General features: G+C 70.8%; 48 protein-coding genes and 2 tRNA genes. 15 read left to right on the plus strand and 35 right to left on the minus strand.

From position 1 onward, the window contains the following. Positions 1-371: 371 nt before the first annotated feature. The 11 genes from E1266_RS07920 to E1266_RS07970 all read right to left on the minus strand — a co-directional run bounded on the left by E1266_RS07920 (position 372) and on the right by E1266_RS07970 (position 13347). Positions 372-1232 carry a TIGR03936 family radical SAM-associated protein gene (locus E1266_RS07920; protein WP_132045318.1) on the minus strand — a complete coding sequence of 287 codons (861 nt, stop codon included), beginning with the start codon at positions 1230-1232 and terminating at the stop codon, positions 372-374. Positions 1233-1425: 193 nt separating this feature from the next. Continuing rightward, the gene (locus E1266_RS07925; protein ID WP_132045320.1) at positions 1426-3348 is read right to left on the minus strand and encodes a TIGR03960 family B12-binding radical SAM protein; all 1923 of its coding nucleotides are present in this window, start codon (positions 3346-3348) and stop codon (positions 1426-1428) included. A gap of 52 nt (positions 3349-3400) precedes the next feature. Then, the gene (rodA, locus tag E1266_RS07930; RefSeq protein WP_132045322.1) at positions 3401-4570 is read right to left on the minus strand and encodes a rod shape-determining protein RodA; all 1170 of its coding nucleotides are present in this window, start codon (positions 4568-4570) and stop codon (positions 3401-3403) included. 25 nt (positions 4571-4595) lie between these two features. Continuing rightward, positions 4596-6668 carry a penicillin-binding protein 2 gene (mrdA, locus tag E1266_RS07935; protein WP_132045324.1) on the minus strand — a complete coding sequence of 691 codons (2073 nt, stop codon included), beginning with the start codon at positions 6666-6668 and terminating at the stop codon, positions 4596-4598. Beyond that, positions 6665-7264 carry a rod shape-determining protein MreD gene (gene mreD, locus E1266_RS07940; RefSeq protein WP_132045326.1) on the minus strand — a complete coding sequence of 200 codons (600 nt, stop codon included), beginning with the start codon at positions 7262-7264 and terminating at the stop codon, positions 6665-6667. Before mreD ends, mrdA begins: the two co-directional genes overlap by 4 nt. A gap of 1 nt (position 7265) precedes the next feature. Continuing rightward, a complete protein-coding gene (gene mreC / locus E1266_RS07945; RefSeq protein WP_132045328.1) occupies positions 7266-8270 on the minus strand; it encodes a rod shape-determining protein MreC in 1005 nt (334 codons plus the stop codon). Between the two features lie 53 nt (positions 8271-8323). Beyond that, positions 8324-9346 (minus strand): rod shape-determining protein, encoded by a 1023-nt coding sequence (locus E1266_RS07950; protein WP_308427986.1) that lies wholly within the window; start codon positions 9344-9346, stop codon positions 8324-8326. A 192-nt stretch (positions 9347-9538) separates the two neighbouring features. Further along, positions 9539-9949, minus strand: a complete 411-nt coding sequence (gene ndk / locus E1266_RS07955; RefSeq protein ID WP_132045330.1) for a nucleoside-diphosphate kinase — start codon at positions 9947-9949, stop codon at positions 9539-9541. Positions 9950-9994: 45 nt separating this feature from the next. Beyond that, entirely contained in the window at positions 9995-11509 is a 1515-nt protein-coding gene (locus tag E1266_RS07960; RefSeq protein ID WP_132045332.1) for a hypothetical protein, read from the minus strand. A 103-nt stretch (positions 11510-11612) separates the two neighbouring features. Next, on the minus strand, positions 11613-11969 hold the full coding sequence (locus tag E1266_RS07965; protein WP_132045334.1) for a DUF4233 domain-containing protein: 357 nt from the start codon (positions 11967-11969) through the stop codon (positions 11613-11615). 7 nt (positions 11970-11976) lie between these two features. Continuing rightward, complete coding sequence (locus E1266_RS07970; protein ID WP_132045402.1) at positions 11977-13347, minus strand: folylpolyglutamate synthase/dihydrofolate synthase family protein; 1371 nt, start codon at positions 13345-13347, stop codon at positions 11977-11979. 108 nt (positions 13348-13455) lie between these two features. Between E1266_RS07970 and E1266_RS07975 the strand changes: the two genes are divergently transcribed. Next, positions 13456-14658: a hypothetical protein gene (locus E1266_RS07975; RefSeq protein ID WP_132045336.1), complete on the plus strand. Its 1203-nt coding sequence runs from the start codon at positions 13456-13458 to the stop codon at positions 14656-14658. Here the strand turns inward: E1266_RS07975 and E1266_RS07980 are convergent. Both E1266_RS07980 and E1266_RS07985 read right to left on the minus strand, forming a co-directional pair. Continuing rightward, complete coding sequence (locus E1266_RS07980; RefSeq protein WP_132045338.1) at positions 14627-15466, minus strand: hypothetical protein; 840 nt, start codon at positions 15464-15466, stop codon at positions 14627-14629. The two genes, E1266_RS07975 and E1266_RS07980, sit on opposite strands and share 32 nt — an antisense overlap. Positions 15467-15769: 303 nt before the next feature. Beyond that, a complete protein-coding gene (locus E1266_RS07985; protein ID WP_132045340.1) occupies positions 15770-18388 on the minus strand; it encodes a valine--tRNA ligase in 2619 nt (872 codons plus the stop codon). 234 nt (positions 18389-18622) lie between these two features. Here E1266_RS07985 and E1266_RS07990 point away from each other — a divergent pair, with 234 nt between their 5' ends. Then, entirely contained in the window at positions 18623-19411 is a 789-nt protein-coding gene (locus E1266_RS07990; protein WP_132045342.1) for a sensor histidine kinase, read from the plus strand. Beyond that, entirely contained in the window at positions 19408-20061 is a 654-nt protein-coding gene (locus E1266_RS07995; RefSeq protein ID WP_132045344.1) for a response regulator transcription factor, read from the plus strand. Before E1266_RS07990 ends, E1266_RS07995 begins: the two co-directional genes overlap by 4 nt. Before the next feature lie 184 nt (positions 20062-20245). On the opposite strand, the gene clpX is transcribed toward E1266_RS07995, so the two are convergent. The 4 genes from clpX to tig all read right to left on the minus strand — a co-directional run bounded on the left by clpX (position 20246) and on the right by tig (position 24807). After that, on the minus strand, positions 20246-21520 hold the full coding sequence (clpX, locus tag E1266_RS08000) for an ATP-dependent Clp protease ATP-binding subunit ClpX (protein ID WP_131951512.1): 1275 nt from the start codon (positions 21518-21520) through the stop codon (positions 20246-20248). A gap of 173 nt (positions 21521-21693) precedes the next feature. Continuing rightward, positions 21694-22365 carry an ATP-dependent Clp protease proteolytic subunit gene (locus E1266_RS08005; RefSeq protein ID WP_243718285.1) on the minus strand — a complete coding sequence of 224 codons (672 nt, stop codon included), beginning with the start codon at positions 22363-22365 and terminating at the stop codon, positions 21694-21696. Between the two features lie 40 nt (positions 22366-22405). Continuing rightward, a complete protein-coding gene (locus tag E1266_RS08010; protein WP_132045406.1) occupies positions 22406-23038 on the minus strand; it encodes an ATP-dependent Clp protease proteolytic subunit in 633 nt (210 codons plus the stop codon). Between the two features lie 281 nt (positions 23039-23319). After that, on the minus strand, positions 23320-24807 hold the full coding sequence (gene tig / locus E1266_RS08015; protein ID WP_132045346.1) for a trigger factor: 1488 nt from the start codon (positions 24805-24807) through the stop codon (positions 23320-23322). Positions 24808-25127: 320 nt separating this feature from the next. Between tig and E1266_RS08020 the strand changes: the two genes are divergently transcribed. Further along, positions 25128-26336, plus strand: coding sequence for a DMT family transporter (locus E1266_RS08020; protein ID WP_132045348.1), 1209 nt, complete (start codon positions 25128-25130; stop codon positions 26334-26336). 66 nt (positions 26337-26402) lie between these two features. On the opposite strand, the gene E1266_RS08025 is transcribed toward E1266_RS08020, so the two are convergent. Then, on the minus strand, positions 26403-28931 hold the full coding sequence (locus E1266_RS08025) for a Tex family protein (protein ID WP_243718286.1): 2529 nt from the start codon (positions 28929-28931) through the stop codon (positions 26403-26405). 310 nt (positions 28932-29241) lie between these two features. On the opposite strand from E1266_RS08025, the gene E1266_RS08030 reads away from it, so the two are divergent. Together E1266_RS08030 and E1266_RS08035 are read left to right on the plus strand one after the other, a co-directional pair. After that, a complete protein-coding gene (locus tag E1266_RS08030) occupies positions 29242-30549 on the plus strand; it encodes a sensor domain-containing protein (RefSeq protein WP_243718283.1) in 1308 nt (435 codons plus the stop codon). After that, positions 30501-31145, plus strand: coding sequence for a response regulator transcription factor (locus E1266_RS08035; RefSeq protein ID WP_132045354.1), 645 nt, complete (start codon positions 30501-30503; stop codon positions 31143-31145). The genes E1266_RS08030 and E1266_RS08035 overlap by 49 nt, the downstream gene beginning before the upstream one ends. 28 nt (positions 31146-31173) lie before the next feature. On the opposite strand, the gene E1266_RS08040 is transcribed toward E1266_RS08035, so the two are convergent. Then, on the minus strand, positions 31174-31593 hold the full coding sequence (locus tag E1266_RS08040; protein ID WP_132045356.1) for a cupin domain-containing protein: 420 nt from the start codon (positions 31591-31593) through the stop codon (positions 31174-31176). A gap of 61 nt (positions 31594-31654) precedes the next feature. Here E1266_RS08040 and E1266_RS08045 point away from each other — a divergent pair, with 61 nt between their 5' ends. The 4 genes from E1266_RS08045 (at position 31655) to E1266_RS08060 (ending at position 35846) form a co-directional block, all read left to right on the plus strand. Beyond that, complete coding sequence (locus tag E1266_RS08045) at positions 31655-32122, plus strand: MarR family winged helix-turn-helix transcriptional regulator (RefSeq protein WP_132045358.1); 468 nt, start codon at positions 31655-31657, stop codon at positions 32120-32122. Positions 32123-32316: 194 nt separating this feature from the next. Then, positions 32317-34155: a glycoside hydrolase family 18 chitinase gene (locus E1266_RS08050; protein WP_132045360.1), complete on the plus strand. Its 1839-nt coding sequence runs from the start codon at positions 32317-32319 to the stop codon at positions 34153-34155. A 153-nt stretch (positions 34156-34308) separates the two neighbouring features. Then, positions 34309-35133, plus strand: coding sequence for an alpha/beta fold hydrolase (locus E1266_RS08055; RefSeq protein ID WP_132045362.1), 825 nt, complete (start codon positions 34309-34311; stop codon positions 35131-35133). After that, the gene (locus E1266_RS08060; RefSeq protein ID WP_132045364.1) at positions 35130-35846 is read left to right on the plus strand and encodes an HAD family hydrolase; all 717 of its coding nucleotides are present in this window, start codon (positions 35130-35132) and stop codon (positions 35844-35846) included. Before E1266_RS08055 ends, E1266_RS08060 begins: the two co-directional genes overlap by 4 nt. Before the next feature lie 33 nt (positions 35847-35879). On the opposite strand, the gene E1266_RS08065 is transcribed toward E1266_RS08060, so the two are convergent. Beyond that, entirely contained in the window at positions 35880-36458 is a 579-nt protein-coding gene (locus E1266_RS08065; RefSeq protein ID WP_132045366.1) for a YceI family protein, read from the minus strand. A 122-nt stretch (positions 36459-36580) separates the two neighbouring features. Here E1266_RS08065 and E1266_RS08070 point away from each other — a divergent pair, with 122 nt between their 5' ends. Continuing rightward, on the plus strand, positions 36581-36958 hold the full coding sequence (locus tag E1266_RS08070; protein ID WP_207945494.1) for a helix-turn-helix domain-containing protein: 378 nt from the start codon (positions 36581-36583) through the stop codon (positions 36956-36958). A 200-nt stretch (positions 36959-37158) separates the two neighbouring features. Continuing rightward, positions 37159-39759, plus strand: a complete 2601-nt coding sequence (gene alaS, locus E1266_RS08075) for an alanine--tRNA ligase (protein ID WP_132045369.1) — start codon at positions 37159-37161, stop codon at positions 39757-39759. 50 nt (positions 39760-39809) lie between these two features. On the opposite strand, the gene E1266_RS08080 is transcribed toward alaS, so the two are convergent. Further along, positions 39810-39883: transfer RNA gene (locus E1266_RS08080), tRNA-Pro, on the minus strand. Positions 39884-40022: 139 nt separating this feature from the next. Between E1266_RS08080 and E1266_RS08085 the strand changes: the two genes are divergently transcribed. Next, a tRNA-Gly gene (locus E1266_RS08085) sits at positions 40023-40093 on the plus strand. Between the two features lie 242 nt (positions 40094-40335). Here the strand turns inward: E1266_RS08085 and E1266_RS08090 are convergent. Beyond that, positions 40336-40533 carry a helix-turn-helix domain-containing protein gene (locus E1266_RS08090; RefSeq protein WP_131951515.1) on the minus strand — a complete coding sequence of 66 codons (198 nt, stop codon included), beginning with the start codon at positions 40531-40533 and terminating at the stop codon, positions 40336-40338. A gap of 173 nt (positions 40534-40706) precedes the next feature. Between E1266_RS08090 and E1266_RS08095 the strand changes: the two genes are divergently transcribed. Next, the gene (locus E1266_RS08095; protein WP_132045371.1) at positions 40707-41087 is read left to right on the plus strand and encodes a hypothetical protein; all 381 of its coding nucleotides are present in this window, start codon (positions 40707-40709) and stop codon (positions 41085-41087) included. 1540 nt (positions 41088-42627) lie between these two features. Here the strand turns inward: E1266_RS08095 and E1266_RS08105 are convergent. Next, positions 42628-42819: a DUF397 domain-containing protein gene (locus E1266_RS08105; protein ID WP_132045373.1), complete on the minus strand. Its 192-nt coding sequence runs from the start codon at positions 42817-42819 to the stop codon at positions 42628-42630. Next, positions 42816-43628 (minus strand): helix-turn-helix transcriptional regulator, encoded by an 813-nt coding sequence (locus E1266_RS08110; RefSeq protein WP_132045375.1) that lies wholly within the window; start codon positions 43626-43628, stop codon positions 42816-42818. Before E1266_RS08110 ends, E1266_RS08105 begins: the two co-directional genes overlap by 4 nt. A 106-nt stretch (positions 43629-43734) precedes the next feature. Here E1266_RS08110 and E1266_RS08115 point away from each other — a divergent pair, with 106 nt between their 5' ends. Beyond that, positions 43735-44124 carry an ATP-binding protein gene (locus E1266_RS08115; RefSeq protein ID WP_165965976.1) on the plus strand — a complete coding sequence of 130 codons (390 nt, stop codon included), beginning with the start codon at positions 43735-43737 and terminating at the stop codon, positions 44122-44124. Between the two features lie 563 nt (positions 44125-44687). Here the strand turns inward: E1266_RS08115 and E1266_RS08120 are convergent. The 11 genes from E1266_RS08120 to E1266_RS08170 all read right to left on the minus strand — a co-directional run. Next, positions 44688-45047 (minus strand): DUF6086 family protein, encoded by a 360-nt coding sequence (locus tag E1266_RS08120; RefSeq protein ID WP_132045379.1) that lies wholly within the window; start codon positions 45045-45047, stop codon positions 44688-44690. Continuing rightward, positions 45047-46324, minus strand: coding sequence for a hypothetical protein (locus E1266_RS08125; protein ID WP_132045381.1), 1278 nt, complete (start codon positions 46322-46324; stop codon positions 45047-45049). The genes E1266_RS08120 and E1266_RS08125 overlap by 1 nt, the downstream gene beginning before the upstream one ends. 284 nt (positions 46325-46608) lie before the next feature. Beyond that, complete coding sequence (locus E1266_RS08130) at positions 46609-47085, minus strand: PIN domain-containing protein (RefSeq protein WP_165965977.1); 477 nt, start codon at positions 47083-47085, stop codon at positions 46609-46611. After that, positions 47082-47408, minus strand: a complete 327-nt coding sequence (locus E1266_RS08135) for a hypothetical protein (RefSeq protein ID WP_132045385.1) — start codon at positions 47406-47408, stop codon at positions 47082-47084. Before E1266_RS08135 ends, E1266_RS08130 begins: the two co-directional genes overlap by 4 nt. A 446-nt stretch (positions 47409-47854) precedes the next feature. Next, positions 47855-48277 carry an arsenate reductase ArsC gene (locus tag E1266_RS08140; protein WP_132045387.1) on the minus strand — a complete coding sequence of 141 codons (423 nt, stop codon included), beginning with the start codon at positions 48275-48277 and terminating at the stop codon, positions 47855-47857. Further along, positions 48277-48906, minus strand: coding sequence for an arsenate reductase ArsC (locus tag E1266_RS08145; RefSeq protein ID WP_243718284.1), 630 nt, complete (start codon positions 48904-48906; stop codon positions 48277-48279). The genes E1266_RS08140 and E1266_RS08145 overlap by 1 nt, the downstream gene beginning before the upstream one ends. Next, the gene (gene arsB / locus E1266_RS08150) at positions 48903-49997 is read right to left on the minus strand and encodes an ACR3 family arsenite efflux transporter (RefSeq protein WP_207945496.1); all 1095 of its coding nucleotides are present in this window, start codon (positions 49995-49997) and stop codon (positions 48903-48905) included. Before arsB ends, E1266_RS08145 begins: the two co-directional genes overlap by 4 nt. Then, positions 49994-50308 (minus strand): metalloregulator ArsR/SmtB family transcription factor, encoded by a 315-nt coding sequence (locus E1266_RS08155; RefSeq protein WP_132045393.1) that lies wholly within the window; start codon positions 50306-50308, stop codon positions 49994-49996. Before E1266_RS08155 ends, arsB begins: the two co-directional genes overlap by 4 nt. A gap of 138 nt (positions 50309-50446) precedes the next feature. Next, a complete protein-coding gene (locus tag E1266_RS08160; RefSeq protein WP_132045395.1) occupies positions 50447-50971 on the minus strand; it encodes a DUF2703 domain-containing protein in 525 nt (174 codons plus the stop codon). Continuing rightward, on the minus strand, positions 50968-51342 hold the full coding sequence (locus E1266_RS08165; protein ID WP_165965978.1) for a metalloregulator ArsR/SmtB family transcription factor: 375 nt from the start codon (positions 51340-51342) through the stop codon (positions 50968-50970). The genes E1266_RS08160 and E1266_RS08165 overlap by 4 nt, the downstream gene beginning before the upstream one ends. 310 nt (positions 51343-51652) lie before the next feature. Continuing rightward, positions 51653-52282, minus strand: a 630-nt coding sequence (locus E1266_RS08170; protein WP_132045400.1) for an MFS transporter, incomplete at its 5' end; no start/stop codon positions are given.

Consider the following 52282-nt stretch of genomic DNA (forward strand, 5'->3'; position numbering starts at 1 on the left):
CGCTCTCCACGTCCGGCGGGGGGCCGGCGGGGCGCTTCGCGCGGCGGGGACGCGTCGTCACGCCGTTCGCGTTCTCCTGGGTCTCCGTTTCGGTGTTCTCGTGGTCGGCTGTGCCGTTGTCGGTGCCTTCGGCCGTGGCCGAATCGGCTTCGTTCTCACGCATCCGGGCAATCTCCCGTCAGGCTCCCGGGCGCGTCCGCGTCGCTCCGCCCGGGGGCGGATCGGTGCGGTGCGCCGCACGAGAGCTCTCCGTCAGTCGTCGGCGTCGTCACTGCCGGACGGTGGTCCGGCCATGACGACGAAGTCGTCGGGGGTGCGCCCGCCGTACCCTGCGGGACCGGTTCCGTGCAGCCACGGCTTCGGTCTCACGGTCAGGCGCTGACGGCATCCGCGCTCGCGGGGTCCCCGGGCTGCGGCCGCTGCGGGCCACGGGCCGTCTCGGCGTCGTCGCCGGACGGCAGGCCGATCTCCCGGTCGGGATCCAGAGGATCCGCGAGGCCACCGGTGTCCGCGTCGAGGGGCCCCTGCGCCAGCCTGGTCACCAGCGGGGGTGACGGCGGCGCGAGGTCGGCGACCTGGCGCAGTCCGGTGAGGATGTCGTCGGGTCGTACGGCCGGTGTGGAATGCCGAACAACCATTCGAAGTATCGCACAAGGGGCATCGGCCGCTCGGGCGGCGCGCCGGTCCAGCTCACAGGAGTGCACGGCGGCGCGCACGTCGAAACGGCGTCGTCCCTTCTTGGTGAGGCGCTCGACCTCGATGGACCCGGCGTCCATGAACGCGGCCACGGCGGCGGCGGCATCGTCGGATGACACGCCCTCCAGCCGGATCCGCCATTCGGACGCCTCAAGCCGATCGGTGAACGCGCCGGGTTTCGGCTGCGCACTTCCGTCGCTTCCCGCCCGTACCGGCACGACATCGACGATGTCGAGCCCGGGGGGCAGTGCCGCGTCGAGATCGGCCCGCACCCGCGCAGGGTCGCGGGTCTCGGTGAGCCCGATTTCGAGGTACTCGGCCTCGCTGGCCACCCCTGTCGCCGCCGCACCCGCGTACGAGATCTTCGGGTGGGGGGTGAATCCGCCGCTGAACGCGACAGGGATCCCGGCGCGCCTGACGGCGCGTTCCACGGCCCGGGAAATGTCGCGGTGGCTCGTGAACCGCAGCCTGCCCCGCTTGGTGTAGCGGACGCGCAGTCGCTGGGTCACGGGGGCCGGCGCCGGACCCTCCGGCATGGGTGCCAGGGTTCTGGTCCTTCCTACTCGTGGCGAGTCGAAATATAGGTCTCCCTATAGAGTACGGGTCGCCGGGCGGCCTTTGGCCCGGGGGCGGCCCCGCGAACCCGGGAGCCGCGCTGTTCAGGGCGTTCGCGCGGCCGTTTTCGGGCATCCGCCTCCCGGGCGGGGCGGAACACCGGCCCGCGGACGGTCAGACGACCGACAGCGGCAGCAGCTTCCTGCCCGTGGGGCCGATCTGGATCTCGGTGCCCATCGTGGGGCAGACGCCGCAGTCGTAGCAGGGCGTCCAGCGGCAGTCCTCGACCTCGGTCTCGTCGACGGCGTCCTGCCAGTCCTGCCAGAGCCACTCGCGGTCGAGCCCGGCGTCGAGGTGGTCCCACGGGAGGACCTCGACCTCGTCGCGCTCCCGGACCGTGTACCAGTCGAGGTCCACGGGCTCGTCGGCCAGTGCCTTCTGTGCGCAGTTCGTCCAGCGCTCGTAGGAGAAGTGCTCGCTCCAGCCGTCGAAGCGGCCGCCGTCCTCCCACACCGCGCGGATGACCTTGCCGACCCGGCGGTCGCCGCGCGACAGCAGGCCCTCCACGATGGACGGCTGCCCGTCGTGGTAGCGCAGGCCGATGGCGCGGCCGTACTCCTTGTCGCCGCGCAGGGCGTCCTTGAGGGCGCGCAGGCGGCGGTCGACGGTCTCGTGGTCGCACTGCGCGGCCCACTGGAACGGGGTGTGCGGCTTGGGGACGAACCCGCCGATGGAGACCGTGCAGCGGATGTCCTTGCGGCCGGTGGCCTCCCGCCCGGCCCGGATGACGCGCTTGGCCATGTCGGCGATCGCGAGGACGTCCTCGTCCTCCTCGGTCGGCAGCCCGCACATGAAGTACAGCTTGACCTGGCGCCAGCCGTTCTCGTACGCGGTGGTGACGGTGCGGATCAGGTCGTCCTCGGTGACCATCTTGTTGATCACCTTGCGCATCCGCTCGGACCCGCCCTCGGGCGCGAACGTCAGGCCGGAGCGGCGCCCGCCCCGGGAGAACTCGTTGGCGAGCGTGATGTTGAAGGCGTCCACGCGGGTGGACGGCAGCGACAGCGAGGTGTTGGTGCCCTCGTACCGGTCGGCGAGGCCCTTGGCGACGTCGCCGATCTCGCTGTGGTCGGCGCTGGACAGGCTGAGCAGCCCGACCTCCTCGAACCCGGACTCCTTGAGGCCCTGGTCGACCATGTCGCCGATCGTGGTGATCGACCGCTCCCGCACCGGACGGGTGATCATCCCCGCCTGGCAGAACCGGCAGCCGCGCGTGCAGCCGCGGAAGATCTCCACGCTGAACCGCTCGTGGACGGTCTCGGCCAGCGGGACCAGCGGCTTCTTCGGGTACGGCCACTGGTCGAGGTCCATGACGGTGTGCTTCTCGATCCGCCACGGGACGCCCGGGCGGTTCGGCGCGACCCGCTGGATCCGGCCGTCCGGCAGGTAGCCGACGTCGTAGAAGCGCGGCACGTAGACGCCGCCGGACGCGGCGAGGCGCAGCAGCAGCTCGTCCCGGCCGCCGGGCTCCCCCTCGGCCTTCCACTCGCGGACGACCTCGGTGATGCCGAGCGCGATCTCCTCGCCGTCGCCGAGGACGGCGGCGTCGATGAAGTCGGCGATCGGCTCGGGGTTGAACGCGGCGTGCCCGCCCGCGATGACGATCGGGTGGTCGCCGGTGCGGTCCGCGGCGTCCAGCGGGATGCCGGCCAGGTCGAGGGCCGTCAGCAGGTTGGTGTAGCCGAGCTCGGTGGAGAACGACACGCCGAAGACGTCGAACGCGGTGACCGGGCGGTGCGCGTCCACGGTGAACTGCGGGATGCCGTTGGCGCGCATGACGGCCTCCATGTCGGGCCAGACCGAGTAGGTCCGCTCCGCCAGCACGCCGTCGCGCTCGTTCAGGATCTCGTAGAGGATCTGGACGCCCTGGTTCGGCAGCCCGACCTCGTAGGCGTCCGGGTACATCAGCGCCCAGCGGACCTCGGCCGCGTCCCAGTCCTTGACCTGGGAGTTCAGCTCGCCGCCAACGTACTGAATCGGCTTCTGCACGCTCGGGAGCAGCGGCTCCAGACGCGGGAAGAGCGACTCGACCGGCATGACGGAATCCTCTGTGCAGGGGACGTGGGATGCACGCCCAGCCTACCGCCGCTCAGTCGAAGGCGCGGCGGCGTACGTGCACCGCCTGCAGCAGCCCGAACGCGATCATGTTGGCGAAGGTGGCGGATCCGCCGTAGGACACGAACGGCAGCGGCAGCCCGGTGATCGGCATGATGCCGAGCGACATCCCGACGTTCTGGAACGTCTGGAAGCCCAGCCAGCACACGACGCCGGTCGCGACCAGCGTCCCGAACAGGTCGGCGGCCTGGGTCGCGATGCGCAGCCCGCGCCACAGCACCACGCCGAGCAGCACGACGATGACGGCGCCGCCGACGAAGCCGAGCTCCTCCCCCGCGACCGTGAAGATGAAGTCGGTCTGCTGCTCGGGGACGAAGTGCCCGCCGGTCTGCTCGCCCTGGAACAGGCCCTTGCCGAACACGCCGCCCGACCCGACCGCGATGCGGGCCTGCCGGGCGTTGTAGCCGGCGCCGCGCGGGTCGGCCTCCGGGTTCATGAACGCCGTGAAGCGGTCGATCTGGTACTGCTCCAGCAGGCCGAACAGCAGCACCGCGGCGATCGCGAGCGCGCCGGCGCCGACCAGTCCGGCGAGCCACCTCTTGCGCACGCCGGACACCGTCAGCATCCCGAACATCACCGCGATGAACACGAGCGTGGTGCCGAGGTCGGGCTGCAGGATGATCAGCACCGCGGGCACGCCGGCCAGCACGAGCGCGAGCAGGACGTCGCGGACGCCGGGGCCGATCTCGCCGTCGCGCGGCTCGCCGAGGATCATCGCGAGCAGGACCACGATGCCGACCTTGGCGAACTCCGAGGGCTGGACCTGGAACCCGCCGCCGAGCACGATCCACGAGTGCGACCCGTTGATCGTCTCGCCGAGCGGGCTGAGGACGGCGACCAGGCCCACGCAGGCCACCCCGTACAGGATGGGGACGTAGGCGCGCAGCAGCCGGTAGTCCAGGACGGTGACGACGCCGCCGAGCACGAACCCGATCAGCAGGTTCAGGACGTGCCGCTTGACGAAGCCCTCCGGGTCCTTGCCCTGCTCGGCCAGCCCCTGGAACGTCGCCGACCGCACCAGCAGCGCGCCGACCACCGACAGCACCACCACGGCCACCAGCAGCGGCCAGTCGAGCCGCCGCATCACCGCGACCCGGCTGGTCCAGTGCCGCCGCTCCCCGTAGCCCTCGACGGCCCCGCTCATCGCCCCGCCTCCGCCCGGCCGGTGCTCACGGCGCGGTCTCCGAGCCGGGGAGCTTGGGGATGTCGGTGGGCAGCCTGCCGTCCTCCAGGATCGGCTCGCTGTCCTTCGTGCCGTACATGGCCTCCCAGACCTTGCGGACGATGGGCGCGGCCGTCTGCGCGCCGAAACCGCCCTGGGAGACCATCGCGACCACGGCGTAGCGCGGGCTCTTCACCGGACCGAAGGACGCGAACCAGGACATGTCCGCGTTGCCGTAGCGTTCGGCGGTCCCGGTCTTGCCGGCCACGCCCACGCGCTTGAGGTCGAACCCGGCGAACGCCCCGCCGGCGGTGCCGTCCGTGGGCACCTCGGCGAGCGCCTTGCGCATGTAGGCGAGGACCTTCTCGTCGATGGGCACCCGCGCGGGCTCCGGGGCGTCGATCCGCTCGGCGACCGAGCCGTCGGGCCGGACGACCGCGACGCCGACGCGCGGCGTGTACAGCTTCCCGCCGTTGGCGATCGCGGCGTAGGCGCGGACGAGCTGCAGCGGTGTCACCAGCACGTTGCCCTGCCCGATCGACAGGTTCGCCGCGTCGCCGGCGCGCCACACGTAGCCCTCGACGCAGTTCTCGGCGGCGATGGCCTTGAGGTAGGCGGCGCGGCCCGGGTCGGTCTTGGCGACGTCCGGGTAGCCCTCCTTGGCGCCCCGGCAGTTGGCCTCCCTGGTCGCCTCCCAGTACTGGCGTTTCCACGGCGCGTCGGGGATGCGGCCGCTGCTCTCGCTCGGCAGGTCGATCCCGGTGCGGGCGTCGAAGCCGAAGCCGCGCGCCATCTCCACCATCGGGTTCTTCGCGTCCGGCGGGGCGTTCCGGCCGCCGTTGCGGAGCCACATCTCGTGCGCGAACTTGTAGAAGATCGTGTCGCAGGACTTCACGAGGGCCGTGTGCAGGTTCATCGAGCCGAGGTTGGCGCCCTGGAAGTTGTTGAACGCGCGGCTGCCGACCATGTACGAGCCGGGGCAGTTGTAGGTGCCGTGCAGGTCGTAGCCCGCCTTCACCGCGGCGGCCATCGACGAGACCTTGAACGTCGAGCCCGGCGGGCCCTGCCCCTGCGTCACCCGGGAGATCAGGGGGCTGTTGTTCTTCTCGCCCAGGAGCTCGTCGTACTTCTTCTGGGAGATGCCGCCCGTCCAGACGCTCGGGTCGTAGCTCGGGAAGCTCGCCATCGCGACCATCCGGCCGGTGCGCACGTCCATGACCACGGCGGCGCCGGAGTCGGCGGGCCGGCCGCCCTGCCGCGCCGCCTTGATCCCCTCTTCCAGCGCCTTCTCGGCCGCGCCCTGCACCCCGGCGTCGATGCTGGTCACGAGGTGGTTGCCGGGGACGGGCTCCTTCTTCTCGGCGATGCCGGTGACGCGGCCCTGCGCGTCGACGAGAACGCGGCGGTAGCCGGCCTCCCCGCGCAGCGCCTTGTCGTACTGGGCCTCCAGCCCGTCGCGTCCGACGAGGTCGACGCCGCTGTAGCCGGTGACCTTCAGCCCTTTGCGCTTGTCGAGCTCCTCCTGGGTGACGGGCTGCAGGTAGCCGAGGGTCTGGACGGCGCTCGCGCCCTCCGGCTCGGGGTAGGCCCGGACGGGCTGGATCTGCGCGGTGACGCCGGGGAAGTCCTCCTGGCGCTCCATGATCTGCAGGGCGCGCTGGGGGTCGGCGTGGTCCTCGACGGGGATCGGCTGGTACGGGGAGCCGGGCCAGCAGGGCCGCTGGACCGTGGGGCTGCACAGCCGGCTCCGCTTGTCGATCTCGTCCTGGGACATCCCGAGGACCTTCGCGAGGCGCCGCAGGACGGCCTCGCCGCCGTCGTCCTGCCGCGACAGCGTGGTCCGGTCGACGGACACGACCAGGGAGCTGGTGTTGCGGGCGAGGGGCCGCCCCCGGTCGTCGAGGATCATGCCGCGCAGGGCGGGGACGACGATGTCGCGCATGCGGTTCTGGGCGGCGATGTCCCGGTAGTGGTCGCCTTCCAGGACCTGCAGCGTCCACATGCGCCCGACCAGGACGAGCAGCAGGGCGCCGACCATCACGTACAGGACGACGAGGCGGAAGTGGGTGCGCGAGTTCACAGGCCGCCACCCCGGCCGGACATGGCGCGGTAGCGGGCGACGGGCACGGAGAGGCCGTCCCCCCGGGACCGTTCGCCGCGTTCGTACCGGCGGGTGGCGCGCAGCACCGCCCACACCACGAACGGGCTGGCGAGCACGGTGTAGAGGACCTGCAGCGGCACCATGCTGGAGACCGTCGCCCACTCGGCGCGCGGGTCGCCGAGCATCATCCCCGTCCCCGCGTACAGGACGGTCCCGGCGAGGGCGCCCGCGGCGACGGCGAAGAACGGCACGGCCGACTGCCGGTCCATCTCGGTGGACGCGACGCCGCACAGGTAGCCGATGAGGCAGTACACCAGCGCGTACCGGCCGAGGGTGTGGTCGGCGGGCGGGATGATGTCGGCGGCCAGGCCGGCCAGGAACCCGGTGACCATCCCGGTCATCGACCCGGCGACGAGCGCCAGCGCCACGACCGCCAGCAGCACCAGGTCGGGCTGGACGCCGCCGGGCAGCGGCAGCCGGTTCGCAACCGACACCTGCAGGATCAGCGCCGCCACGATCAGCAGCGCGGTCACCGCGGTGCGGCCGGCCGGCGACGCCTCGGGTGGGTTCAGCACGTCAGTCCCCCGCGTTCGGTTCTGTGGACGGACTCCGCGACCCGCTCGGCCGGGGCGACGGATCGTCGCCGCGCGGGCTCTGCGACGGCCGGGCCGACGGGCTCGCGCTCGGCGTGGCGGGCGGCTTCGGCTTCGGGGGCAGGACGGCGTCCCGGGGGTTCCTCTTCGGTGGCGCGACGACGACGGCGACCACGTCCAGGCTGGTGAAGCGCACGAACGGGCGGACGTAGGCGGTGCGGGTCAGGCCGCCGGTGGAGCGTTCGATCCGCTCGACGACGCCGATCGGGACGCCCGGGACGAACGGCCGCTGGCCCTGCGACCCGAGCGTGACGATCCGCTGCCCGACATGGATCGGGGCGGCGGCGTCCAGGAGCTGGAAGCGCAGCGGCGTCTCGCTCTGGCCGCCGAGGCCGCGGCGCCCGCCGCCCTGCACGATCCCGATCTCCTTGGAGCCCTCCAGGCGGGACCCGATCGAGGAGGTCTGGTCGGTGGCGAGCAGCACGGTCGCCGTAGCGGGCCCGACGCGGATGACGCGGCCGACGAGGCCCTCCGCGCTCAGCACGGTCATGTCGCGCTTGACACCGTTGCGGCTGCCCGCGTCGATCGTGACGGTGTCCTCGAAGCCCTGCCCGGCGGAGATCACCTGCCCGGCGAGGACCTTGTAGCCGCCCATCCCGGCGGTGCCGAGGAGCCGCTGGAGCTGCGCGGCCTTGTCCTCGTCGATGCGGGCGCCGCGCAGCCGCTCGCGCAGCTCCTGGTTCTCGCGCTCCAGCCGGTCGGCGCGGCGCCGCTGGCCGGGCGCGTCGCCGATCGTCTCGAAGGTGTCGGTGACCGGCCGCACGACGGACGCCGACGCCCGCTCCACGGGGCCGAACACCGTCGCGCCGATGCCGCGCAGGCCGCGCAGCGGGGAGTCGTCCCCGCCGCGATGGTCAATGGTGATCATCGCCAGCGCCACGACGAGCAGCGCGCCGAGGACCACGCGGGTGCGCCGGGTGTCCTTCACCCACCGACCTCCGGTTTCCTAGTCCGCCCGGGTCCTAGTCCATCGGGGGGTGTTCAGTGCCGCGGCTCCGGTACGAGCACCTGCCGGAGCTCCTCGAAGTCCTCGACGCACTTGCCGGTGCCGAGGACCACCGAGTCGAGCGGGTTGTCCACGAGGTGGATCGGCATCCCGGTCTCCTCGCGGAGCCGCTCGTCGAGGTTCTTCAGCAGCGCGCCGCCGCCGGTCAGCGCGATCCCGCGGTCCATGATGTCGCCGGACAGCTCCGGCGGGCACTTGTCGAGGGTGGTCTTCACCGCGTCCACCACGGAGTTGACCGGCTCCTCGATCGCGCGCCGGACCTCCTCGGCGGAGATCACCACGGTCTTCGGCAGCCCGCTGACCAGATCGCGCCCGCGGATCTCGGCGTGCGGCTCCTCGTCGCCGCCGGGATAGGCCGACCCGATCGCCATCTTGATCTCTTCGGCGGTACGTTCCCCGAGCATCAGCGAGTACTCCTTCTTGGAGAAGGAGATGATCGCCTGGTCGAGCTCGTCGCCGCCGACGCGGACCGACTGGCTGGTGACGATGCCGCCGAGGGAGATGATCGCGACCTCGGTGGTGCCGCCCCCTATGTCGACGACCATGTTGCCGGTCGGCTCGTAGACGGGCAGGCCGGAGCCGATCGCGGCGGCCATCGGCTCCTCGATGATGTAGACGCGGCGGGCGCCGGCCTGGTAGCCGGCCTCCTTCACCGCGCGCTGCTCCACCCCGGTGATCCCGCTCGGCACCGCCACCACGATCCGCGGTTTGGCGAAGTGCCGGCGCTTGTGGACCTTCTGGATGAAGTAGCGCAGCATCCGTTCGGTGACGTCGAAGTCGGCGATGACGCCGTCCTTGAGCGGGCGGACCGCGACGATGTTGCCGGGTGTGCGGCCGATCATCCGCTTCGCCTCGATGCCCACCGCGACGATCTTCCCCGTGTTGGTGTTGATCGCCACCACGGACGGTTCGTTGAGGACGATGCCACGCCCGCGCACGTACACCAGGGTGTTGGCAGTACCGAGATCGACCGCCATGTCACGGCCAAGGAACGACAACTTGTTACCCATGAAGAAAGGGAGCCCTTCATGATTGACGGGCGTGTATAGCGGCTTGTCCATCGTAACGCGCGGCCGCGTCCGCGGGCAGTAAGCGCGCCGCCGCGCGTCGCCCAAAAAACGGCCCCTGACCTGCCCGGGCGACTAAAGGAAGTGTCGGCCCAGGGGTCGATCCCCTGGGCCTGGACATGATCAGCCCAGCTCGGGGAAGAAGAGCTTGATCTCGCGGTCGGCGGAGTAGGTGGAGTCCGAGCCGTGGACGACGTTCTCCCCGATCTCCAGGGCGAAGTCGCCGCGGATCGTGCCGGGCGACGCGCTCACCGGGTCGGTGGCGCCGGCCAGCGAGCGGAACGCCTCAATAGCGCGCGGGCCCTCGACGACCATCGCGACGAGCGGGCCGCCGGTGATGAACTCGACCAGTTCCCCGAAGAACGGCTTGCTGGCGTGCTCCTCGTAGTGCGACTCGGCCGTTTCCCTGGTCAGGGTGCGGAGTTCCAGCGCGACGAGCTTCAGGCCCTTGCGCTCGATACGGGAGATGACCTCACCGATGACGCCGCGGCGGACGCCGTCGGGCTTGACAAGAACGAGAGTGCGCTCGGACACGGGTGGTTCTCCTTGGGAATTTCGGTTTGTGCAAGCGCGCGAATACTACCCGCCCCCAGGCTCCGCGGACGCCTTACCGGGGAGAGTCGCGCCGTGCGCCGGGGCGCGTCGCGCGCGTGCGCGCGCGGTCGCGGCGGCCAGGAGGACGGCCGCCCCCGCGGCGATCACGAGCCACAGTTGGTAGGCGTCGAGGAGCGCGCCCGCCCGCTGCGTCTCGGTCACCGGCCGCTGCCTTGTCAGCCTGGATGCCTCCAGGGACAGCACGAGGAGCTGCCCGGCCAGCAGCGCCGGGAAGCACAGGGACAGGCCGAAGAGCGCGGCGCCGACGCCCGCGCCGCGCAGGGAGGCGGCGAGCGCGAGCCCGGCGCCCGCGCCGAGCGGGACGAGCGGCAGGAGCGGCGTCCAGCGGTCGTGCGGGGTGCCGGCGAGGCCGAGGAGCAGCCCCGTGGCCATCAGGCAGTAGCCGAGCGGGACGGCGCGGCGCGCCGGGGCGCGGGTCGAGGCGAGCGCTCCGGCGACCGCGGCGGCCGCCGCGAGCGCGAAGGGGAGGGCGGGCACGGCCGCGCCGTCGCCCCGGACGTGGGCTGTGGCGGAGAGCAGACCCGTCATCGGTCCCGCGACCGGGAGGCAGAGCAGGCCCACGGCGATCATGACGATCGCGCATCCTTCCGGGCTGCCCGCCGCGGCGTCCCGCCCGCCGGCGACCGCGAGGGCGAGCAGGGCGGCGAGCGCGGCCACCGCCACGACCAGCCGCGCGCCGGGCGACCAGTCGTGCGCGGCGACGACGGCGAGGAACGTGAACCCGGCCGTGGGAGCGAGCGGGAGGAGCAGACCGCCGCGCTCGGCCTGCCGGGCGGCGGGCAGCGCCCACGAGCAGCGCCCGCGCAGTAGCCGGTAGCCGGACGCGGCGATGACGGCGGCCGCCGCGGGCCACGAGACGGGGGCGAGGGCGGCGCGCCAGTCGGGGACGGCCGTGCCCGCGGCGGGCGGCGGGACGGCGCTCAGCGCGAGCGGCATCGCGAGGATCAGCATGCCCGCGAAGACGCCCGCCCAGGCGGCGGTGAGGCCGCGGCTCCCGCGCTCCCAGACGATGACGAGGGAGGCGGGGAGCACGATGCCCGCGCCCACGCCCTGCACCGCCCGGACGGCCGCCACCAGCGGCACCGAGGGGACGAACCGCGCGGCGACCAGGCCGGCGAGCAGCACGGCGGCGCCGGTGGCGAGCACGGCCCAGGCGGGGAGGCGGCGGGCGGCCAGGGCGGCGAGCGGCACCGTGAGCAGGAGGGCGGGGAGGGCGCAGCCGGTGGCGCGCAGCAGGGCGGGGACCTCGGCGTCGCCGAGTGCGAGCGCGCTCGCCGCGGCGGGGACGACGTTGTAGACGGCGTCGGGGACCACGAGCACGGCGGCGGGCAGCGCGGTGAGGGCCGGCAGCAGGGCGCCGAGCGCCGCGAGCCGCGTCCGGGCCCCGCCCTCCGGCGGCGCGCTCGCGGACGGTGTGTTCGGCGCGCCGGTGGACGGCGCTTCTTCGGACAGGGCCCCGCTCCTTCGCCGGGTCGCCATCCACCGAACGCGCTTTTTCCGGAAAGGGAAGAATGCCGGATTCAGCGGATTAATTCGGTTCGCCGGCCCGGCGGATGGAAAGGGGGTGCGGTCCCCCGCGAATTTAGCGCGCCTGAACGGCCGCCGCCTTGCGTCCGAGCCAAATGGCCGTCCCCCAGAGCGCGCCGAAGACGGCGCCGAGGAAGAACATGGCGGGCACCATGAACCCGGTCGCGATGATCAGGACCTGCAGCACGGTCCCGGCCGCGACCGCCCACGGGAAGCGCAGCAGCCCGGCCAGCACCAGGCAGGCGACGGCCAGGCCGCCGCAGACGGCGCCGGCGGTGCCGCCGTCGACGTCCATGATGGACACCGCCACCGGGATCGCCAGGGCGATCACGATGGCCTCGCAGGCCAGCACGGTGGCGAACAGCGTCCGCGCCGGGTTGGCGGCCCTGTCGGCGGTCCTGTCGGCGCTCATGCGGCCGTCACCGTCCTTCCGCTACGCGCAGGAGTGTCCGGGCGTCGCCGGCGGTGACCACCGAACCGGTGATCAGGACGCCGGCGCCGCGGTACTCGCCGGTCTCCTCGGCGAGCCCGATGGCCCGGTCGATCGCGTCGTCCAGCCGCGGGGCGAGATGGACCCGCTCGGGGCCGAAGATGCTCCCGGCCAGCTCGGCCAGCTCCTCGGGCGGCATCGAGCGGGGCGAGGAGTTGCGGGTCACCACCAGCTCCGCCAGGACGGGTTCCAGCTGGTCGAGGACGCCCGCCACGTCCTTGTCGGCGGCGATGGCGAGCACCCCGGCGAGCCGGGTGAAGCCGAACGACTCGGTGACCGTGGCGACGGTCGCGGCCATCCCGGCCGGGTTGTGCGCGGAGTCGAGCAGGACGGTCGGCCCGGTGCGCGCGACCTCCAGCCGCCCCGGCGACAGCGACTTGGCGAACCCGCTGCGCACCAGCGCCGGGTCGAGCTGCCCCTGCTCCCCGCCGAGGAAGGACTCGCCGGGCGCGATGCGGGTCGCGGCCTCCAGGTTCGGCTCCCCCCTGGTCGGCGCGCCGCTGGCGAACGCCTCGACGGCGGCGAGGGCCGTCGCGGCGTTGCCGGCCTGGTGCTCGCCGAACAGCGGGAGGAAGATCTCGTCGTAGACGCCGTGCAGGCCCTGGAGTCGGATCTGCTGCCCGCCCACGGCGATGTCGCGGCTCAGCACGCCGTACTCGACGCCCTCGCGCGCCGCCGCGGCGCCGGTCTCCACGACCCGCCGCAGCAGCACCTCCGCCGCCTCGACCGGCTGCTGCGCCAGCACCGCGACCGACTGCGGCTTGATGATCCCCGCCTTCTCCCCGGCGATGTCCTCCAGCGTGTCGCCGAGGTAGCGGGTGTGGTCGAGCCCGATCGGGGTGATCACGGCGACGGCGCCGTCCGCCACGTTGGTGGCGTCCCAGGCGCCGCCCATGCCGGCCTCGACCACCGCGACGTCGACCGGCGCGTCGGCGAACGCCGCGTACGCCATCGCGGTGAGGACCTCGAAGAAGGACAGGCCGGCCTGGTGCTTGCCGTCGATCAGCTGGACGTAGGGGAGCACGTCCCGGAACGCCTCGGTGAAGCGCTCCTCGCTGAGCGGCTCCCCGTCGATCGCGATGCGCTCGCGCAGCGCGGTCAGCTCGGGGCTGGTGAACAGCCCGGTGCGCAGGCCGCGCTCGCGCAGCAGCGACTCGATGAGCCGGGCGGTGCTGGACTTGCCGTTCGTCCCGGCGATGTGGATCACCGGGTAGGCGCGGTGCGGCTCGCCGAGGACGTCGACGAGGTCCCGGATGCGGTCGAGCGTGGGGTCGATCTCCCACTCGACCCCCCGGGCCATGATCGCGGCGACGGTGCTGCGGTAGTCGGTCGGCTCGGGTACCTGGCTCACGTTCACAGAGCCTACTCGGCGGGTGCCGGTGGTCCCGTCCGGCACCACACTGGAGGCATGGACGTGTTCTACCGGGAATGGGAGGGCCGCGGTCCGGGCGAGACCCGCGATATCGCACGGGCGCGCGCGCTGGCGGGCGTTCTCGGCCTGCTCGCGCCGGAAGTGCCCGTTCTGACCGTCGTGGGGTCGAAAGGTAAGGGAACGGCGGCGACGTACGCTTCGGCATTCCTGGCCGCGGCCGGGCTGCGCGTGTGCACGGTCACGAGCCCCTCTCTGCGCACGGACCGCGAAAGGATCAGGGTGGACGGCCGCGCAGTCTCCGAAGCGGAACTCGCCTCCCTGGCGGACGCACTCGGCGAGGGCGTCGCCGCGCTCCCGCCGCCCGCTGCCGGGTACCTGTCGCCCGCCGGGCTGTTCACCCTCGCGGGCGTCCTGCACGCGCGGCGCGCCGGAGCGGACGCGGTCGTCCTGGAGGCGGGGATGGGCGGACGGTCCGACGAGGTCGCGCTGTTCCCGCCGGACGTCGCCGCGATCACGCCGGTCTTCCTCGAACACACCGGCGTGCTCGGGGAGACCGCGGCGGAGATCGCGCGGGAGAAACTCGGTGTGGCGGGGCCGGGGACGCTCGTCCTGTCGGCGCCGCAGTCCCCGGAGGTCACCGGCGCGCTCGGTGCCGTGGAGCGCGTCGCAGAGGGCCGCAGCGGGCTCGCGGCGGACCTGCTGCCCGCAGGGCTGGGACGCGCCAGCGCCGAACTGGGCGTCGCCGCGGCCCGGCGCCTTCCCGGCGTCGCCGAGCCCCCGGCCGAGACTCTCCGGGACGTCATGGCGTCGGTCGCGCTACCGGGGCGGCTGTCCACGCATGACGTGCCCGGCTCGGCGACGCGGCTGCTCGTCGACTCCGCCATCGACCGGACGGGGATCGCCGCCGCCCTCGCGGAGGCGCGGCGCGCCTGGGGAACGATCGACCACGCCGTCGTCTGCCTCCCCGACCACAAGGACCTCGACGGGGCCGTCGCCGAACTGGGCGGGCTGCCCGTGACGTTCGTGCGGCTCGCGCTGCCGCACCTGCGGTTCACCCGCGCGCTGCCGCCCGAGTGGGACGTCATCGGCCCGGACGCCGTCACCCCTGAGTCCCTCGCGACGCTCGGGCACCGCGTCGTCGCGCTCGGCACCGGCTACTTCACCGGGCTCGTCCTGGACGCGGTGGACGCCGGCACCGAGCGGCTGTTCAGGGCTTCGGCTTCTCCACGTCGTTCCTGATCCGGCGCATGACGTCCGCCATCAGCGGGAACTGCGGGTTCAGCGTGGCCCGGTTGGAGGCCACGACGCCGTAGGAGTCCCGGGTCGCCCACGCGCAGAAGGTGTGGGTCTGGGCGAGGACGGAGAACGTCCCGCAGACGGCCTTGCCGCCGCGGTTCCCGGGGTCGGCGTCCTGCCCGGCGATGAACGTCGTGGGCTGCACCTTCTGCAGGAACTCCTCGGGGTCGCCGACGGGGCCCGTACCGCCCATGAACAGGACGTTGACCGGCCGCGCGGGCTCCTCGCCGTAGACGGCCTCGCCGCGTTCGGAGACCGGGATGCCGGCGGCCCTGATCGCCGCCGCGACGAACGGGTACGCCGCGCTGGCCTGCGGCGGGGTCAGCGGGTCCTTGGCGAGGCCGCCCGCGCTCCCGCCCGCCTCGATCACCTTCCCGGACGCCGGGTCGCCGGTGGTGCGGGCGTCCCGGCCGGCGCTGCCGCCGGCCTCGCCGTCCAGCCGGAACACGAACACGCCCACCACCAGGGCACCGGCCGCGACGGCGGCCAGTCCCGCGCCCAGGACGACCCAGGGCAGCCGCTTCTTACCGCCGGGCGGCGCGCCCGCCGGTGCCCGGCCGGGGACGGCGCGGAGCGGGCCGGTGCCGTCCGGGACGACACCGTGCGGCCCCGTACCGTCCGGGAGGACGCCGAGCGGGCCCGTGCCGTCCGGCAGGACTCCGTGCGGGCCCGTGCCGCCGACCATCGGGTGGGCGCCCGAGCCGTTCGGGCCCGCCGGGATCGTGTGCGGGCCGGTTCCGTTCGCGCCCATCGGCATCTGCTGCGGACCCGTCCCGTCTCCCGATTCGGCCGACCACCACGGACGCGAGCCGCCCCAGGGCGCCGGCGCGGCAGGGAGCCGCTCCGGAGCTTCCCCGCCCTCGACGACCTGCGGCGCGTTCAGGTCATCACCGGATGCGGATTCCGGCGTGTCGGACCGAGGTGGTGATTCGGCCATTGCACTCCTGATGGTTCATGTCCTGGCAAAAGCCCGCTTGCCCACCCGGATCGTAGCCGCGCCGGGCCGGGCGCGCCGACCCTTCGCTGGGCCGGACCGCGCCGTCGCTCCGCGTCATCACCCCGGCAGGGCGGTGAGCTGCGCCTCCAGCCGCCCGATGTCGGCCTCGGCCTGCGCCAGCCGCGCCCGGTTCTTGGCGACGACGGCCTCGGGCGCCTTCGCCATGAACGCCTCGTTGCCGAGCTTGCGGGTCGCCTGCTCGACCTCCTTGCGGGCGGCGGCGAGGTCCTTCTCCAGCCGCTTGCGCTCGGCGGCCACGTCGATGGCGCCCGCGGTGTCGAGCCGGACGGCGACGCCCTCGACCGGCAGGGACGCCGTGGCCGCGAAGCCCTCGCCCGGCTCGGTGAGCCGCAGCAGCGCCCGGACGCCCTCCTCGTGCGCCGCGAGCGGCGAGGCGCCCCACTCCAGCGACGCGGCGACCTTCTGCCCCGGCTTGAGGCCCTGGTCGGCGCGGAACCGGCGGACCTCGGTGACGAGGCGCTGTAGCGACTCGACCACGGTCTCCGCCGCCCGGTCGGCCCGCGCGGGCTCGGCGGACGGCCACGGCGCGGTGACGACGGTGGCGCCCCCGGTCAGCGACGTCCACAGCTCCTCGGTGACGAACGGGATCACCGGGTGCAGCAGCCGCAGCAGGTTGTCGAGGACCTCGCCCAGGACGCGGCGCGTCGGCTCGGCCCGCTCGTCCGCGAGCTGGACCTTCGCGAGCTCCACGTACCAGTCGCAGACCTCGTCCCACGCGAAGTGGTAGAGCGTCTCGCACGCCTTCGCGAAGTCGTAGCCCGCCAGGTGCGCGTCCACCTCGGCGATGACGGTCTGGAGGCGCGACAGGATCCAGGCGTCCACGGTCGTCACCTCCGCGGGCATCTTCCCGCGGACGTGGGCGCCGTTGATCAGCGCGAACCGCGTCGCGTTCCACAGCTTGTTGCAGAAGTTGCGCGACCCCTGGGCCCACTGCTCCGCCACCGGGACGTCGCCGCCCGGGTTCGCGCCGCGCAGCAGCGTGAAGCGGGTCGCGTCGGCGCCGTACGCGTCGATCCAGTCGAGCGGGTCGATGACGTTCCCGAACGACTTCGACATCTTCTTGCCGAACTGGTCGCGGACCATCCCGTGCAGGGCGATGGTGTCGAACGGCTGGACGCCGTCCATCGCGTACAGCCCGAACATCATCATCCGGGCGACCCAGAAGAACAGGATGTCGTAGCCGGTGACCAGCACCGACGTCGGATAGAACCGCTTCAGCTCGGGCGTCTCGCCGGGCCAGCCCAGGGTCGAGAACGGCCACAGCGCCGAGGAGAACCAGGTGTCGAGGACGTCGGAGTCCTGCGTCCAGCCGGCGGGCGGCTCCTCGTCCGGTCCCGGGCAGACGACCTCGCCGTCCGGCCCGTACCAGACCGGGATGCGGTGCCCCCACCACAGCTGCCGGCTGATGCACCAGTCGTGCATGTTGTCGACCCACTCGAAGTAGCGGGCCGCCATCTCCGGCGGGTGGATCGTGACGCGGCCGTCGCGGACGGCGTCGCCCGCGGCCTTCGCCAGCGACTCGACCTTCACGAACCACTGCAGCGACACGCGCGGCTCGACGACCGTGGCGCAGCGCTGGCAGTGCCCGACCGAATGCTCGTAGGGGCGGACCTCCTTGACGATCCGGCCCTGCTCGCGCAGCGCCGCCACCACCGCGGGCCGCGCCTCGAACCGGTCGAGCCCCTCGAACGGGCCGGACGCGGTGACGACGCCGCGCTCGTCCATGATCGTCAGGGATTCCAGCGAGTGCCGGCGGCCGATCTCGAAGTCGTTCGGGTCGTGCGCCGGGGTCACCTTCACCGCGCCCGTGCCGAACTCCGGGTCGACGTGCTCGTCGGCCACGACGGGGATGCGGCGGCCGGTCAGCGGAAGCTCGATCTCCCGGCCGACCAGGTGCGCGTACCGCTCGTCGCCGGGGTGGACGGCCACCGCGGTGTCGCCGAGCATCGTCTCGGCCCGCGTGGTCGCGACGACGATCCCGTCCTCGCCGGACCCGTACCGGATCGACACCAGCTCGCCGTCGACGTCCTCGTGCTCGACCTCGATGTCCGACAGGGCCGTCAGGCAGCGCGGGCACCAGTTGATGATGCGCTCGGCCCGGTAGATCAGCCCGTCGTCGAACAGCCGCTTGAAGATCGTCCGGACGGCGGTGGCACGTGCGTCGTCCATCGTGAACGCCTCGCGCGTCCAGTCGACGCTGTCGCCGAGGCGGCGCATCTGCCCGAGGATCCGCCCGCCGGACTCGGCCTTCCACTCCCACACCCGCTCGACGAACGCCTCGCGCCCGAGGTCGTGCCGCGACACGCCCTCCTTGGCCAACTCGCGCTCCACCACGTTCTGGGTGGCGATGCCCGCGTGGTCCATGCCGGGCAGCCACAGCGTCTCGTGGCCGAGCATCCGGTGCCGGCGGACCAGGGCGTCCTGGATCGAGTGGTCGAGCGCGTGCCCCATGTGCAGCGAGCCGGTGACGTTCGGCGGCGGGATCACGACCGAGAAGTGCGGCCGGCCGGGCGCACGGCCGGGGTCGGCGGTGAACAGCCCCTCCGATACCCACCGCTCGTAGAGGCGGCCTTCAACGTCCGCCGGACGGTACTGGGTGGGCAGGTCGACGTCCGCTGCGGCCCCCTGGCCGCGCTCAGTACTGGGCTGTGTCACGGCTGAAGATTCTACGGGGGCCGGACGTGTGCCAGGCCCACCGGGCAGGCGCACGGAGAGCCCGCGGCCACGCCCCCGCCGCACGGCCCGCCCGGCGCGGCGACCGATCGCGGACCGGGTCGGGAAGCGTTTCCCGTGAGGGTCGGGACACAGGTCACCTGACACCGGGTCGCCGCACCGGAAAGGGTGGCGGAAAACGTCCGCGACGGCGGGGCGCGAAGGGAGAGGGACGGGATGCGAGCGGTACTGGCACGCGCCGCCGTGCTGGCCGGCGCGTTCACCGCGGGGGCCGTGACGGCACGTGCCGCGACCCTCCCTCACCTCCGCAGCCTCACCGCCGACCTGCAGCGCTCCCGGGAGCGGATCCTCGCCAGCCGGGAGGAGGAGCGGCGCCGGCTGCGGCACGACCTGCACGACGGGCTCGGGCCGACCCTGGCCAGCCTCGCGATGTCGCTGGACGCGGCGCGCATCACGCTCGCCGTCGAGCCGGAGCGGATGGACCCGCTGCTCGCCGACGTCCGGGACCGGCTCGCCACGGCCGTCGGGGAGATCCGCGACCTGGCGCACGGCCTGCGCCCGCCCGCGCTGGACGACCTGGGGCTCGTCGCCGCCATCGAGTCGATCGCCGAGGGCTGCTGCGAGCGGGTGGACGTGCGGTTCGACGACGAGCACCTGGAGCTGCCCGCGGCGGTGGAGGTGGCGGCGTACCGGATCGTGCAGGAGGCGCTGACGAACGTCCGGCTGCACGCGCCGGGGAGCACCGCGACGGTCCGGCTGTCCCGGGACACCGAGTTGCGGATCGTGGTGGCCGACACCGGCCCGGGGCTCCCCGACTCGTCCCGCAACGGCGGGCAGCCGGGGTCGCGGCGCGGGCTGGCCGCGATGAAGGAGTGGGCCGCGGAGGTCGGCGGCCACTGCGTGATCACGTCCCGCAACGGCGGCGGGACCCTGGTCTCGGCCCGGCTGCCGCTGGCCGCGGCGGAGTACCATCGGCCTTCCATGGGGAAGGGCGGGCGTAGATGAGCGAGAACATCCGTGTTCTCATCACCGACGACCACCCGGTGTTCAGGCAGGGCCTCAAGGGGCTGCTGCACGCGCTGGGGGTGGAGGTCGTCGGCGAGGCCGAGAACGGCCCGGACGCGGTGCGGCTGTCGGCCGAGCTGCAGCCGGACGTCGTCGTGATGGACCTCCACATGCCCGGCGGCAACGGCATCGAGGCCACCCGCACCATCACCCGCACCAGCCCGCGCATCGGCGTCCTGGTCCTGACGATGTTCCGCGACGACGACTCGGTGTTCGCGGCGATGCGCGCCGGCGCACGCGGCTACCTGCTGAAGGAGTCCGGCGCCGAGGAGATCGCCCGCGCGGTGAAGGCGGTCGCCGCGGGCGAGGCCATCTACGGCCCCGAGATAGCCCGCCGCGTCCTGACGTACTTCACCGACATGCCCGACCCGCGCCGGGCCGCGTTCCCGGAGCTCACCGAACGCGAACGCGAGGTGCTCGCGCTGATCGCCCAGGGCCGCAACAACGCCGAGATCGCCGGAACCCTCTTCCTCAGCCAGAAGACGGTCCGCAACCACGTCTCGAACATCTTCATGAAGCTGCACGTCGCCGACCGCGCGCAGGCGATCGTCGTGGCCCGCGAGGCCGGCCTCGGCGAATCGCGGCACTGACCCCGCCCGCTCACCCGCGCCCGTACTCGGCGAGCTCCTCAGGCGTCCCGAAAAAGGCGTCGCCGCGGGCGCGGCTCCGCGTGGGCCGCGGCGAACAGCCGGCCGTCCACGCGCCCGGCGCGGCGGATGTGCCGCCCGGCGGCGGCCACGACCGCCTCGGCGCTCGGCCGGCCGTTCGCCCCGGTCAGGCGCTCTTCTCGCGCGGCTCGCGCTTCGGGCGGTCGCGTGGGACGAGGGTCGGGTTGACATGCTCCAGGACGGCCTCGCGGGTGATCACGACGCGGGCGACGTCCTGGCGGCTCGGCACCTCGTACATCACCGAGAGCAGGACCTCCTCCATGATGGCGCGGAGCCCGCGGGCTCCGGTGCCGCGGAGGATGGCCTGGTCGGCGATCGCCTCCAGGGCGTCGTCGGTGAACTCCAGGTCGACGCCGTCGAGTTCGAAGAGGCGGTGGTACTGGCGCACCAGCGCGTTCTTCGGCTCGGTGAGGATGTTGATCAGGGCGTCGCGGTCCAGGTTGTGGACGGACGTGATCACCGGGAGCCGGCCGATGAACTCGGGGATGAGCCCGAACTTCAGCAGGTCCTCCGGCATGACGTCGCCGAAGATGGCCGACGACTCCTCGAAGTCGGACTTGGAGCGGATCTGGGCGCCGAAGCCCATGCCCTGCTTCCCGACCCGGGACTCGACGATCTTCTCCAGGCCGGCGAACGCGCCACCGCAGATGAACAGCACGTTCGTGGTGTCGATCTGGATGAACTCCTGATGGGGGTGCTTGCGTCCGCCCTGCGGCGGGACGCTCGCGGTGGTGCCCTCCAGGATCTTGAGCAGGGCCTGCTGGACGCCCTCACCCGAGACGTCCCTGGTGATCGACGGGTTCTCGCTCTTGCGGGCGATCTTGTCGACCTCGTCGATGTAGATGATCCCGGTCTCGGCCTTCTTGACGTCGTAGTCGGCCGCCTGGATCAGTTTGAGGAGGATGTTCTCGACGTCCTCCCCGACGTATCCGGCCTCCGTCAGCGCCGTGGCGTCCGCGATCGCGAACGGGACGTTGAGGAGTTTGGCGAGGGTCTGCGCGAGGAGCGTCTTGCCGGATCCGGTGGGGCCCAGCAGCAGGATGTTGGACTTGCCCAGTTCGACCGGGTCGTCCCTGCCGGTGTCGCCCGACTGGATCCGCTTGTAGTGGTTGTACACGGCGACGGACAGCGCCTTCTTCGCCGTGTCCTGCCCGATGACGTAGGAGTCCAGGAACTCGTAGATCTCCCGCGGCTTGGGCAGGTTGTCCCACTTGAGGTCGGAGGTCTCGGAGAGCTCCTCCTCGATGATCTCGTTGCAGAGATCGATGCACTCGTCGCAGATGTACACGCCCGGACCCGCGATGAGCTTCTTGACCTGCTTCTGGCTCTTACCGCAGAACGAGCACTTCAGCAGATCACCACCGTCGCCGATGCGTGCCACCCAACTGTCTCCTTTTCGTGGGGCCGCCCGCCCTGGAGGATGCGGCGCAGCTCGGTTGCGTCCCGAAGGCTCTCGACGTTGGAATCGACGTTACCGCCTCCGACGGACTTGGAAAGCCCCTCGCCCGGAAGTGTGGCGACCGGGCTCGGGGACTCCCTCGTCCTCGTGCCGTCTCAGGACGACACTACCTCGGCTTTGCGCTTCCTGCTGGCGAAGACATCGTCGATGAGGCCGTAGTCCTTCGCCTCGTCCGCCGTGAGGATCTTGTCGCGCTCGATGTCCCGGCGGACCTCGTCGATGCTCTTGCCGCTGTGCTCGGCGAGGATGCTCTCCAGCAGCTCGCGGATCCGCATGATCTCGCGCGCCTGGATCTCTATGTCGCTGGACTGGCCGTAGGTGCCCTCCGTCGCGGGCTGGTGGATCAGTATCCGCGAGTTGGGCAGCGCGGCCCGCTTGCCCGGCGTCCCGGCCGCGAGCAGCACGGCGGCGGCCGAGGCGGCCTGGCCGATGCAGACCGTCTGGATGTCGGGCTTGACGAACTGCATCGTGTCGTAGATCGCCGTCATGGCGGTGAACGAGCCGCCGGGCGAGTTGATGTAGATGCTGATGTCGCGGTCGGGGTCGATCGACTCCAGCGTGATCAGCTGGGCCATCACGTCGTTGGCCGACGCGTCGTCGATCTGCACGCCGAGGAAGATGATGCGCTCCTCGAACAGCTTGTTGTACGGGTTCATCTCCTTGACCCCGTACGTGGTGCGCTCGACGAACGACGGAATGATGTAGCGGCTCTGTGCCGGCGTCGGGGACTCGCCCCCCGGGACCAGACCGCTGAAGCCGGGTCGGATGAGGTCGCTCACTGTGTGCCTCCGATAGATGATCAGGTCGTCAGGAGACCGTGCCCTCGGAGGGCACCTGGGTGGCGCTGAGCACCACGTGGTCGACGAACCCGTAGTCCTTGGCCTCGTCGGCGGTGAACCAGCGGTCGCGGTCGGAGTCGCGCTCGATCTGCGCGAGGTCCTGGCCGGTGTGCTCGGCGATCTTCTCGGCGAGCGTCCGCTTGACGTACAGCATCTGCTCGGCCTGGATCTTGATGTCGGAGGCCGTCCCGCCGATGCCGCCGGACGGCTGGTGCATCATGATGCGCGCGTGCGGCAGGGCGTAGCGCTTGCCCTGCGTCCCGGCGCACAGCAGGAACTGCCCCATCGACGCGGCCAGCCCCATGCCGACCGTGACGATGTCGTTCGGGACGTACTGCATGATGTCGTAGATCGCCATGCCGGCGGTGACGGAGCCACCGGGCGAGTTGATGTAGAGCGTGATGTCGCGTCGGCCGTCCTCGGCGGACAGCAGCAGCAGCTCCGCGCAGATGCGGTTGGCGATGTCGTCGTCGACCTGCTGGCCGAGGAAGACGATCCGCTCGCGCAGCAGCCGCTGGAACAGCTGGTCGCCCAGAGGCAACAGGGGCGCCTCGGCGACCCGCGCCTGGATCCGCGACGACTCGTCGAAAGTCGGAGGCATGCTCACCGGTGTTCCTCCGGTCCTTTTAATCGGTTCGGATGCTTGGACATTAACGCGCGTACGGGGCCGCTTAAGCCGTGGGGGCCGCCTTTTCGCCAGGGGCGTACCCGCGCGCCGCCGGACGGTCCGGACAGGACGGACACTCCCGGCGCTCCCCGCCGGCGCGGCACCGCCCCCGGGTCCCTCTCCCCATCCCCCGGTTCACGCCGCCCAAAGGACGGCCCCGCACCCGGTTTCCGGGTGCGGGGCCGTTCGATGCCTCAGGGAACGTCCAGGGCGGCTCAGGAGTCCTTGTCCTGCGCGTCCTCGGGGTCCTTCGCCTCGGCGGCCGGGGCCTCCGCAGCGGCGTCCTCAGCGTCCTCGGACTTCTCGGACTTCTCGGCCGCCGGCTCGCCGGCGTCCTCCCCGGCGGCCTCCTCGGCCTGGACGGTCTCGCCCGTCTCGCCGTTCAGCTCGCGCTGCAGGGCGTCGACGTCGATCTCGTTGCCCGACTCGTCCTTCACGGTGACGTGCTCGACGACGAGGTTCAGCGCCTTGTTGCGCAGCACCTCCGAGACGATCGCCGGGAGCTGGTTGTTCTGGGTGAGGTACTCGGCGAGCTGCTGCGGCTGCACGCCCATCTGCATCGCCTGGGTGACGACGTACTCGCTGAGCTCCTCGTTCTCGACGTTGAGCTCCTCCTGGACGGCGAGCTGGTCGAGGACGAACCCGCCCTTGACCGCGAGCCGGGCGGCGTCGGCGACCTCGGTGTCGAACTCCTCCTCGGTCTTCTCCTCGCCGGAGAGGTAGTCCTCCTTGGTCATGCCGGCCATCTGCAGCTGCTGCTCCAGCTGCTGGTTGCGGCGGCCGACCTCCTCCTCCACGATCTTCTCGGGGAGCGGGATGTCGACCTTCTCCAGCAGCGCCTCGAGGGCCTTGTCGCGCGCCTCGGACAGCTGCTGCATCTTGACCTGGCGCCCGAGCCGGGCGCGGACGTCGTCGCGCAGCTCGTCGATGGTGTCGAACTCGCTGGCGAGCTGGGCGAACTCGTCGTCCAGCTCGGGCAGGTTCTTCACCTTGACGCTCTGCACGGTGACGGTGATCTCGGCCTCCTCGCCGGCGCGCTCGCCGCCGACCAGGGTGCCGGTGAACGTCTTCTCCTCCTCGGCGGAGAGGCCGACGAGCGCCTCGTCCAGGCCCTCGATGGCCGACTTGCTGCCGACCTCGTAGGAGTAGCCGCTGGTGGAGGCGTCCTCGATCTCCTCGCCGTCGATCTTGGCGACGAGGTCGATGGTGACGAAGTCGCCCTCCTCGGCGGCGCGCTCGGCGTTGGTGAGGGACGCGAACCGCTCGCGCAGGTTGCCGATCGTCTCGTCGACCTGCTCGTCGGTGACCTCGGCGTCGTCCACCACGACCTCGAGGCCGTCGTAGTCGGGCACCTCGAACTTCGGCCGGATGTCGACCTCGGCGGTGAACGCGAACTGGGTGCCGTCGTCCAGCTCGGTCACCTCGACGTCGGGCTGCCCGAGGACGAAGAGCTCGGACTCCTCGACGGCGCGGCCGTACAGCTCGGGAAGCGCGTCGTTGACGGCCTCCTGCAGGACCGCACCCCGGCCGACGTACTTGTCGATCAGCGGTGCCGGGACCTTGCCGGGCCGGAAGCCCTTGATCCGCACCTGCTGCGAGATCTCCTTGTACGCCTTGTCGAGGTTCGGCTTGAGCTCGTCGAACGGAACCTCGACGGTGAGCTTGACCCGCGTGGGGGTGAGCTCCTCGACATCGGTCTTCACTGGGGTAGGTCTCCTTGATCGGGCGCTGTCTCGGCCGCGGCGTTCGACGCGTGCTGCCTTCTTGCCTGCGAGCTTGCCTGCGAGCCCCTCGGCCTGCACGCCTACGGACCTGTTACCCGGTCCGTCTGCGTCGTCTCTCAGCCGGTCAGTCTCTCAGCGGCACGGGCACGCCGAATACGGCTCCGCGCCTTCGCGCGGCCAAGTCTATGGGGTAGCGGCGCGGGGTGCGGACATCGGACGCCCACAAGACCGGCCAATCCGTGTCAACGATCCCGTACAGGCAGTGACATAAGTGATCGGAACCCCCATACTCGTCCGGGATGAACGGGATAGCTGCGGCCTTCAGTGCGACCGGTCTCTACTACCTCGGGTTCGCCGTCTTCAAGCTCGCGGCGGACCGGATGGCCCCTATCCGGGGGAACCGCATCCTGCACATGACCTGGACGATCGTCACCAACTGGGTCTTCCTGGCGGCGCTCGCGTTCGTGCTCTCGGGGCTCGGCCTGCAGATCCTGGCGCTCAGCAGGCTGCCGCTCTCCACCGCGGTGCCGATCTTCATGTCCGGCATGGTCCCGCTGCTGCTCATCGCACTGGCGTTCTTCGGAGAGCGGCTCACGCCGCGTGAGTGGCTGAGCCTGGTCCTGATCGGCGGGGCGATCCTGCTGCTCACCGCCTCCGTCGGCGGGGACGAGCCGATCGCCTCGGCGGGCGCGCCGCTCTGGAAGGTCGCCGTGGTGGTCGCCCCGGCGGTCGCGGTGCCGATCCTGATCCTGGTCCTCGGCGACTACCGGCCGGACGGCCGGCACGCCCGCCCCATCACCGGGATCGCCTACGGGCTGAGCTCGGGCTTCCCGGTCGGCACCGCCGAGCTGGCGATCAAGGGGTGGAGCGACCACGCGGACGCCGCCGGCCTGCGGATCGCGCTGACGCCGTGGCCCTACCTCACCGTGCTCGCGGCGGCCATCGGGTTCGGGATCATGGTGATGGCGTTCCAGCGCTGCCGCGTGTCGATCGTGGCGACCGTGATGACGGTCACCGCCAAGACGTACCTGCTGACGATGGGCACCTTCATGTACGGCGAGGCGTGGCCGCAGGACGGGACGTACTCCGCGATGCGGCTGGGGGCCCTGACGCTGGGCGCGATCGCGGTCCTGCAGTTCCCGCAGCACCGGCCGGTCGCGGAGGCGCCGCGCGACTCCGCCGGCGAGGACGCCGCGTCCGCGCGCGACCCCTTCGGCGATCCGGGGCTGGGCGGCCCGGCCCTCGGCGGGCCGCAGTTCAGCCGTCCCGAGCAGGGCCGGTACGCGTCTCCGCACCAGCAGGCGACCGAGCAGCAGATACCGGAGCAGCAGGTGCCGGAGCAGCAGGTGCCGCCGCAGCGTTCGCCGTACGCGCAGGATCCGCTCGGCCGGGGCCCGTACGACCGGCAGGAGTCGGCGGCGTGGCCGCGGCCGCCACGCCGCCCCGTCCGTCCGGAGCCGCCCACGGAGTCCGGCGCGGACGGACGCTGGCGCGGCTTCAGCGACTGACCTCCGGGGCCCGGCGGGCCGGCCCCGGCCTTGCCGCACGCAAGACCGGGACCGGGCGCGCGGACCTCAGCGCTTGCCGCCGCCCTTGCCCGGGAGGCCCTTGTCGAGACCGGCGCGGCGGAGGGCGTCGGCCATCGCGCCGCCGCCGGAGGCCCCGCCGCCGCCCTGACCGCCGCGGCCGCCTCGTCCCTGCTCGCCTCGTCCCTGCTGCTCGCCTCGTCCCTGCTCGCCTCGTCCCTGGCCGCCTCTTGCCTGCCCGCCTCTGGCCTGGCCGCCACCGCCCTGGCCGCCACCGCCCTGGCCACCGCGCGCCCCGCCCTGACCGCCGCGGCCGCCGCCCTGACCGCCGGGACGGTTCGGGCGGTCGCCGCGGTCACGCTGCTCCCCGCGCCTGCCCCCGCCCTGCCGGCCTCCGCCCTGCCGGTCGCGGCCGGGCTCGTCGTCCAGGCGGAGCGTGAGGGAGATGCGCTTGCGCTGGAGGTCGACGTCCAGGACCTTCACGCGGACGATGTCGCCGGGCTTGGCGACGTCGCGCGGGTCCGACACGAACTTGTCCGACATCGCGGAGATGTGGACCAGCCCGTCCTGGTGGACGCCCACGTCCACGAAGGCGCCGAACGCGGCGACGTTGGTGACGACGCCCTCCAGGATCATGCCGGGTTCGAGGTCGGCGAGCTTGTCGACGCCCTCCTTGAAGGTGGCGGTCTTGAACGCCGGGCGCGGGTCGCGGCCGGGCTTCTCCAGCTCGGCGAGGATGTCGGTGACGGTCGGCAGCCCGAACGTGTCGTCGACGAACTCCGCCGGCTTCAGCGAGCGCAGGGCGGCCGTGTTGCCGATGAGCGCCTTGATGTCCTCGCCCGCGGTGTCCAGGATCCGGCGCACGACGGGGTACGCCTCCGGGTGCACGCTGGACGCGTCGAGCGGGTCGTCCCCGCCGGGGATGCGCAGGAAGCCCGCGCACTGCTCGAACGCCTTGGGGCCGAGCCGCGGGACGTCCTTCAGCCCGCGGCGGGTCCGGAACGGCCCGTTGGCGTCGCGGTGGGCGACGATGTTCTCCGCGAGCCCCTCGCCGATGCCCGACACGCGGGTGAGCAGCGGCGCGGACGCGGTGTTGACGTCGACGCCGACGGCGTTCACGCAGTCCTCGACGACGGCGTCGAGCGAGCGGGACAGCTTCACCTCGGAGATGTCGTGCTGGTACTGCCCGACGCCGATCGACTTCGGGTCGATCTTGACCAGCTCGGCGAGCGGGTCCTGGAGGCGGCGGGCGATGGACACGGCGCCGCGGAGCGAGACGTCCATGCCGGGGAGCTCGCGCCCGGCGTACTCGGAGGCCGAGTACACCGACGCGCCCGCCTCCGACACCATGATCTTGGTGAGCTTCAGGTCGGGGTGCCGGGCGATCAGGTCGGCGGCGAGCTTGTCGGTCTCCCGGGACGCGGTGCCGTTGCCGATGGAGACCAGGTCGACCTTGTGCTCGCGGGCCAGGCGCGCGAGCGTCTCGATCGACTCGTCCCACTTCCGGCGGGGCTCGTGGGGGTAGATGGTGTCGGTGGCGACGACCTTGCCGGTGGCGTCCACGACGGCGACCTTGACGCCGGTGCGCAGGCCGGGGTCCAGGCCCATCGTGGCGCGGGTCCCGGCCGGGGCGGCGAGCAGCAGGTCGCGCAGGTTCGCGGCGAACACGCGGACCGCCTCGTCCTCGGCCTCCTGGCGGAGCCGGGTGCGCATGTCGATGCCGAGGTGGACGAGGATGCGGGTCCGCCACGCCCAGCGGACGGCGTCCGACAGCCACTTGTCGGCGGGGCGGCCCTGGTCGGCGATCTGGAACCGGCGGGCGATCTCCGCCTCGTACGAGCTGCGGGCGCCCTCTTCCGGGGCCTCCTCTGGCTCCAGGTCGAGGTCGAGGACCTCTTCCTTCTCGCCGCGGAACAGCGCGAGGACGCGGTGCGAGGGCAGCTTCGTGAACGGCTCGGCGAACTCGAAGTAGTCGGCGAACTTCGCGCCCGCCTCCTGCTTGCCGTCCCGGACGCGGGACACGACCCGGCCCCGGCTCCACATGCGTTCGCGCAGCGCGCCGATGAGGTCGGCGTCCTCGGCGAAGCGCTCGACGAGGACGGCCCGCGCGCCCTCCAGCGCCGCGGCCGCGTCGGCGACGCCCTTGTCCGCGTCCACGTAGTCGCCGGCGGCGGCCTGCGGGTCGTGGGACGGGTCGCCCAGCAGCAGTTCGGCGAGCGGTTCGAGACCGGCCTCGCGGGCGATCTGCGCCTTGGTGCGCCGCTTCGGCTTGTACGGGAGGTAGATGTCCTCCAGCCGCGCCTTGGAGTCGGCCTCGGTGATCCGGGCCCGCAGCTCGTCGGTGAGCTTGCCCTGCGACTCGATCGACTCCAGGATGGCGGCGCGCCGCTCGTCCAGTTCGCGCAGGTAGCGCAGCCGCTCCTCCAGCGCGCGGAGCTGCGCGTCGTCGAGGGTGCCGGTCGCCTCCTTGCGGTAGCGGGCGATGAACGGGACGGTGGCCCCGCCGTCGAGCAGGTCCACCGCGACCCGCACCTGCCCCTCGCCGACGCCGATCTCCTCGGCGATGCGCTGGGTGATGGGCCGGACCCCGGGCTGGGAGCCCTGCTGGCCGGTGGACGTCTGGCTGGTGGTCGCTGTCACAGCTTGGATTCGCTTTCTCCCCTGGATGTCAGCGTGCATTGTCCAGGGAACGGGCCTTCGTTGTCTTGTCGGCGGGGCATGACGGCCCGGTCGGGCACCCCGCCGGTTCCCCGCAGAGGGTAGAGCCAACTCCCCCATGATCCGCCCCGATCGGGGACTTTCCCCTACTGGGCGGCCCGGGGTCCGGCGACACAATGGGCACAGCGGGACCGCGCGGCGGGTCTCCCGGAGGAACCCTGGAGGACTGGTGGACGACGGCAAGCCATTCATCGGCCGGACGGGCGGGCTCGCCCGGGGAGTGGTCGCCAACGTCCTCCGGGGAGTGGCCCAGATCGTCCTCGCGTACGCGCTGAACCTGCCGCTGTTCATCCTCGCCGTGCTGTCGATCGCCTTCGTCCCGCTGGGCGTCGGGGTGGTGCTGGCGCCGGCGGTGCTGCTGGCGATCCGCGCGGTGGCGAACCTGCAGCGCGACCTGGCCGCGAATTGGCACGGCGTGCGGATACCGGTGCCGTACCGGCCGGAACCAGCCGGTACGTCCGGCCCGGTCGCGCGCTTCAGATGGGTGCTGGGCGACCCGGCGACGTGGCGGGACCTGCTGTGGTCGCTGCTGAACGTGCCGGTCGCGCTCGTCCTCGGAGTGCTGGCGGCGGGCCTGACCGTGTACGGGCTGGAGGGCATGTTCGCGGCGTGGTGGATCGCGCTGCTGACCGACTACGGCTGGGGCCCGTTCTGGCTGATCACCGACTACGGCGCGGCGGGCATCGCGGGGACGATCGTCCTCGCCGCCGCGATGACGGCGGCGTCCGTCCCGCTGGGCGGGGCGTTCCTGAAGGCGCACGCGCTGTTCTGCCGGTCGCTGCTGTCGCCGACGCAGGCCGCGCTGACCGAGCGCGTCCAGCGGCTCACCGAGACGCGCGCGGAGACCGTGGACGCCTCCGCCGCCGAGCTGCGCCGCATCGAGCGGGACCTGCACGACGGAGCGCAGGCCCGGCTCGTCTCGCTGAGCATGAGCATCGGGCTCGCCGAGGAGATGATGAAGCACGACCCGGAGACCGCGCAGCAGCTGCTCGCCGAGGCCCGCGCCGCCAGCGGCACCGCGCTGACCGAGCTGCGCGACCTGGTCCGCGGCATCCATCCGCCGGTGCTGGCCGAGCGCGGCCTGGACGGGGCCGTCCGGGCGCTGGCGCTCTCGCTGCCGCTGCCGGTGGACGTCGAGATCGGGGTGCCGGGACGCCTCGACGCGCCCGTCGAGTCGGCCGGGTACTTCGCGGTGGCGGAGATGCTCGCCAACACCGTGAAACACTCGGGTGCGCGGCGGGCCTGGATCCAGGTCGAGCACTCCGGCGGCCGGCTGCTTATGATCATCGGAGACGACGGGACGGGCGGCGCGGACCCCGCGCGGGGTTCGGGCATGCGCGGCATCGAGCGGAGGCTGGCGGCCTTCGACGGGACGATGGCCGTGACCAGCCCGCCCGGCGGACCCACCATCGTGACCATGGAGCTGCCGTGCGCGTTGTCATCGCCGAAGACCTCGCCCTCCTCCGGGACGGACTGATCCGCCTGCTCGGCGCGTTCGGCTTCGAGGTCGTCGAGGCCGTCGACAACGGGCCCTCGCTGCTGCGGGCGCTGACCGCGCACCGCCCGGACGTCGCGGTGGTGGACGTGCGGCTCCCGCCGACGTTCACCGACGAGGGCCTGAAGGCCGCGCTGGAGGCCCGCCGGGAGATCCCCGGGCTGCCGGTGCTGGTGCTGTCGCAGCACGTGGAGCAGCTGTACGCGCGGGAGCTGCTGTCCGACAGCCGCGGCGGCATCGGCTACCTGCTGAAGGACCGGGTGTCGGACGTCCAGGTCTTCGTGGAGGCGGTGCGCCGGGTCGCGGACGGCGGCACGGCCCTCGACCCGGACGTGGTCTCGCAGCTGCTGACCCGGCACACCCGCGAGGAGCCGCTGCAGGGGCTGACCCCCCGCGAGCGGGAGGTGCTCGGCCTGATGGCCGAGGGCCGGTCGAACGCGGCGATCGCCGCGAAGATGTTCGTCACCGAGAAGGCGGTCAGCAAGCACACCAACAGCATCTTCGGGAAGCTCGGGCTGCCGCCGTCCGAGGACGACAACCGGCGCGTGCTCGCCGTCCTCGCCTACCTGGGCGCCTGACGGCCTGCGGCCGGGCCTGACGGCGCGGTCACCGGGCCCAGGGCGGGACGAGGCGCTCGTCGCCCTGCGGGGCGATCTCGCACTTGTCCTCGTCGACGACGGCGTCGGGGTCGTAGGCGAGGCAGCCCGCGTGGGCGGCGACGACGGCGGTGAACCCGGTGCCGGGCGGCGCGGTCAGCCGGCGCGGCGCGTCGGCGGGCAGGACGACGGTGTCGCCGGCGGCGGCCTCCAGCCTCCGCCCGTCCAGGTCGATCGTGGCGGTGCCGTGCAGGAACGTCCAGACCTGCTCGGTGTCGAAGGCGTGCAGCGGGCCGGTCCTGCCCGGCGCCATGTCGACGCGCCAGACGGCGAGGCCGTCGGTGCCGCCCTGGGTGGGCGTCGCGAAGGTGGTCATGGTGCCGTTGGGCGTCTCGGTGCGGCGGCTTTCGGCGTCGCGGATGAGCGTCATGAGCCCCGATCCCCTAACTTGGACAATGTGGTTGTCCATATAGTCAATGAGGTTGTCTTTCATGTCAAGCGACGCCCCCGGCTTCGAGCTGCCGCTGCGGCTCTTCCTCGCCTTCCGCGTGATCATCGATGAGCTGCACGCGGAGCTGGCCGCGCAGGGCCATCCCGACCTGCGGCCGACGCACGGCTTCGTCCTCCAGGCCGTCGGCCCCGGCACGACGGCCGTGGAGCTCGGCCGGTCGCTCGGGGTGACCAAGCAGGCGGCGGGCAAGATGGTCGAGTCGCTGGAGCGGATGGGCTACGTGGAGCGCACCGCCGATCCGGCCGACGCCCGCCGCAAGATCGTGCGGCTGACGGCCAGGGGCGCGGACTGCCTGGACCGCTCCGCGCGGATCTTCGAGCGGATCCGGGCCGACTGGGTGCGGCGGCTGGGCGCGGACCGCGTCCGGGCGATGGAGCACGATCTCCGCGAGGTCACCCCCGGCGAGCTGTGGCGGCTGGACGTCCCCGGCTGGTTCGGGACGCCCTGAAGATTCTTTCCGGAGGGTCCGCCCGTACGTGTGCAGGCAGCCGCTTAGACCACCCGTTCCGGGCGTCGCCGGGACGTCCGGCACCCCTTGAACGCACCGTTCCACCCGGTTACCATCTGGCCAATTCTTAGGAAACTTTCCTAAGAATAGTGCGGGGATTCCTGTTTGCCCGGGGGCCGAACGAACGGAGAATCATGTCAAGACCGGGCGGACGGCGGGCCATCGGGCTCGCCGGCGCGACGACGCTGGCGGTCGCCACCGCCCTGCTGACGGCGCCCCCTGCGTCGTCGGCCGGGACGGTCACCGCCTCCTGTACCAAGACCCAGGACTGGGGCACCGGCTTCGAGGGCTCGTGCACGGTCACCAACGGCACGGACGCGGCCCTGAACGGCTGGACCGTCGAGGTGGACCTGCCGTCCGGCACGGCCATCACGACCGCGTGGAACGCCACAAGGACCGTCTCGGGCGACCACTACACGTTCACCAACCCGGGCTGGAACGCGACACTCGCCGCCGGTGCCAGCACCAGCTTCGGGTTCAACGGGTTTGGCCCCGGCTGGCTGACCGGCTGCACGGTCAACGGCGCCGCCTGCGACGGGTCCGGCGGCCCCGGCGGCCCCGGTGACGACGAGGAGGCCCCGGCCGCCCCGTCCGGCCTCCGCTCCACGGGCAAGACCGCCACCAGCGTCTCGCTGGCGTGGAACGCCGCAACCGACAACGTCGGCGTGACCGGGTACGACGTCTACAACGGCGCGGCGAAGGCCGCCTCGGTGACCGGCACCGGCGCGACCGTGGGCGGCCTGTCGGCCGGGACCGCCTACACGTTCACCGTCCGGGCCCGGGACGCGGCCGGGAACACCTCCCCCGCGTCCGGCGCCGTCTCGGTCACCACCAGCGAGGGCGGCGACCCCGGGAACGCCGGCGGCAAGGTCATCGGGTACTTCGCCGAGTGGGGCGTCTACCAGCGCAACTACCACGTCAAGAACATCGAGACGAGCGGCTCCGCCGACAGGCTCACCCACATCAACTACGCGTTCGGCAACGTCCAGGGCGGCAAGTGCACCATCGGCGACGCCTACGCGGCGACCGACAAGGCGTACACCGCGGCGGACAGCGTCGACGGCGTCGCCGACACCTGGGACCAGCCGCTGCGCGGCAACTTCAACCAGCTCCGCAAGCTGAAGCAGATGCACCCGGGCCTGAAGGTCGTCTGGTCGTTCGGCGGCTGGACGTGGTCCGGCGGGTTCGGGCAGGCCGCGCAGAACCCGGCCGCGTTCGCCGAGTCCTGCTACAACCTGGTCGAGGACCCGCGCTGGGCGGACGTGTTCGACGGCATCGACATCGACTGGGAGTACCCGAACGCGTGCGGCCTCAGCTGCGACAGCAGCGGCCCGGACGCGCTGGGGAACCTGCTGTCGGCGCTGCGGTCCCGGTTCGGCTCCGGCAACCTCGTGACCGCCGCGATCACCGCCGACGCCAGCCCCGGCGGGAAGATGGACGCGACCGACTACGCGGGCGCCGCCCGGCACGCCGACTGGTTCATGCCGATGACCTACGACTACTTCGGCGCATGGGCCGCCCAGGGGCCGACGGCACCGCACTCGCCGCTCACGTCCTACCCGGGCATCCCGCAGCAGGGCTTCAACTCGGCCGAGACCATCGCCAAGCTGAAGGCCAAGGGCGTCCCGGCGAGCAAGCTGCTGCTCGGCATCGGCTTCTACGGCCGCGGCTGGACGGGCGTCACCCAGTCCGAACCGGGCGGAACCGCGACGGGCGCCGCACCCGGCACCTACGAGGCCGGCATCGAGGACTACAAGGTCCTCAAGAGCCGGTGTCCCGCGACCGGCACCGTCGCCGGCACCGCCTACGCCAAGTGCGGCAGCCAGTGGTGGAGCTACGACACGCCGTCCACCATCGGCGGGAAGATGGCCTACGCCCAGGACGAGGGGCTGGCCGGCGCCTTCTTCTGGGAGCTCAGCGGAGACACGCCGAACGGTGAGCTGATCACCGCCATCGAGAACGGTCTCGGCTGACCGTTCGCAGAAGGGGGCCCTCCCGGCTTCCTGCGGCAGCCGAGCCATCGGGCCCCTGACCACTCCGGAGAGCGGTCAGGGGCCCGTTCCATCCCCGGCACCCCCGAGTACGGTCGGTCATGATCGTTCTAAGCCGACGTTGGGGGGGCTGTTGTGCGGGACTGGGAGCTGGGCAGGACGTACCGGAGCGGTTCGGGTGAGGTTCGTTGGGACGTGCTCGGGGATCAGGACGCGGACCCGGTCGTCCTGCTGCACGGCACGCCGTTCTCGTCCTATGTGTGGCGCGGTGTCGCGCGCGCTTTGGCGCCGGCCCACCGCGTGTATGTGTGGGACATGCCGGGCTATGGGACGTCCGAGATGAGCGATGGGCAGGACGTGTCGCTCGCGGCCCAGGGCCGTGTCTTCACCGAGTTGCTGGCCCATTGGGGTCTGGACGAGCCGACGGTCGTGGCGCATGACTTCGGTGGGGCCGTGGCCCTTCGGGCGAATCTCCTGCACGGCGCCCGTTACCGTGCCCTCGCGTTGGTCGATCCCGTCGCCCTCGCTCCTTGGGGTTCACCCTTCTTCCGCCTGGTCGGGGCCAACACGGAGGTGTTCGAGCAGCTTCCACCTGCACTGCACGGGGCGCTCGTCCGGGAGTACGTGTCGTCCGCTAGCCATCGCGGTCTGCACCCAGCGGTTCTGGACACGCTCGTCGACCCCTGGCTAGGGGACGTGGGGCAGCCGGCCTTCTACCGGCAGATCGCCCAGGCGGATCAGCGCCACACGGACGAGATCCAAGGCCGCTACGGCGAACTGGAACTTCCCGTCCTGATCTGCTGGGGCGCATCGGACACCTGGATACCCGTCGCCAAGGCCCACGAGCTGGCCGCGCTCGTCCCGGGGGCGCGCCTCCGCCTGATCGACGGCGCCGGCCACATCGTCCAGGAGGACGCCCCCGCCGAACTGACCGCCGCGCTCACCGCCTTCCTCACATGATCGCGGCCGTGCTGTTCGACCTGGACGGGACGCTTCTCGACCACGAGCGGGCGGCGGCGGAGGCGATCACCCGGTCGTTCCCGGACGCGGACCCGGCATGGCTCGCCGCGCGCTGGAGAGAGCTGAGCGAGGAGGCCATCGACCGGTATCTCGCGGGCGAGCTGAGCCTCGCCGCCCAGCGCCGCGCCCGGATCGTCGCACTGGCCGGGGAACTGGGCCTCGGTGACTGGGACGAGGCCCGCGCCGACGCGTGGTTCAGCGGGTTCCTGGTCTCATACGAGACGGCCTGGCGCCCGTTCCCCGAGGTGAGGCGGGTCCTGGAGGTTCTGGCGGGGCGCGGCCTGCGGCTGGGTGTGATCACGAACGGGGACCTGGGGCAGCAGCGTACGAAGATCGAACGGATGGGGCTCGCCGGGCTCCTCCCCCATGTGGTGGCGTCCAGCGAGACGGGCACCGGCAAGCCCGCCGCCGGGATCTTCCGCGACGCCTGCGCGGGCCTTGGCGTCGGGCCGGCCGCGGCGGCCTACGTCGGGGACCGCCTCATCACCGACGCCCAGGGCGCCGCGGCCGCCGGCCTCACCGGGGTGTGGCTCGACCGCTCCGGCGACCCCCCGCCGACCGGCCTGGAGGTCGCGCGCATCACGTCCCTGGACGCGCTCCCCGGCCTGCTCGACGCCGTGTCGCCGCCCGGGGGCCGGTGGGCGGCGCCGTGAGCCTGCGGCGCCGCCCGTCCCGTCCCGGCCCGGTCACGAAGTCTGGAGCGCCGCCTGGATCTCCAGGGTGATCTGGACCTTCTCCCCCAGGCCGAGGCCCGCACCGCCGGGCATCTTCGAGGCGTCGCCGACACCGAACTCGAGCCGGCTGATCTCACCGGTCGCGGTGAAGCCCACCCGGGCGCCCTTGAAGGGGTCCTCAAGGAACGGGTCAGGGCTGAAACCGCCGATCTCCAGCTTGAGCGGGACCTGCCTGGTCTGGCCGCGCAAGGTCAGCTCGCCGTCCAGGACGAAGTCGTCCCCGTCGGGGCGGACGCCGGTGGAGCGGTACGTCATCGCGGGGTACTTCTCCGCGTCCAGGTAGTCGGCGGACCGGACGTGCGCGTCCCGCTGGGCGATGCCGGTGTCGATCGACGCGAGGTCGATCGTGGCGTTCACCGCCGAGTCGAGGGGGTCCTCGCCGGTCACGATCGTGCCCTCGAACGTCCCGAAGCGGCCGCGGACCCTGCTGACCATCAGGTGCCGGACGGTGAAGCCGACGTTGCTGTGGGCGGGGTCGATGGTCCAGGTGCCGGCGACGTAGCCGGGGATCTCGACAAGCTGGGCCCTCATCGTGTCTCCTAAGGTTATGAAAGGTAAGGCGGTTCCGAAGAGGAACCGGTCCCATCATGCGGAGACCCTCGGATCCGGCACAAGAAGGCACTTTTTTCTGCCTCGGTCACCTGGAGATAACCATGCAGCACACGGCCCATACATGCCGGGCACGGGAGGTCCTCGACCGGGTCGGCGACAAGTGGTCGCTACTGGTGATCTCGCTGCTGGGCGAGCGGAGCATGCGGTTCACCGAGCTCAAGCGCGAGATCGACGGCATCAGCCAGCGCATGCTCACCGTCACCCTGCGCGCCCTGGAACGCGACGGGATCGTCACCCGGACCGTGTACCCCGTGATGCCGCCACGCGTGGACTACGCCCTCACCCCCATGGGCGAGACGCTCATAACCGCGGCCAGCACCCTCGTCGCGTGGGCGGAGGCCCACCGCGGGAAGATCGACGCCGCCCGAGCCGAGTACGACGCCCGCGCCAAGGAGACGGCGGCCATCAAGACGAGATGAGGCCCTAGCGGCGTGGCCGGCGGAACGACGCGGCGGGAAATCCGCGTGCCGTCGCCCGCCGCGGCGCGTTAGCCTTGAGTCGATGGACTTTCACGAGGTGGGACGGCGAGCTAGCCGCGCCGAGCTGGGGAACGAGCAGTCGTGCCCGGCCCGGCTCGGCGGTGTGCGCCGTCATCCCATCGACCTCGTGAGGCCGTCCCATGCGCTCGACCGACATTCGCTCGACGTTTCTTGACTTCTTCCAGGAGCGCGACCACCGCGTCGTGCCGTCCAGCCCGCTGATTCCGTCCGACCCCACGCTGCTGCTGGCGAACGCGGGCATGAACCAATTCAAGCCGTACTTCCTCGGCGAGACCGCGCCGGAACATCCTCGTGCGGTGTCCGTGCAGAAGTGCGCGCGTACGTCCGACATCGAGAACGTGGGCCGCACGACCCGGCACTCGACTTTTTTCGAGATGCTCGGCAACTTCTCCTTCGGCGATTACTTCAAGGCGGAGGCGATCTCCTGGGCGTGGGAACTGCTCACGCGCCACTACAACCTCGCCCCCGACCGCCTCTGGGTCACCGTGTACCTGGACGACGACGAAGCCGTACGCCTCTGGCGCCGCGTCGGGGTTCCCCTGGAACGGATCCAGCGGCTCGGCATGGAGGACAACTACTGGTCGATGGGCACGCCCGGCCCATGCGGCCCGTCGTCCGAACTGCATTACGACAGGGGGCCGTCCTTCGGACGCGAAGGCGGACCCGCCGTGGACGGCGAGCGCTACCAGGAACTGTGGAATCTCGTCTTCATGGAGAACCTCCGAGGAGAGGGCACCGGCAAGGACGAATACCCGATACTCGGCGAACTGCCCGCGAAGAACATCGACACAGGGCTAGGGCTCGACCGTCTCGCGGCGGTCCTGCAGGACGTGGAGACGGTCTGCGAAACCGACCTGCTGGCACCGACGTTCCGACTCGTCCAGGAACTGGCGGGCCGCGAATACTCCAGGGAGGACTCCACCTCCTTCCGTGTCGTCACCGAACACTCCCGCTCGATCGCGTTCCTCATCGCCGACGGCGTACTGCCCGCCCGCGACGGCCGGGGCTACGTACTGCGCCGCCTGATGCGCCGCGCCGTCCGGCACGCCCGCAAACTCGGCATCGAGGACCTCACCCTTCCAGCGCTGACGTCCAGCGTCATCGACAACCTGGGGACGACCTGGCCCGAACTGAGCCGCCGCTCCGAACTGATCCGCCAGGTCGTCACCGCGGAGGAAGAGGCGTTCGAGCGGACGCTGCGCCAGGGCTCCCAACTCCTGGACTCGGCGATCAGCCGCACCAAGACCACCATCTCGGGACGAACCGCGTTCGAACTGCACGACACCTACGGTTTCCCGATCGACCTGACCCTGGACGCGGCGCGCTCGGCGGGCCTCACCGTTGACGAGAACGAGTTCGCGGAACTCCTCGAAGCCCAGCGCCGCCGGGCGCACCAGGCTGGCCACTCCCGCAAGGGCGGTGCGGTCGCGCGCCAGGACCTCTACCGCACCGTCACCGCCGAGTACGGCCTCACGGACTTCGTGGGCCACTCGTCAACGACGGCGGAAACACGCGTCCTGGCCCTTCTCACCCCGCAGGGCCCCCTCGACGTCGCCGTCGAAGGCGACGAACTGGAGGTGATCCTTGAGCGCAGCCCGTTCTATGCGGAATCAGGCGGCCAGGTGGGAGACAGGGGCGTACTGCGCACCTCCGGCTCGACCTTGGACGTCCTGGACACCCGCCTCGGCCTCGACGGCCTCCACGTGCACACGGTCCGCGTCACGCACGGCGAGGTGCGTCCAGGCGACGAGGCCGACGCGATCGTCGACGCCGCCCGCCGCGCCGCGACGGCACGCTCCCACAGCGCGACCCACGTCCTGCACGCGATGCTGCGCCGCCACCTGGGCGACCACGCGTCCCAGCGAGGCTCCCGCGTAGAGCCGGGCCGCCTCCGCTTCGACTTCGCCCACTTCTCCCCCGTGGACACCACCTTGATCCAGACCCTCGTCAACGACTACCTACTGGACGATCCCGAGGTCACGGTCTGGGAGGCGACCCGCGCCGAGGCGGAGGCCGCGGGCGCGGTAGCGATGTTCGGTGAACGCTACGGGCCGGACGTCCGGATCGTGGACATCGGCGACGCGTCCCGCGAACTGTGCGGCGGCACGCACGTCGGCCACGGCTCGCAGGCGGGCCCCGTCCACATCGTCGCCGAATCGTCCATCGGCACCGGCCTGCGCCGCATCGAGGCCCTGACCGGCACCGACGCGCTCCGCCACTATGACCACCAACGCGACATCCTCCACGAACTAGCGGCGCTCCTGCACGTCCACCCCGACCAGGCCCCTGCCCGCCTGCACCAACGCCTGGAAACCCTCGCGGAGACACAGCGCCAACTGGCGAACCTCCGCCAAGCGGAACTCGACACCCACGCGGCGCGCCTGGCCGCCGACGCCGAGCCGGTCCCGGGCGGATGGCTCATCGCCGAAAGCGTCCCCGGGGAGACGGACCTGCGCACCCTCGCCACCAAGATCCTCAAGCTCCGCCAAGACCGCGGCGTCGTCGTCCTGGGCGCGCATTCGGACGGCAAGGCATCCCTGGTGGCGGCGACGAACACGGGGTCGCGGGCACGGGACCTGCTCACCGAGGCGGCCCGCGAGATCGGCGGCGGCGCCGGCGGGAAGGGTCCGATCGCGAACGCGGGCGGCCGCACCCCCGCCAACCTCCCGGCGGCGCTCGCCACCGCGGCGGCCCGGGCCCGGACGCTCCTGGCCCCCTGACACGGCACGGCCGCCGCCCGGCACCGGGCGGCGGCCAAGAGCCTCCACTGTCGGGCTGGCGGGATTTGAACCCACGACCCCCGGCACCCAAAGCCGGTGCGCTACCAAACTGCGCTACAGCCCGCACACGATGACGGAGTCTAGCCCCCCGCGCCACGGCCCGCCGCTCCATTACCCGGCACCCGGACCACCCGGCACGTCCACACCCGGAACCCTGTACGCTACGGACTGACGATCGAGGGCCGACCGCCCTCCGTCCCCTCGCGGGCGTAGCTCAATGGTAGAGCCCCAGTCTTCCAAACTGGCTACGCGGGTTCGATTCCCGTCGCCCGCTCTCCTATTTCCCCAGGTCAGAGCCTTGTGGGGCGATCTTGGTCGACCTTCTGAAGATCATTTGTCACCCATTTGTCACTGGGATCTGGCATGTCTGGGCGGCATCCTGGTTCAACTGCGAACCTTGCTGATCATGGTCTGACCGTCTCTGGTGGAGATCAGCACGGTGACGAATCTGGCGTCCTCAACACGGAAGGTCCGGCTCCCGGACGGGAGCCGGACCTTCGTTCGTTGGACGGCTGGCTAGCTCGGCTCGATGCCGAGGAGCCGGCGTAGGTCGACCGTCACGACGCGGTAGCTGGCGCCGATGCGGATCACCTTGCAGGGGAACTGCCCTTGGCGGGCGAGCTGGTAGGCGCGCGTGCGTCCGAGCCCGATGGCGCGGGCTGCGGTCTCGACGCTGACCGTGGTGGGGAGCGCAAGCAACTCGTCCTGGCTCATCTGCTTCACGCTCCGGCCCCTCTCCGAGGGTTGCCGAACCATCTCGTGCGCAGCCGTCCGTTCCCGGGATGTCTCGCTCGGGGCTCGGCTCGTCGGAGCGTGGCCGCAGGCGCCGGTTCGGCGACGGGGTTGGGGGACGGTGTTGCGCCGCCTCCAGGCGACAGACCGCCGCTGTGAACGTGGTTGATCGCGCTCCGGGCCTGTTCGACCGCCTCGCTCCATCCCGCGCCCTGGTGGCGGGCGTGGAGGATGGCGCGACTGAAGGCATCGAGTGCTTCCTCGAGGCTTCCACCGTGGTCACGTACGAGTCGTCCGTCCAGGTGCTGACGCATAAGGAAGCGTTCGAGTTGGAGGAGAAGTTGGTCGAAGCCGGAGGCGGCTGCGTGGACGGCGTCCAGCACCGCGTAGACGGTCGCCGGCCCGGCAAGGCCCTGCGGTTGGCCGACGGCCTGCTTCAGCGCGCGGACAGCGCTCTCCAGGTCGTGGGCGAACTGTTCGGTCTCGTAGTCGGTCTGGACGTCACGGCCGGGCTGGGTGTGGTCGAAGGTCATTAGGGCACTCCTGATGGTGCATCACCCTTGATCACCAGGAGTGTTCTCCGGAATGCCCGCACCACACCCGCCCGAGTTCTGCCACCGCGCTGTCGGAGCTGATGTAACGGGGCGCCAAACCCACTCGTCCAGCATGCCAAGGATCTGGGAATCAGCCGTTCCTGCCTGCAGAACTGGGCAAACCAGGCCGACGCCGACAACGGAGACAAGGCGAGTCAGGGCGACTGACGAGCACAGAAAGAAGGAACTTGCCGAACTGCGGCACCGTAACCGGCAACTGGAGACCGAGAATAAGATCCTCAAGCGGGCCGCCGCCTACTTCGCCAGGGGACGTCCTCCCGGTGCACGCATAAAATCCGTATCCAGCTTGGGCGGCGATCGTCAGTTTAGCTAAGTAGGGCTGTGATCCATGGGCAGGGACTGTCAATTATAAGCAGTTCGGGCACTGAACCAGAGGCCAAGAGTGAATCCAAATGCTCCACCTCCGCCAAGGAGAGCACTGGGAAGGCTTCGAGTTTCCATCCATGTGAAGAACCCACTCAGAAGCCCTATTATAGTCGCAACACTTATAGCCAAGGCAAGCATAAGCAGATCGACGGCATTCACGACAGCCGTCACCACATAAAGAGCATTGGTTGCACCATAATGCAACACATGGCACCCATAGACAGAGTGCCCGAATTCCAGGCACACCCTCCCACGACAGCAGCTTTCGGCGCCGGCCAAGACGATATTTCGCCGCCAGCCGCGGGATGCTCGAACTTATTCGCCTCGCGTAGTTCGATGATTTGTCTGGCCGCCATGTAGCTCATGCTCGACGTTGTTTTGAGTTTGCGAGCCGCACGCTGCTTGTTACGAGATGGGCGACGGCGCCTTTTTGCTGTCATGGCGTCCCTAGATGGAGTCCTACGCCCACCATCTGACGACGGCATGTAGCGCACGCGTCGTCGAAAGCCGCTTTGTCTTCACCGCCCCGCATAGCGTAGGAAGCGAGGCTCCGACTGGCAGGCGTGATCTGCCAGTCTGAAATTATAGAGCATTGGTCGGCACAGCGCTCGTGTTGAAGACAGAGAGGCTAGGTCTGACACTCCCCGCCGGTCGACTACGGGGCGGGACTGATTTAGAGAGCTTGCATGCCCCTCCGTGGCAGACGGTGTACTGCCACTTCATGCGTTGGGAGTAGCGGTGGGTCACGCTGCGGCGCTTGACGTGCTGCGCTCGCGCATCCGCCAGGGCGATGCCGTAACGTCGGCCCCAGCGTTGGGATCATCGACTCCCAGAGCGTCCACGCTGGCCTGGCCGACCGCACATCGGTGACTGGTCCGCGACCACCAACGCCACACCGCCACCAGCGGAGCCACCATCCGCTGGACCGCCTCGGCCTCATGACCCTCTGCCCTGCCCAAGGCGGACGACCCGCCGTCCGCCGAGTCCAAGGCTCCTCACATACCGCTAACAAGATCCTTCTCAAACGCGCACTTAGTCGAGTCCTGGCCGTACCGCTCGGCTTAGGCGCTCTCGTCGTGATGCACATGATGGGCTGTCAGGGTAGGTCGTGTGCCCCGCGCTTGATGTCGGCGGCCAGACGGCGGAAGCACCCGACCGGAAGCATGATGCGTGGGCCGCTCGGGTCCCTGCTGTCACGCACGCCAACGTCACCACAGAGGTGCGCTACCTCCACGCAGTTGGACTGGCTGCCTGTACCGCTGCGGGTCGACTTGCGCCACTGGGTCATGTGTACTTCTCCAGTTCAGCCTCCAGGTAGGTCCGACTTGGGCCGACCGGGGCGGCTATGTCGCTCATCAAGTCGTACCTTACTGCCACTTCTTGCACATCGAACGGGTCCATGAGGAAGCAGCCACGCGTCGCCGCTTCGGTGTAGGCGATGTCCCGGTCGCCGACCGTGAGGAGCACGAAAGGGCCGTCGAGGCCCGGATGCGCGCCCGCATTGTTCTCCACTATCCGGATGCTGATGAAGGGAAGCTCGCTCAGCTCGATCAACCGAGTGAGTTGGCCGCGCATGACGTCCGGACCGCCCACGACCTGTGACACTGCCGCCCAGCCGAGAAGGGCTGTCACTCGTGGTGGCTTCGTCTTGCCGAATACGGTGGCCTGCCGTGCCAGCCGCCGCTCAAGGGTCACTTGAAGATCGTCCGCTGTTCCGGCGCTCAGTGCTGCACGCGCGTAGTCCGGTGTCTGGAACAGCCCTGGGATGACCGATGATTCCCACATCCTGAGCCTTGATGAGCGCGCCTCCAGCTCGGCGAGTTCCAGCAGCCAGTTGCCCTCGTCGGCACGCTCGGCGAACCCGACCAGGGCCGTGAACATGCCGTCCGTGTTCCACATACGGTCGATGATCTCCGCGTGCTCCCGCTTGAGCTTGAGCGTGTTGGACTCGTAGCGGGAAACAGTCGAACGGTCACACTCAAGCAGGTCGCCGAGAGCCTGCCCGGACATTCCGTGTGCTTTGCGGTAGCGGCGCAGGTGGCACGCTATGAAGTGCCAAATCGATCTAGACGGGTCGAGCGACTCCCGCGCGAGCATGGCCTCTCCCGTTTGTTGCGAATGGTTCCGGAACGTAGCGAGCGTAGCTCAGAGCGAGCACGCTTACACCCGAAGTAACCGGAGACGTTCCGAAGGTCGTAGCGATATGTCCCTACCTGCCCCAGAAATCCCGACTCTTCTTCTCGACCCCAATGAAAGCGCGCCGGCGTTGGCGAGAGATTTCCTCTCCGCGCAGTTCCGGGAGTGGGGTTCCACTGACGACTTCGTGGCGCGTCTGGTGGTGTGCGAGTTGGTGACCAACGCGTGGCGGCATGGCGAGGGTCAGATCATCCTTCGCGTCTTCCGCGACGTCCGCGCGGACTTGGCGGTGATCGAGGTGTGGGACCAGGGAGCGGGGCTGCCGGTGGTCGGCTCGGAGGACTTGGAGGCGACCTCGGGGCGGGGTCTCCTGCTGATGTCGCAACTCGTGCACGACTGGGGAACCCGACCGATCACGGAAGGCGGAAAGATCGTATGGGCCACTTGCGCCCTCTGAGCGTTCAGGTTGAGCAGCACGTCCTGCGGTGGCGGACGTACCGGGGCCGCGCTACGGCGGAGATGTTCCTTAGCCTGTTGGCCGTGGCACTGGAGCCTCGGGGGTGGCGTCTCGTCCGGCTCTATTGCCCGCAGGGTTTCCCGGTGCCCCTGCTACGGGTCTATGCCGGCGGCCCCGACGATCACGTCGGGCTCGGGGTGGTCGTCCTGGCCCGTTCCGGGCGGCGCATGGGGATACCACAACGCCGAGCGCGGGCGGCGCGGCTACCTGGCTCCCTGCGGCGACACCAAAGCCGCTGCCGAACAGGTCGAAGACCTGCTCAAACACCGCATGTTCCCCGGCACCTGGTAGGCCGCGGGAGGGACGACCACACGGAATGGGCTAGGAGAGTGTTCCTCATTCTCGGCGGTGCTGCACGGCCCCTGGCTGGGGAACTCGGGCCGCCACACGTACCGTCCGCCCCGTCTTGCCGCCTCGCCCCGGGGCAGCGAGACGGGGCACCGCCGAGGTACGGGGCGGATGCACAGGGAGCGTCAAGAGGATCTGACATCACCCATTTGCAGTCAGGTCGGCATTCTTTGTGCAAATTCCGGCAGAGATGACCAGAAGGACGTCTGTTCCTCACCGTCGGGAGCGATCTCGACGCCGCCTCGTTGAAGCATCACCAGGGAGGTGAGTAGTACACCGCGCAGCAACTCTTGAGCAACGACGTGGCGGGTGGAAAAATAATGTTTCACAAGGGCGCTCGTAAATTCACTAAACACAGGCGGGTTGATGTCGTACATATCTTCGGCAACCGCCTCCAGCCCCGTTGGAAGCTCTAGGGTACGGGCGATCGCTTCCGCGAGGTTGACATACAGTTGCCCTACCCACAGTGATGGGCTCCACACGGTCTCGTCGTCGATGTCGAAGATGTAACCCATTATGACCACTCCAGCATGATCTGTTCGTTTGGATTTGCTTGACGCAACCTCTCGACTGCCGATTCTACCTCGGATCGAAATGAGGGATCGGCACCGGGACTGGTGAAGCGAAAACCGATGGGCGCCTGTTCGTAGTCGACCATGTACTGGCGCGCATCGAGATAAGATGAGAACTTCTTGTCAATGTGCTTGGCCACCCATCGTCCGATGTCGCCAGCGTTGGTCGCACTTTTCTCTTCCCACAGCACCCCGTCTTCGATGCAGTCGATATCAGTGATCGTCCTACCAGGCACGGCCGGATCGTCGACGACGTAGTCTCTACGCCCTTCCAACCGTGTGGGCTTGCTCGCTGCGCCCTCACCGGTACCGTCGCCCTCCGCATCCGTACCACTGTCCCCGCCCTGGTCACCTTGAGCCTCTGGGGGCGCGGGATTCTCGCCAGTTTCTTCGGGAGAGGGTGCGGCCTTTTCGGCGGATCGGCCGACTTCTAGGCCCGGCTGTGGCTTGTTTTCCTCGTCGGGACCGTGGCCTTCTGCGGGGGGCAGGGGGTCTGCTGGTTCGGCTGGCGGTTCGCCGCTGTCGTCGTCGGTGCCGCCGGGTGCCTCAGCGGTTGGGGGCTGTGCTTCGGGCTCGCGCTCGTCGCCTCCCACATTCTCGCTCTGCGGTGGAGCTTCTCTGTCGCCATCGGCGGTCTGGGCATCTTGGAAGATGGCTCGCAGTTGTTCTGCGTTTTGGAGTTGCGCTTCGCGGGCGCGGGCCAGGCTTTCCAGGCGGGAGAACGGCTTGGGAGGGGCTTCGTTGTCGGTGGAGAGGGAGTTTGGCTGCTGAGGTGCTTCGGGGTCGTCAATCTTGTCGTCCGCGCTGCTACCGCTGTCCTGGGGGCGCGGTTCCTTGGTGCGGTCGTCCTGGTCTTTCGCCCCTCCGGCTTCGGGTTGGCCGGTCCCGGGTCCACGGTTGTCGTTGACCCGCTCCCCCTCGTCCTCGCGCGGGTCCTCGGCCTCGGCTTGGCCGGGCTTCTCCGCTTCCGGGCCGCCGTTGCCGGCCTCAGCGGGGTCGGCTGTGTCATCGGGTTCTTCGGTCAACTGGGTGCCGACGTAGGTCTTGTCGGCCTCTGGACCCTTCTTGGTGTCCGACCCGGCTTCGACCGAGCGGTCCCCGAGGGTCTGCTGCTTGTCGCCGGTCGGGTCAGCCGGTGACTGGTCGGGAGTGCCCTGCGGGGGGACCTTGTCGGCGGTCTCGGGGCCTCTGCCCGGCCCACGGGGGTGATCCACGCCCACGCTCGCAATCCTTCGACAAGGGAAGGCGAAACGCCCGACCGGACGGCTCGCCGGGCGTGTCCGTGACGTGCGGGGCCTACGCCGGATCACACCGGGTCCTATATAACCGCGCGCGTGGGGAGTTTGCACGTGCGCGATGCCGAGGCCGCAGCGTCCGCATTTGTTTGACGTTGCATCCGCACTAAAAGCCCTGATGTAGCCCGGTCTGCCGACCGCTGCTCAGGTCGATTCCGCGCCCGATACGGCCGTCCCCCAGCGTCCAGTGGGGCCGTGGCAAGCGGGCTTCAGGGAGAGCGAATGTCCTTCACGTTCTGCACCCTTACTCCCTTTCGGTCGCCGGCCAAGCCCGGCAGATGGGTGGCGTCGGCGGTCAAGATCAGCACATCAGGTTGTTGCCCCGCCGCCTCCGCACGATCGGCGTACATGTGAGCCGTCGCGGCGACCAAGGCGTCAACAACCTCCGTGGAGTCGAACCCTGCGTCACCGATCAGCTTCCCGGCGGCGCGTGCAAGGTCCTCAGTGAGAGGCTCAACGACAGTCCTGGTGCTGGACAGCACATGGTTCAGTTTCGTGTCCCGGTCGGAACCGCGCAGGATCTCCGTCAGCACGACACTGGACGTAACCAAGCGTGCCTGCTTGCGCAGCGCAGCCGCGAAGAAGATCGCAACGTTGCGGTCCGTGGCGGCCTTGTTGATGGCGTCGTTGTCGAGTACCAAAACCCCGCCGAGCCTCGCAGCCCGACGGCCTCGCACGGTGCTCACTGATCTTGCGCAGACGGCCAAGCGGCGAGAGCGGCCTGGATGTCGTCCTCACTGAACGGTCCGTGCTGACCTTCCAGCTCGTCAACGAACTCGGCGAGGGCGTCGAGTTGGAGCTTGGCCGCGATCGCCTCATCAACGTAGGCAGAGTCGGACAGGCCCAGCTTGCGGGCCTGTTCGCGGATCTCAGCCTTGCGGCCCCGGCGGATGGTGGCCGACAACTTCTCGGTCGCACCCGGACCGCCCGCGGGCTTACGAACTTTCGCGGCCTTGCCGCGCTTCGCGACACGAAGGGGCTGCTTGACGGGAGTCTGCTTAGCATCCACAACTCAATCATACCAATGGTAGGAGTGAGCTGCCTGCGGTGAGGGGATGAGATCTCGCATGCGGGCGCCTGAACCCTACGGCGGCATGCTCGTGACCATGGTGCAGGGATCCGCGCGCCAGCCTACTCGGCCGCTGCTCGGATCCCGGATCCGGAGACTGCCCCATCGGCTCATGGCTCGCTTCACCCGCGGGCTGATAGATAACCGGCCATGCCCGCCTCCAGCCGGAGGCGGGCATGCCTGGTAGCGGATCAACCGAGGAGTCAGGGGTGGCCAAGCCCTCGGTGACGTCGTCGAGATCAACGGCGAGCTGGCTCACCTCGTGGACCGGATCGCAGGCCTCGATCGCTCGGCGCATGACGATGGGAACCTCGGGCGCCGGTGGCCTGATCGCCTCCGATGTGGTCGCGCCATGGCATTCCGGCGTCCTCAGTTCCCCCCTTAGCTCAACCCGGTAGCTGACCTGGTTCGCCGGTGAGTTGGGTGGCGAGTTGTTCGATGCGGGTGCGGATTTCGTCGCGGATCGGGCGGACGGCGTCGACGCCCTGGCCGGCGGGGTCGTCGAGTTCCCAGTCGAGGTAGCGCTTGCCGGGGAAGACGGGGCAGGTGTCGCCGCAGCCCATGGTGATGACGACGTCGGAGGCTTGGACGGCGTCGGTGGTGAGGATCTTGGGGGTTTCGGCGGAGATGTCGATGCCCTCTTCGGCCATGGCCTGGACCACGGCGGGATTGACCTGGTCGGCGGGGGCCGATCCGGCGGAGCGGACCTCGACCCTGTCGCCGGCGAGGTGGGTGAGGTAGGCGGCGGCCATCTGGGACCGTCCGGCGTTGTGGACGCAGACGAACAGGACGCTGGGCTTGTCGGGCATCAGATTCCTCGCTGGTCGAGCGTGGTGAGCAGGTCGGTGACGAGCAGGTCGAGTTCGTCGCGGATGCGGCGGATTTCCGGCAGTCGCTGGTGTGCGGGGTCGGGGACGGCCCAGTCCAGGTAGCGGGTGTGCGGGAGGAGCGGGCACGCGCCGCCGCACCCAAGCGTGATCACCAGGTCGGCGGCGGCGACCAGCTCTTCGGTCAGCGGCTTGGGGTACTCGGCCGAGATGTCCACGCCGATCTCGGCCATCACGTCCACGATGGCCAGTTCCATGTCGGCCGCCGGTGCGGTGCCGGCCGACCGGGCGTGGACGCGATCTTTCCCGCGGGCCAGGGCGAGCGCGGCGGCCATCTGGGAGCGTCCGGCGTTGGCGTCGCAGACGAACAGCACCTCGGGGACGGGTTTGCCGAGCCGCCCCTCCGCCTGGGCGAGTGCGGTCAGCCGTTCGGCGGTGAACCGTTCGGCCATTACCACCAGGTGGGCACCGACCCGCGAGGTGGCGCGCAGGTGTTCGTAGGAGTCGATGGCCAGCCGCAGGATGGTGTCGGCCGACACCAGGCCGTGGAAGCGGGGGGCGAGCCGAGCGGCGATCCGCTCGAACACCGCCTGGCCGGGCGGGGCGGTCACGGCGTCCTCGCCGGCCGGGTCGTGAAGCGGCGGCGGAGCCATAGTGAGACGTACACCAGGGCGACGAGGATCGGGACCTCGATGAGGGGTCCGACCACCCCGGCCAACGCCTGGCCGGAGGTCACGCCGAAGGTGCCGATGGCGACGGCGATGGCGAGTTCGAAGTTGTTGCCGGCGGCAGTGAACGCCAGGGTCGCGGTACGCGGGTAGGGCAGGCGGATGGCGTGGCCGAGGGCGAACGATCCGCCCCACATGAGCGTGAAGTAGGCCAGCAGCGGTACGGCGATGCGGGCGACGTCGGCGGGCTGACTGGTGATGGTGTCGCCCTGGAGTGCGAACAGGATGACGATGGTGAACAACAGCCCGTACAGCGCGACCGGGCCGATGCGCGGCAGGAACCGGTTCTCGTACCACTCGCGTCCGCGGGCCTTCTCGCCGGTGCGGCGGGTGAGGTAGCCGGCCAGCAGCGGGACGCCGAGGAACACCAGCACGTTGAAGACGATCTTGCCGGTGGAGAAGTGCACGTCGTCGGTGTCCAGGCCGAGCCAGCCGGGGAGCACCTTGAGGTAGAACCAGCCCAGCGCGCCGAAGGCGACGACCTGGAAGACCGAGTTGAGGGCGATGAGGACGGCGGCGGCCTCGCGGTCGCCGCGGGCCAGGTCGTTCCAGATGATGACCATGGCGATGCAGCGGGCCAGCCCTACGATGATCAGTCCGGTGCGGTATTCGGGCAGGTCGGGCAGGAAGATCCAGGCCAGCGCGAACATCACCGCCGGTCCGATCAGCCAGTTCAGCACCAGTGAGGAGATCATCAGGCGGCGGTCGCCGGTGACGGCGTCGAGCCGGTCGTAGCGGACCTTGGCCAGCACCGGGTACATCATGACCAGCAGCCCGAGCCCGATGGGCAGGGAGATGCCGCCGATCTCGACCTTGGACAGCGCGTCGTCCAGGCCGGGCACCGCGCGGCCGAGGCCGAGGCCGAGTGCCATGGCGGCGATGATCCACACCGGCAGGAACCGGTCCAGCGTGGACAGCCTGCCTACGAGGTTCTCAGCCTGCTCCGATGCGGGCCTTGGGGTTCGGACGGTCACGGGCAGGGCCTCCTGGTGCCGTTGGCGCGGGTCGCACGGGCCCGCGTCGCCAGGTCACCGAGTCGCGCGGCCAGGGCGTCCAGCGCCTCGGGGAGCAGCCGGTAGTAGGTGAAACGGCCGCACGGCTCGCTCTCCACCAGCCCCGCGTCCTTCAGCACCCGCAGATGGTTGGAGATGTTGGTCTGCCTGGCACCGGTCTCCTCCACCAGGTGGCAGGTGCACAGCGCCTCATCGGCGAGCAGGGTCACGATGCGCGCACGGAGGGGGTCCGCCAGGACGCGCAACACATCAGTTTCAACTGACATCACCATGGGATGATACGTTACCAGCCGCATGGCACCGCCGCGCCGCCCCTCTGGACGTCCCCGGCTCAGGTGAGCGCGAAGACAGACCGCCGGTTCCAGCGCGGCGATCGCCCGCGCCAGAACCGGCGGAAAGTACACGCACGCTCAAGGACAGCCGCAGGAGTCGTCCGGCTCCGGCTCGGCGGTGACCGGGGTGGACAGGAAGCGCCGGATGTAGGGGGACGGGCCGCCACGGGCGAGGTAGTCACCGAGTTGTGCACTGCGTGCGGCCACGGCCCGCAGGACGAGGTCGAGCACGGCCTCCTGCGGCAGTGAGCCGCTGGTGCGGCCGCGCCAGCTCCAGAGGCGGGTCTCGGAGTCATCGGGGTGCGAGGGGCTCAGTTCGAGGCCCGCGGACCGGAGGGTCGGCGATGCGGTGATCTGGTGCTCCAACGCCTGCTCCCAGGTCGAGACGGTCCGCGGGACGACCTCCAGGGTGATGCCCAGTCGCTCGGCGAGCGGGCGGACGGCGTCGACCGCGCCGTTGAGATCGGTGAGCGTCGCGTCGCAGGAGGCGCAGGAGGCGTCCTCGCCCATGACCACCGTCCAGTAGTCGATGGCCAGTCGCCCCTGCGGGGCGGGCACGGCGGAGGCGTCGGGCGTCTCGGGCAGGTGCGCAGTGGTGGTCACGGTGTTCCTTCCTTCTCGGTATCAGCGGGCGGAGTGCAGGAGGAGCCGCCGTTGAAGTCGTCGCGAGCGCGTTCGAGGGCGTCGGCGATGCCCCGCAGCGTCTCGGCGAGCGGGTCGAACTGGATCTGGTACAGGACGGTCCGGCCGGTCTTGGTGGCCCGCAGCACGCCCGCGGCCCGCAGCAGCGCCAGGTGCCGGGAGACGACGGACAGGTCGACGTCGAGGCACTCGGCGAGTTCGGACACCGAACAGGCACGGCAGCGCTCGGCGAGCAGGTCCAGCAGGCGGACGCGGGTGGGGTCGCCCAGGGCCCGGAAGAGCTGGTGGCCCAGTACCGCGCCGAGGTCGCCGACCGACTCATCATTGTTCACTTGCACAAGTATGCAAGTATTGGGGACGGGTGGCAACCCGGGCGCCGTGGCACCGGCTCAGGAAGCGTCCGATGGCAGCCGTCCCGCCAGGAGTGCCTGGCCCAGTGCTGCGGGGTCGTCGTTCAGGCGGAGAGTCTGCGCAGATGTCCGATGCGGCTCAGGTCGTTGACGACGGCGAGAACGGCCTGGGTGATCACGCGTGCCTCGGGGTCGGTGCGGCCGGGTCCGCACCGGGCCCATCATGCCGGGTCGCGCCGCGCGCCCCCGCGGCTCTGGCCGGTCCCCGGCCGCATGATGCCTCGGGTATGGGTCACGTTCGGATGAAGGTCCGAACCGCGGAGTCCTGTTGTGGTGGGTCGGGAGCGCCGGCCAGGAGTGCGGCCAGGGCCGCCGCGAGCGCGAGGACGGTGAAGAGTGCGGGGTAGCTGCCGAGGGCGTCGGCGAGGGCGGCTCCGGCCCAGGGTGCGAGGGCGGTGGCGACGGTGATGGGGGCGGCCAGGATGCCCGAAAGGGTGCCGTAGGCGGCGATGCCCCATCGGTCGGTGACGGCGGTGGCCTGCAGAAGTGTGGCGATACCGCGGGTGACGCCTGCCAGGACCACGACGGCGATGAGCAGTTGCATCGGGCCTGGGATGAGGGCCAGGGCGGCGGTGGTGGCGGCGGAGAGGCCGAGGATCCAGACGGTTCGGCCGCGGACGCTGGTGCGCCTGGATAGCGGGCGGTAGCACAGGCGGCCGGCGACCTGGCCGATGCCGCCCAGGCCGAGTGCCCAGGCGGCCAGGGTGGGGCTGGCGCCGCGGTGGGTGAGCAGCGGGATGAGGTTGATCAGGACCGCGAACATGGCGAACGCGGACAGGGTGAGCGCGATGGCCAGCAGCCAGAACGGGCGGCTGCGCGTGATGTGGCGAACCGCCGGTGGGTGGGCGGCATGGTCGGCGGC

The organism is Actinomadura sp. 7K534, from assembly GCF_004348575.1.
Lineage (GTDB): Bacteria > Actinomycetota > Actinomycetes > Streptosporangiales > Streptosporangiaceae > Spirillospora > Spirillospora livida.

What these genes read in the sequence shown, in the direction of transcription:
- E1266_RS07920 (WP_132045318.1), bottom strand. Translation starts at nt 1,232, where the DNA reads ATGCCGGAGGGTCCGGCGCCGGCCCCCGTGACCCAGCGACTGCGCGTC.
- E1266_RS07925 (WP_132045320.1), bottom strand. Translation starts at nt 3,348, where the DNA reads ATGCCGGTCGAGTCGCTCTTCCCGCGTCTGGAGCCGCTGCTCCCGAGC.
- rodA (WP_132045322.1), bottom strand. Translation starts at nt 4,570, where the DNA reads ATGAGCGGGGCCGTCGAGGGCTACGGGGAGCGGCGGCACTGGACCAGC.
- E1266_RS07960 (WP_132045332.1), bottom strand. Translation starts at nt 11,509, where the DNA reads ATGGCGACCCGGCGAAGGAGCGGGGCCCTGTCCGAAGAAGCGCCGTCC.
- E1266_RS07965 (WP_132045334.1), bottom strand. Translation starts at nt 11,969, where the DNA reads ATGAGCGCCGACAGGACCGCCGACAGGGCCGCCAACCCGGCGCGGACG.
- E1266_RS07970 (WP_132045402.1), bottom strand. Translation starts at nt 13,347, where the DNA reads ATGGCCCGGGGGGTCGAGTGGGAGATCGACCCCACGCTCGACCGCATC.
- E1266_RS07975 (WP_132045336.1), top strand. Translation starts at nt 13,456, where the DNA reads ATGGACGTGTTCTACCGGGAATGGGAGGGCCGCGGTCCGGGCGAGACC.
- E1266_RS07980 (WP_132045338.1), bottom strand. Translation starts at nt 15,466, where the DNA reads ATGGGCGCGAACGGAACCGGCCCGCACACGATCCCGGCGGGCCCGAAC.
- E1266_RS07990 (WP_132045342.1), top strand. Translation starts at nt 18,623, where the DNA reads ATGCGAGCGGTACTGGCACGCGCCGCCGTGCTGGCCGGCGCGTTCACC.
- E1266_RS07995 (WP_132045344.1), top strand. Translation starts at nt 19,408, where the DNA reads ATGAGCGAGAACATCCGTGTTCTCATCACCGACGACCACCCGGTGTTC.
- E1266_RS08010 (WP_132045406.1), bottom strand. Translation starts at nt 23,038, where the DNA reads ATGCCTCCGACTTTCGACGAGTCGTCGCGGATCCAGGCGCGGGTCGCC.
- E1266_RS08020 (WP_132045348.1), top strand. Translation starts at nt 25,128, where the DNA reads ATGAACGGGATAGCTGCGGCCTTCAGTGCGACCGGTCTCTACTACCTC.
- E1266_RS08040 (WP_132045356.1), bottom strand. Translation starts at nt 31,593, where the DNA reads ATGACGCTCATCCGCGACGCCGAAAGCCGCCGCACCGAGACGCCCAAC.
- E1266_RS08045 (WP_132045358.1), top strand. Translation starts at nt 31,655, where the DNA reads ATGTCAAGCGACGCCCCCGGCTTCGAGCTGCCGCTGCGGCTCTTCCTC.
- E1266_RS08050 (WP_132045360.1), top strand. Translation starts at nt 32,317, where the DNA reads ATGTCAAGACCGGGCGGACGGCGGGCCATCGGGCTCGCCGGCGCGACG.
- E1266_RS08060 (WP_132045364.1), top strand. Translation starts at nt 35,130, where the DNA reads ATGATCGCGGCCGTGCTGTTCGACCTGGACGGGACGCTTCTCGACCAC.
- E1266_RS08065 (WP_132045366.1), bottom strand. Translation starts at nt 36,458, where the DNA reads ATGAGGGCCCAGCTTGTCGAGATCCCCGGCTACGTCGCCGGCACCTGG.
- E1266_RS08070 (WP_207945494.1), top strand. Translation starts at nt 36,581, where the DNA reads ATGCAGCACACGGCCCATACATGCCGGGCACGGGAGGTCCTCGACCGG.
- alaS (WP_132045369.1), top strand. Translation starts at nt 37,159, where the DNA reads ATGCGCTCGACCGACATTCGCTCGACGTTTCTTGACTTCTTCCAGGAG.
- E1266_RS08090 (WP_131951515.1), bottom strand. Translation starts at nt 40,533, where the DNA reads ATGAGCCAGGACGAGTTGCTTGCGCTCCCCACCACGGTCAGCGTCGAG.
- E1266_RS08105 (WP_132045373.1), bottom strand. Translation starts at nt 42,819, where the DNA reads ATGACCCAGTGGCGCAAGTCGACCCGCAGCGGTACAGGCAGCCAGTCC.
- E1266_RS08110 (WP_132045375.1), bottom strand. Translation starts at nt 43,628, where the DNA reads ATGCTCGCGCGGGAGTCGCTCGACCCGTCTAGATCGATTTGGCACTTC.
- E1266_RS08115 (WP_165965976.1), top strand. Translation starts at nt 43,735, where the DNA reads ATGTCCCTACCTGCCCCAGAAATCCCGACTCTTCTTCTCGACCCCAAT.
- E1266_RS08120 (WP_132045379.1), bottom strand. Translation starts at nt 45,047, where the DNA reads ATGGGTTACATCTTCGACATCGACGACGAGACCGTGTGGAGCCCATCA.
- E1266_RS08140 (WP_132045387.1), bottom strand. Translation starts at nt 48,277, where the DNA reads ATGCCCGACAAGCCCAGCGTCCTGTTCGTCTGCGTCCACAACGCCGGA.
- E1266_RS08155 (WP_132045393.1), bottom strand. Translation starts at nt 50,308, where the DNA reads ATGGTGATGTCAGTTGAAACTGATGTGTTGCGCGTCCTGGCGGACCCC.